Source organism: Achromobacter sp. SD115 (assembly GCF_017355315.1).
GTDB classification, from domain to species: Bacteria; Pseudomonadota; Gammaproteobacteria; order Burkholderiales; family Burkholderiaceae_B; genus Achromobacter; species Achromobacter xylosoxidans_B.
Window position 1 is genome coordinate 55,035 of sequence record NZ_JADIJM010000019.1, and the last position, 56,598, is coordinate 111,632.

Consider the following 56,598-nt stretch of genomic DNA (forward strand, 5'->3'; position numbering starts at 1 on the left):
GTTCAGGACTTCGTTTGCGTCCAGGCCGTAGGAGATGAAGTTGTACAGCTTGCCCGAGGCGTTGACCGACGCGCCGTGCGTCAGGTGGCCGCCTTCGGCCAGGCTCATGCCCAGCACGGTGTCGCCCGGCTTCAGGACGGCCATGTACACGCCCTGGTTGGCCTGCGAACCCGAGTTGGGCTGCACGTTGGCGGCTTCGGCGCCGAAGATCTGCTTCAGGCGGTCGATGGCCAGTTGCTCGACCACGTCCACGTACTCGCAACCGCCGTAGTAGCGCTTGCCCGGATAGCCTTCGGCGTACTTGTTGGTGAGCTGCGTGCCCTGAGCTTCCATGACGGCCGGGCTGGCGTAGTTCTCCGAGGCGATCAGCTCGATGTGCTGTTCCTGGCGGACGTCTTCCTTCTGGATGGCGGCCCAAACGTCCGGGTCAGCCTTGGACAAGGTGAGGTTGCGGTCAAACATGACGGGAGTTCCTGAGGCGGTAAGAGAGGAGAAAACTGCGCCCGGGTGGGTAAACCCGGAGAATGACGAATAGTTTACCGCGTCGGGGAAGATCAATTGCTCCCAAAATACCGGGAACCCGGGCAAAATTGCCTCGATGAGCGTGAAAACCACGCCATCCTTCATCGGCCGAAAACCCGTCTCAACCCGACTTGAGAAACTTTCATGCAAAGCGCCACGCTCATAACCTACTCGCTGGTAGCTGCGGTCAGCGTCATCAGCCCCGGGCCCGCCACCATGCTGGCGATCCGCAACGGCGCGGCGGGCGGCTTGCGGGCCGTGCTGCCGTCCACCCTGGGCAATGTGACAGGCCTGTTCCTGCTGTCGGCCGCCGCCATGCTGGGGCTAGGCGTGGTACTGCAATCGTCCGCCATGCTGTTCATGCTGCTCAAGGTGGCCGGCGCCGCCTACCTGCTGTACATCGGCCTGCGCCACTTGCTGGGCCGCTCGAACATCGCGCCGCCTTCCGACCCCGCCGCATTGGCGCCGCGCAGCGCTGGCCGGCTCTATTCGGAAGCTGCCCTGGTCGCCACGCTGAACCCCAAGCCCATCCTGTTCTTCACGGCGCTGTTTCCCCAGTTCCTGAACGCCGCCGAACCGCTGCTGCCGCAGTTCTTCATCCTGACGGGCATCTTCACGGCCATGTCGCTGATGTCTCTGTTGGCCTACGGCACCCTGGCTCACCGCGCCCGGCGCCTGCTGCGCCGGCCCCGCATCGTGGCCTGGATCAACCGCCTGGTCGGCGCCATTTTCATTACCTTCGGATTGGCGTTGTTGCGGCTCAAGCGCACAATGGGCTGAACCTTTTCGGAAATAGAAAAGGCCGCAGTTTGCGAGACTGCGGCCTTTCTGTGGCGTGACGGATCAGGCCGAGGTGGCGCCGATCTGCTTGGGAGCCAGCTTGGGATTGAGCGTATAGGTGCCCGTCAACGACGCCTGCGCCAGCACGTGCTTCTGGATGGCGCGCAGCGCGTCCTCGCCCGTGAAGGAACCCTGCAGGTTCAGCGTGGGCACGTCCAGCGCGTACAGGGTGAACACGTAGCGGTGCACGATCGCGTCGTTCCAGGGCGGGCACGGGCCGTCATAACCGAAGTAGTCGCCGCTCATGTCGTGATCGTTGGCAAACCATGACGAATACGAGTTGATGCCCTGGCGCGCGTCCATCGGCGCCAGCGGGCCGCCCTTGCCGCGCGGCGTGATGCCGCTGGAAAAGGTGCCTTCCTCGATGTCGCGCAGGTCGGCCGGCAGGTCGACCAGCACCCAGTGGAAGAAATCCACGCGCGGCAGGCTGGCCGGCACCTCGCGGCCTTCCTGGTTGACGTCGTCGGGCTCGGAGGGCACATCGGGGTCGTGGCAGATCAGCGCAAACGACTGCGTACCCGCCGGAACGTCGTCCCAGGAAAACTGCGGGTTGAAGTTGTCTGCCAGCGCGACGTGCGATTGCGCATCGATCCTGCCGAAGGCGTAGCGTTCGGGAATCGACTCGTTATCGGAAAAGGACAAACTCGAAAGTTTCATGTCGTGCTCCTAGAAGTGCCGCAAAGGCCCCACTGCCCCTGTCTGTACCCTCAGCGTATCAAAACTTCGCAATCATGGGTTCAAGTTAACACGCGCAAATTTGCGCTTGCCCACCTGAACGACGTAAGTCCCCGCCGGCAATTGCAACGTTTTGTCTTCCACCCGGTCGCCGTTGACGCGCACGCCGCCCTGCTCCACGTTGCGCTGCGCTTCCGAACCGGACGCCACCAGGCCGGCTTCGCGCAGCAGCTTCAGGATGCCCACCGGCGCGCCGCCGATGTTCATCTCGGGCATGTCCTCGGGGATCGCGCCGTCGCGGAAACGGGCCTCGAACGAGGCCAGCGCCTCGTCGGCGGCCTTGGCGGAATGGAAGCGCGTGATGATTTCCTGGGCCAGCATGACCTTGGCGTCGCGCGGGTTGCGGCCGCCATCGATCTCCTGCTTGAGGGCGGCAATGTCTTCCAGCGTGCGGAACGACAGCAGTTCGAAGTAGCGCCACATCAGCGTGTCGGAAATCGACATGAGCTTGCCGAACATCGAATCGGGCGACTCCGAAATACCGATGTAGTTGCCCTTGGACTTGGACATCTTCTCTACGCCGTCCGTCCCCACCAGCAAGGGCATCGTCAAGATGCACTGCGGCTCCTGGCCATACTCCTTTTGCAGCTCGCGCCCGACCAGCAGGTTGAACTTCTGATCGGTGCCCCCCAGCTCCAGATCGGACTTCAGCGCCACCGAGTCATAGCCCTGCATCAGCGGATACAGGAATTCATGCACCGAGATCGGAATGCCGCCCTTGAAGCGCTTGGTGAAGTCCTCGCGCTCCATCATGCGTGCGACCGTATAACGGGACGCAAGCTGGATCATGCCGCGCGCGCCCAGCGGATCGCACCACTCGGAGTTGTAACGGATCTCGGTACGGGCCGGGTCCAGCACCAGGCTGGCCTGGGCGTAATAGGTCTTGGCATTGGACTCGATCTGCTCACGCGTGAGCGGCGGGCGGGTGTTGTTGCGGCCGCTGGGATCGCCGATGGTGGAGGTGAAATCGCCGATCAGAAAGATGACGTTGTGCCCCATGTCCTGCAGCTGGCGCATCTTGTTCAACACCACGGTATGGCCCAGGTGGATGTCCGGCGCGGTCGGATCCAGCCCCAGCTTGATGCGCAGCGGCACGCCCGTGGCGCGGCTCCTGGCGAGCTTGCGGGCGAATTCGGACTCAACCAGCAACTCATCGCAACCGCGCTTCGCTATACGCAGGTCTGCTTCGACTTCGGGGGTAATCGGGGCTTCTGTGGATGACATGGCAGGGGGACCAACTCGGCTTCAGCCGATAAAAAGGTGTAAAAAGTGACGAAAACTATCGAAAATTCTAGCCGAATCAGCTAGGATACCGCCCTAATCATACGCAATTGTCATATATACGCAGTTGCGGTCCGGTTTACACCCCGTCGTTCACAAGATGCGCCCCGCGCCCAGCCCTTGCCCCGAAAATGTGCGCGCGAGGGCAGTTCGTGTCACGCACCCTGCGAGCTCAAGCCACCTGAGAGGGTAACTTCACGATGAATCGTGGCCTCCACGAACTGGCGAGTAGCATCAAGCGCAAAGTTGCTGCCCTGTTTGCGCCCGTTGAGCCCAAGCCCCAGCGCTCGGGACTTTTCCGCCGCACTATTCTCGTCACCGCAATCGGTCTGTTCGCAGGCGCCGCCGCTCTCGGCATGGTGCAGCAACCCGACCGCACCGAACTCCCCCCTTCGCGCATCATCAGCAGCGTCCTGCCGCTAAGCGCCGAGCAAGTCGAAGTCAGCACGCCCAGCGCCGCGCCCTATATCAGCGAAACCCGGATCCGCGCCGGCGACACGCTGGCCGCGGTGCTGCAGCGCCTGGAACTAGACGCGCCCAGCCTGCAGACCTTCCTGACGCATGAAGCCAGCGCCCGCAGCATCTACAAGCTGTACCCGGGCCGCTCGGTACAGGCCGCGACGGACGAGGCCGGCAACCTGATCTGGCTGCGTTACATCCACACCCCCGGGAACGAGGCGGATGGCCAGGTCGTGACGCGCATGCTGCACGTCGCGCCCGCGGGCGACAGCTACAAGGCCGAGGAAATCACCGAAAGCACCGAGCGCCAGACCCGCGTCGCCGTGGGTACGATCCGCTCGTCGCTGTTCGGCGCCACCGACGCCGCCGGCATCCCGGACTCGGTCACCATGCAGATGGCCGACATCCTCAGCGCCAAGATCGACTTCCTGCGCGACCTGCGCCAAGGCGACAAATTCCGCGTGGTCTACGAAGTGCGTTCGCACGACGGCCGCTATGCCGGCGCCGGCCGCGTGCTGGCCCTGGAATTCATCAATGGCGACAAGACCTACAACGCGGTCTGGTTCAGCCCCGACGAAAAGAGCGGTTCGTACTACGACTTCGACGGCACCAGCCTGCGCGGCGCGTTCCTGCGCACCGCCCTGAAGTTCAGCCGCATCAGCTCCACCTTCGGCATGCGCATGCACCCCATCCATAAGACCTGGACGGGACACAAGGGCGTGGACTACGCGGCGCCCTCGGGCACGCCGATCCATTCCACGGCCGATGGCACGGTGGAATTCTCCGGCTGGCAGAACGGCTACGGCAACGTCGTCATCGTCAAGCACCACGGCAAGTACTCGACGCTGTACGCTCACCAGAGCCGCATCGCCGAAGGCGTCACCAAGGGTTCGAAGATTTCGCAGGGCCAGCTGCTGGGCTATGTCGGCGCCACCGGCTGGGCTACCGGCCCGCACCTGCACTACGAATTCCGCGTGGACAACCAGCCCATCGATCCGCTGTCGGTGGACCTGCCGGTCGCCCGCAGCCTGGAGCCCGCCGAAGTCCGTGCCTTCAACCAGGCCGTGGCGCCGTACAAGGCGCAGATCCAGTTGCTGACCGAATTCCAGCAGACCCTGCCCGACGCGCTGACCAACGTGGCCAGCCGCTAAAGCCGGTCGAACGCTCCCGCAAAGCGGCCCCGCAGGTTCTGCTGCGCGGCCGCTTTTTCTTTGCCGAGGCTCTCGTGAATTCCTCCGTCCCCTTGCAACACCAAGACTCGCAGCTCTACATCGGACTGATGTCGGGTACCAGCGTCGACGGCGTGGACGGCGTGCTGGTGCGTCTGGACGACGGTCAGGCACCGACCGTGCTGGCCAGCGCCAGCCTGCCCATGCCGGCCGACCTGCGACGCGAATTGCTGGCGTTGAATCTATCCGGCGACGACGAGCTGGCCCGCGCCGCCCTGGCCGCGAACGGGCTTGCCCGCCTGTATGCCCAGGCCGTGGCCGCCCTGCTCCAGCAAGCCAGCGTCCAGGCCGGTCACGTGGCCGCGATCGGCGCACATGGCCAGACCGTGCGGCACCGGCCGGACCTCGGCTACACCGTGCAGCTCAACGCCCCCGCTCTGCTGGCGGAACTGACCGGCATCGACGTGGTGGCGGATTTCCGCAGTCGCGACGTGGCTGCGGGCGGCCAGGGCGCGCCGCTGGTGCCACCCTTCCATGCCGCCATCTTCGGCGCACCGCAAGGCCGCGCCGTCCTCAACCTGGGCGGCATCGCCAACGTGACGCTACTGGAGCCCGGACACGCGCCCCGCGGCTTCGACACCGGACCCGCCAACGTCCTGCTGGACGGCTGGTGCCAGCGCCACCTGGGCCAGTCCTATGACGCCGACGGCCGCTGGGCCGCCAGCGGCCAGGTGCTGGCCGCACTGCTGGAACAATTGATCGCCAGCGAGCCCTGGTTCGCCCTGCCGCCGCCCAAGTCCACCGGACGCGACCTGTTCAATATGCAATGGCTGGATGAACGCCTGGCGGCGTTCGACGGCCCCAAGCCCGCGCCGCAAGACGTGCAGGCCACCTTGCAGCGCCTGACCGCCCGCACGGTCGCCAATGCGGTCGACGCCGCCGCGGCGGGCACGCAGGAAGTGTTCGTGTGCGGAGGCGGCGCGCGCAACCCGGGCCTGATGCGCGAGCTGGCGTACTGCCTGCAACGGCCCGTGCGCGCCACGGATGCCCTGGGCGTGCCAGCGCAGGAAGTCGAGGCCCTGGCCTTCGCCTGGCTGGCACAAGCGTTCGTGCAGCGCAGGCCGGCCGGCCTGCCCGCCGTCACCGGCGCGCGCGCCCCCCGTATCCTGGGCGCGCTGTATCCCGCCTGAAGCCCGCGCCCCAATGCAAAAAGCCCTTCGGCACGCCGAAGGGCTTTTTATTTCCTGCCGGGGTGATTACACCGAGAACGAGGAACCGCAGCCGCAGGTGGTGCTGGCGTTGGGATTGCGGATGACGAACTGCGCGCCTTCCAGGTCTTCCTTGTAGTCGATCTCTGCGCCGACCAGGTACTGGAAGCTCATCGGGTCGACGAGCAGTTGCACGCCAGCCTTGTCCAGCACGGTGTCGTCATCGTTCACGACTTCGTCGAAGGTGAAGCCGTACTGGAAACCCGAACAGCCTCCGCCCTGCACGAAAACGCGCAGCTTCAGTTCGGGATTGCCTTCTTCGGCCAACAGATCCTTCACCTTGGCCGCAGCCGAATCGGTAAACACCAGGGGAGCAGGCGGGGCGGCCTGCAGGTCGACGGTTTCGGTCACTGCATTCATGGTTCACTCCTGGCCGGTTCGGCCATATTTCGGTGAGCGGCAACGGCGCTCGCATGGTGTCACTATAGCTCAGGGCTTGCGCAGACTCAAAGTTCAAGCTTGACGCTTCTTGACGCCCGGACCGTATCGCCCTCCAGAACGCTGACGGTCACGCTTTCGGGGACAAATCCCTCGGGCAGCGCCAGGATGCCCTGGCTGCGCTGGTATTGATCGAACTGCAGGGCCAGGGGCGAGGTCTGCACGTTGTCGCCAGGGATGGCGACCGAGCCGGACTCGGCCTTGACCTGCATGGGCGCCAGGTCCACCTTCACGGTCTCGCCCTTCAGGACGCCGGTGGCCTGGAAACGCAGCGCGCCCGAGAACGGCGCACTGCCATTACGGCCGCTGCGCATCAGCAGGACCTTGTAGCGCAGGCCGCCGCCGCTGCGGTCGATCTCGACACCGCGGATGTCCACCGAACCCTCGGGCCCAGGCGGCAGCAATTGTTCGTAGAACGCCAGTTGATCGCGCACCCTGCCGACCTCGGCCTGGACAGTGCGCAGCTGCGTTTCCAGTTCCTGGCGCGCGGCGCGTTCGATGACCAGTTCGCCATCGGCGGTGTCGAGCTGCCCTTGCGTATAGCGCAGTTGCGTCGACTGTTGGCGCATGGCCTCTTCCTGGACCTCGGCCTGCCGGGCACTGATCACTACCGCGTCCTGTGGCCGGTAGAGCTTGCGGGCGTAGAAAAAGCTGGCCGAACCGCCCAGCAGCACACCGATCAGCAACCCCACGAACACGCGCGTCAGCCCGCCGACTGGCCGAGGCTTGGGTGCGATGGAGGAATCAGGGGGCATAAAGAGCGGCGGCTTGCGGCCCAAGGCCGCAAGCCTGCAGGCATCAAGGCAAGATCGCGACCTGATCCAGGCCGGTCGATTCAGGGATGCCGAACATCAGGTTCATGTTCTGGACAGCTTGGCCGGCAGCGCCCTTGACCAGGTTGTCCTGGACCACCAAGACGATCAGCTGGTCGCCATTGCCGGGACGGCTGAGCGCGATGCGCAGATTGTTCGAGGCGCGCACCGAACGGGTTTCCGGCAGGCTGCCGGCAGGCATCACGTCGACGAAGGGTTCATCGGCGTAGCGCTGTTCGAACAGGGCCTGGAAGTCGGTATCGCGGGCCTCGGGCAGGATGCGGGCGTAGATCGTGGAGAACATGCCGCGAATCATCGGCACCAGATGCGGCACGAAGGTCAGGCCGACCTTGCCGCCGGCGATCTTTTCCAGTTGCGCGACGATTTCGGGGTGGTGGCGGTGACCGGCCACGCCGTAGGCCTTGAAGTTGTCGGAGGCTTCGGAGAACAGCGAGCCCACTTCGGCCTTGCGGCCGGCGCCCGACACGCCCGACTTGCAGTCGGCGATCAGGGTTTGCGCGTCGACCAGCTTCTTGCCGCCTTCCAGCAGCGGAGCCAGGCCCAGCAGCACGGTGGTGGGATAGCAGCCGGGATTGCCGATGACGCGGGCCTTGGAGATGGCCTCGCGGTTCAGTTCCACCAGGCCATACTGGGACTCGGCCAGGATGTCCGGGCAGGTATGGGGAATCTTGTACCAGCGTTCGAAGGTGGGGATGTCCTGCAGGCGGAAGTCCGCGGCCAGGTCGATGACGCGGGTACCCGCAGCGATCAGTTCCTGGGCCTGGGCCATGGCCACGCCGTGAGGCGTCGCGAAGAACACGACGTCACAATCCGTCAGCGAGGCCTTTTCCGGCGCGGAGAAGGCGAGGTTCACGCGGCCGCGCAGGTTCGGATACATGTCAGCCACCGGCAGCCCGTCTTCCTTGCGGGACGTGATGGCGGTCAACTCCACATTGGGATGCTGCGACAGCAAGCGCAGCAGCTCGACGCCGGTGTAACCGGTGCCGCCGACGATACCAACCTTGATGCGGGTGTTCGATGCTTGGGCCATGATGTGTGCTCTTCGTAGAACGAGGATCGATTGTATCGCTCGGGAAAGCGGGTGTTGCGGCTAAGAGCCCGAAATGGCACCGCAGTCCTTCTTTCCGACCGGACGGAATGCGCGGAGTTCCGCGCGGGGCGCGCAGCGATCGGGCGGCGCCCGGCGCTGGAACCAAAGGTGCGAAAAAAAGCCCGCCGAAGCGGGCTTTTTTGAGCAGCGTATTAACGCTTGCTGAACTGCTTGCGCCGACGTGCCTTGCGGAAGCCGACCTTCTTGCGTTCGACTTCGCGGGCATCGCGGGTAACAAAACCAGCTTGCGACAGTGCGGGCTTCAGGGTCGCGTCGTAGTCGATCAGGGCACGCGTGATGCCGTGACGGACTGCGCCGGCCTGGCCGGTTTCACCGCCGCCGTGCACGTTGACTTTGATGTCGAACGATTCCAGGTGGCCGGTCAGTTCCAGCGGCTGGCGCACGATCATGCGGCCAGTTTCGCGGGCGAAGAAGTCGTCGACGGGCTTGCCGTTGACAACGATCTTACCCGTGCCCTTCTTGATGAAAACGCGAGCCACCGAGGTTTTGCGACGGCCGGTTCCGTAATTCCAGTTACCGATCATGGCGTTTCCTTAGATATCCAGCGTCTTGGGCTGCTGGGCGGTGTGCGGGTGCTCGGCACCGGCGTACACCTTCAGTTTCTTGATCATGGCGTAGCCCAGAGGACCCTTGGGCAGCATGCCCTTGACAGCCTTCTGAATGGCGCGGCCGGGAAAACGCTCTTGCATTTTCTCGAAGTTCGTTTCACGGATACCGCCCGGGTACGTCGTGTGGCGGAAGTACTTCTTGTCCTTCGCCTTGGCGCCCGTAACAACGATATCGGCAGCGTTGACGATGACAATGTAGTCACCGGTATCAACGTGCGGCGTGAATTCAGGTTTGTGCTTGCCACGCAGACGACGTGCGACTTCGCTGGCCACACGACCGAGGACTTTGCCCTTGGCGTCGATCACAAACCAGTCACGTTGGACTTCATGCGGCTTGGCCACAAAGGTCTTCATGATGGTTCCTAAGAATAAAAATTTCCCTGGCTGGACCATCCAGCCAGTTCCTTTCCCCGAACTGGACCGAAATCGCAGAAAAACCCATCGGGTTTCCAGCAGACCTCAGCCGATATCAGCGTCCCGCCTAAGCGTTATTACCCGCCCGTGCAATAGCCAAAACGAGGGAAAGCCTGCGATTCTAACACAGCTGCTCAAAAAGTGGGCAACTGATTGGCCGCAGGAAATGAAGAGGCGGCGCCCCAAGGCGCCGCCCAGCCATGCCAATAACAAGGGACACAACGCTGCCTGCCCGTCGGTCAGGCGCCCAGATAGGCTTCCAGCACGCGGGGATGGCCCAGCAGTTCGCGGCCGCTGCCGGTCAGCGCCATGGCGCCGTTCTCCAGCACATAGCCATGCTGGGCGATCTTGAGCGCCTGGCGCACGTTCTGCTCGACCAGGAACAGGGTCAGGCCGTCGGCGTTGATCGCGCGCAGCGAGCGGAAGATCTCCTGCACCACGATGGGCGCCAGGCCCATGGAGGGCTCGTCCAGCAGCAGCAGGCGCGGCTTGGCCATCAGGGCCCGGCCGATGGCCAGCATCTGCTGTTCGCCACCGGACAGGTTGCCCGCGATGCCGGTGATCCGTTCCTTCAGGCGCGGAAACAGGTTGAACACGTATTCCAGGTCCGAGTCGACGTTCTTGAGGCCGCGGCGGTAAGCGCCCAGCTCCAGGTTTTCGAGCACGGTCATGGTGGTGAGGATGGCCCGCCCTTCCGGCACCTGGACGATGCCGCGCGCCACCAGCTGGTGCGGCGCCAGGTTGGTGATGTCCTCGCCTTCGAAGGTGATCTTGCCGCGCGCCTTGGGCAGCAAGCCCGACAGCGCCAGCAGCGTGGTCGATTTGCCGGCGCCGTTGGCGCCGACCAGGGCGGTGATTTCCTTGGCGTTCAGGTCCAGGTCGATGCCGCGGACGGCTTCGATGTGGCCGTAATTGACCTCGAGTCCGCGGACTTCCAGCATGACGCTCATTTTGCGGCCTCCGCTTGTTCGGTGTCTTCGTCGTCTTCGCGGCCCAGATAGGCTTCGATGACCTGTTCGTTGTTGCGGATCTCGTCGGGTCCGCCGCAAGCGATGATCTTGCCGAAGTTCAGCACCGCGATGCGTTCGCACAGGCCCATGACGAAGCGCATGTCGTGCTCGATCATCAGGATGGTGTAGCCGCGGTCGCGGATGGCCAGGATCTCGCGCATGAGTTCGGCGCGTTCGCCGGTGTTCATACCGGCGACCGGCTCGTCCAGCAGCAGCAGCTTGGGCTCGGTGGCCAGCGCACGCGCCAGCTCCAGGCGGCGCTGCTCGCCGTAGGACAGGTTGTCGGCCAGGTCGTTGGCCTTGTGATCCAGGCGCATCCAGGTGAGCAATTCGTGCGCGCGCTCGCGGGCGCGCTGCTCGTGCTCGCGGTAGCCCGGCAGGCCCAGCAGCAAGCTGGGGAAGCCGTAGTTCATGTGGCGATAGGCGCCGACCACCACGTTTTCCAGCAGCGTCATCTCTTTGAAGAGACGGATGTTCTGGAACGTGCGGGCGATGCCCATGCGCGTGATGCGGTGCGGCTTCTTGTCCAGGACGCTCTGGCCGTTGAACGTGATGGTGCCGCCGCTGGGCGGCAACAGGCCGGTGATGAGGTTGAACACCGTGGTCTTGCCGGCGCCGTTGGGGCCGATCAAGCCGAAGATGGCGCCTTCGGGCACGGACAGGCTGACGTCATGCAGCACATGCAGACCGCCGAAGCTCTTGGAGACGGAAGAAAGCTCAAGCATGGCGCTTGCCTCCCTGGCGTCCTTGGCGCATCCAGCGCTTGAAGCGCGCCGGATCCCAGATGCCTTGCGGCAGGAACAACACAATCACCACCAGAATCACTCCGTTCGCGATCAGGCGCAGGTCGGCAAAACCGCGCAGCACTTCGGGCAGCACGGTAATGATGAAGCTGCCCAGCACGGGACCGGCCAGGCCGCCAATGCCGCCCAGGATCGCCATGGTCAGGATTTCCACGCCACGGTCGAAACCGTATTCGTTGGGGCCGATGAAGAAGGTCAGGTGCGCATTCAAGGCGCCGGCCAGGCCCGCAATCATCGCGCCGGCCACGAAGGCCAGCATCTTGTTGGCGCGCACGTCGATACCCATCAGGCCGGCGGCGGTTTCGTCGCCGCGGATGGCGTCGAACGAGCGTCCGATCTTGGAGGCGCGCACGCGCCACAGCACGAACAGCACGATGACCACGGCCAGCACCACGTGCCACCACTGCGTCAGCTGCGGGATGCCATTGAGGCCCAGCGCGCCGCCGGTGATGGACTCGGTGTTGAGGATGGTCACGCGGACCACTTCGCCAAAGCCCAGCGTGGCCATGGCGAGGTAGACCCCGGACAGCCGCAAGGTCGGCAAGCCGATCAGGGCCGCCACCAATGCGGGCGCCGCCATGCCGCCGGCCAGGGCGACCGAGAACGGCGCGTCATAGTTCATGGTGAGCAGCGCGGCGGTGTACGCCCCGATGCCCATGAAGGCTGCGTTGGCCATGGCCAGCATGCCGCAAGCCAGGGTCAGCCAGATGGAGAGGGCCAGCAAGGCGTTGGTGCCCAGCGTGAGCACCAGGTTGCCGTAAATGGCCCAGAAATTTTCGAATCCGCTCATTCTTTAAGCCTTGCGTTGAACCACTTTGCCGAACAGACCTTGCGGGCGCACCAGCAGGATCAGGAACAGCAGGCCGAAAGCCACCGCATCGCGCATGGTGGAGCCGATGTAGGCCACCGACAGCACCTCGGCGAAGCCCAGGAACAGGCCGCCCAGCATGGCGCCGCGGATGTCGCCCATGCCGCCCAGGATGATGACCGCGATGCCCTTGTGCAGCATCGGCTGGCCCATCAGGGGGAACAGCGCATTGGAGTACAGGCCGATCAGCACGCCGGCCACGCCGCCCAGGGCGGCTGCGGCGAACGAGGTGGTGACGAACAATTTTTCAACGTTGATGCCCAGCAGCCAGGCGGCCTTGGGCGATTCGGCGATGGCGCGCAGGGCGCGGCCGAATTGCGTGCGGCGCATGACATACATCAGCACGGCCATCAGCGCGAAAGACAGGAAGATGATGCCCAGCTCGATCACGGTCAGGTGCAGGCCGGCGACCTCGATCACTTCCTCGGGCACGGTGCCGTGCGGGAAGCGCAGGTTGCTGGCGCCGAAGATGCTCTGGGCGCCGTTATTCAGGATGATGCCTACGCCGATGGTGGCAATCATGGGGATCAGGTGAGGCGCGTTGCGCTTGCGCAGCGGCTTGAGCACCAGGTAGTCGATGATGACCCCGGTGAAGCCGGCGACGAAGAACGCGGCCATCAGCCCGGCCCACAAGGGCAGGCTGAATTGCTGCACGACGAACAGTGCCGCGTAGGCGCCAACCATGAAGACGGCGCCATGCGCCAGGTTGATCACCCCGAGCACGCCGAAGATCAGCGTGAAGCCCAGCGCGAACAGTGCATACACACAGCCCAGCGACAAGGCATTGACGAATTGTTGTTCGAACATGATGGGACTTTCCAAAGCTGTGAGGGCCCCATGCAGCGCCCACTGCATGGCCTTGAGCCTCCCGGCGGGGAGGCATTTTTTCTAGGGTGACGGCCCTGCGATAAAAAGCGCCTTGCGGACAGCCGCGCCGTCCGCAAGGCGCATCCCCCCGCGCGGGGATGCGTAGCGCTTACTTCTCGATGACGTATTTGCCGTCCTTCGTCACGCTGACGATGGGGGCTTGGTCGGCGTCGTAACCGGCCGGCTTGCCGGCGCGGTCATTGGCCTGGCGGAACTTGAACGGGCCGGTAGCGCCGGTCCAGGTCACCGAGGGCAGCGCATCGCGCAGGGCTGCGCGATCCTTGGGCAGATCGCCAGAGAGTTTGACGTTCTTCAGCGCCTGGGCGGCGATGTACATGGCGTCATACGACTGGGCCGCGAACTGGTCGGGCGCGCCGTTGAACTTGGCCTTGTAGGCGTCGATGAACTTGACGTTCTCGGCCGCCTTGTTCTCGATCGACCACGGGCTGCCGATCCACAGATTGTTCGACGCGCCACCGGGGGCCAGGTCGAAAATCTTGACCGAGTTCATGCCGTTGCCGCCGATGACGGGCACGTTCAGGCCCAATTGACGGGCCTGCACCATGATCGGAGCGCCTTCGGCCAGCAGTGCGGACAGCACGATGGCATCGGGGTTGGTGCCCTTGATCTTGGTCAGCTGGGCCTTGAAGTCCACGTCGCCCTTGGCGAACGTTTCGGTCGTGGTGACCGGGATCTTCTGGTCTTCCAGGGCCTTCTTGAAGTTGTCGTAGCCGCTCTTGGTGAAGACGTCGTCGTTGCCGTAGAGCACCGCCACGTTCTTCAGGCCGGTCTTGGCCTTGACGGTGGAGATGGTGGCCGGCAGCACGTCGGCTTCGGTGACCGAGTTGCGGAACACGTAGTTGCCGATGGAGGTGATGCCGTCGGCGGTGTTGGAGGTGCCGAAGGCGACCGTCTTGGCGGCCTGGGCGATCGGGTCGGCGGCCTGGGCCGAGTTCGACAGCGTCGGGCCGAAGACCATCAGGACGTTGTCCTTGAAGATCAGCTTCTTGAAGACGTTGATCGCTTCTTCTTTCTTGCCTTGTTCGTCCTCGACCACGAGCACGATCTTGTTGCCGTTGATACCGCCGGCGGCGTTGATTTCATCAGCGGCCAGCTGGAAACCGTTGCGGATCGACACGCCGTACTGGGCGGCGCCGCCCGACAGGGCTTCGGCCACGCCGATCTTGATGTCGGCTGCATGGGCAGCCGGGACGATACCGGCAGCGATCAGCGCGGCCAGCAGCTTCTTGGTCTTGGATTGCATGGTTGTTACCACCTTAAAGTCTGTCTCGGAATATTGGTATCCGGGCTGATGTAATCCTGCCGGATTGACGTCGGATGGCGCCTAAAGGCGTCATGTTTGCGCGTCAAGACCCGGGATATTACTCCTTTGTATCAGGCGGCTACTCGAACGCCATTCAACAAAAGCCTACAAACCGCCCATTTTTTTGTAAAAAACGTGTGGTTACTAGCAAAAACCCTAACACTTGCCGAATGCTATTCGGCAGGCGTAAGTGTCCTACGTTCTGGCCGATAACGCTACGCCCAAGTATTGGTCGTAGGCGCTTTCGGTCAGGCGGAACCATGGCATTTCGCTGTCGCGAAAACCCATGTAACTATCGTGCATCGCCTTGAATCTGGGGTCTTTGGCGCCCAAGTCCTTGTAGACCTGCTGCGCGGCCTCGAATGCCAGGTCCATGATGGACCGCGGGAATGTACGGATTTGGGCGCCGTTTGCAGTCAGTTGGGCCAGCGCGGCCGCGTTGCGCGCGTCGTAGCGGGCGATGGTGGCGGCGTGCGCGGCCTGGGCAGCGGCGTCGACCACGGCCTGGTAGTTCTTGGGCAGCGCGTTCCAAGCCTCGTCATTGATATAGAGCGACAGTTGCTCGCCGGGCGCCCACCAGCCGGGTGCGTAGTAATACTTAGCAACCTTATTCAGCCCGAGCTTGTCGTCATCGTAGGGCCCCGCGCCCGCCACCGCTTGCAGGCCATCCTTCTCGAACGCTTCCGCCAGTTTGGCCAGGTCGGCCTGCTGCGGCGCGACGCCCAGCTTGGCCAGCACGTCTGCAGCCAGGCCGCCGACGCGCATTTTCAAGTCCTTGAGGTCGCCCACGCGCTTGATTTCCTTGGTGTACCAGCCGCCCATCTGGGCGCCGGTATTGCCCAGCGGAAAGTTGATGATTTTTTCGGGCTTGAAGAGTTCCCGGGTCAGCCGCAGGCCGCCGCCCTCGTTCATCCAGGCATTCATCTGCCTGGCGTTCAGCCCGAAGGGCACGGCGGCGTCGAAGCAGAAGACGGGGTTCTTGGCGTAGTAGGCGCGGGACGACGCGTGGCCGCACTCCACTTTCTTGGTGGACACCGCCTCCATCAGGTCCGCGGCGGGCACGATCTCGCCTTCGGGAAAGTGGCGGATGTTGAATTTTCCGCCAGTAGCTTCCGAGACGAACTTGCAGAAGCTTTCGCCGGCGCCGATGCGCAGATCCAGGGTGCTGGGAAAGCCGGACGACAGGCGCCAGCTCAATGACGGCATGTCCTGCGCGAACGCGGGCGCACTGACTGCGGCTCCGGTAGCGACAGCGCCGAGACCGGCGTGCTTCAAGAACGAACGTCGTTGCATCTCTTTGCTCCTTTACAGCAACACCTGGGACATCAAGCGATACCCGGCGGATATTACACGCTGATATCGGCCTGCCTGGCCACACTATCAGGTAAGGGATTGCAAAGACCGGAACGACTGCGGGGATCTCGAGGCGGCCGCGGCGCATGGCGTCGCGGCCGCATCCGGACGATCAGGTTCCGGCAATGGCCATCTGTTCGATCAGGATCGAACCGGTGGTCTTGGTGCCGCGCGAAATCGTGTCGGCGCCTATCGCCACGATCTGCTTGAACATGTCGGCGAGATTGCCGGCAATGGTGATTTCCTGCACCGCGTGCTGAATCTGGCCGTTTTCCACCCAGTAGCCGAATGCGCCGCGCGAGTAGTCGCCGGTGACGTAGTTGACGCCCTGCCCGATCAGTTCGGTGACGAGAAAGCCCGTGCCCATCTTCTTGAGCATGGCTTCGAAGTCGTCGCCGCGGCGGGTGCGGGTGGAGCTGAACACCAGGTTGTGCGAACCGCCGGCATTGCCGGTGGTGACCATGCCCAATTTGCGGGCGGTGTAGGAAGACAGGAAGTAGCCTTCCAGCACCCCGGCCGACACCACATTGCGGCGACGCGTGCGCACGCCTTCGTCGTCGAAGGGCGAGCTGCCCATGGCGCCGCGGATGTGCGGGTCTTCGGTGAGGTTGATGTGGTCAGGGAAGATGGGCTTGCCCAACGCGTCCAGCAGGAAGCTGGCCTTGCGGTACAGCGCGCCGCCGTTGGCGGCCTGGGTCAGCGCGCCCACCAGCCCCAGCGCCAGCGGCGCTTCGAACAGGACCGGGAACTTGCCGGTGCGGATGCGGCGGGCCGACAGGCGCGACAGCGTGCGCTCGGCGGCGTAGCGGCCGATGGCTTCGGGCGACGCCAGCTTGGCCGGATCGCGCTCGGAGCTGTACCAGTAGTCGCGCTGCATGCCATTGCCGCGGCCGGCGATCGGCGCAACCGACAGGCTGTGACGCGAGTACGGGTAGCCGCCCAGGAAGCCGCGCGTGTTGCCCATCACGAATTGGCCTTCGTAGGTGCCCACGGTGGCGCCATCGGTATTGGTGATGCGCGCATCGACCTCGCGGGCGGCGCGCTCGGCGCGCAGCGCCAGCTCGGCCGCTTCTTCGGTGGACACGCTCCAGGCGCGGTGCAGGTCGAGGTCGGGGAATTCGGTGGCCAGCTGGTCGGCGTCGGGCAGGCCGGCGGCCGGATCGGCGGCGGTGTGGCGCGCGATATGCCAGGCGGCTTCGACTGTCTGGCGCAGCGCGGCTTCGGAAAAGTCGGAGGTGGAGGCGGAACCGCGGCTCTGGCCGGCGTAGACCGTCAGGTCCAGGGAGCGGTCGCGGGTCTGTTCGACGGTTTCGATGTCGTTCTTGCGCACGGACACCGACAGGCCCAGGCTTTCCGAGACTTCCGCCGCGGCGTCGGAGGCGCCGATCTGGCGCGCATAGGCGAGGGTTTGTTCGACGAGTTCGGAAAAACGCGCGTGATTCGCCGCCAGCGGCAAGGATGAGGAGGTTTTAACCATTGCAGTCCAATTTGCAGAGACGGTTATCATAGCCAAGTCTGTCATTGCGCAGTTTTCCATGAATTCCCATACTGAAGAAGAATCCGTCGACGACGGTTACGACGAGAACGGCTACGACCGTCCCAGCAAGTCCCAGGTCAAGCGCGAAATGCACGCCCTGCTGGACCTGGGCAAGCAGCTGATCGACCTGTCCCCCGAACGCCTCAAGCAATTGCCCCTGGCGGAACGCCTCTATGAGGCCATCCGTACGGCGCAGCGCACCACCGGACGCGAGGGCAAGCGGCGCCAGGTTCACTTCGTGGGCAAGCTGATGCGCGACGCGCCGGCCGACGAGATCCGCACCCAGCTCGACATCTGGGAAAACGGCTCGCGCGAGGAAACCGCCGCCATGCACCGGCTGGAAACGCTGCGCGACCGCCTGCTGGACGACGACGAGGCCCTGACCAAGTTGCTCAACAGCAATCCGCAAGCCGACGTCCAGCAACTGCGCGCGCTGATCCGCGCCGCCCGCAAGGAAAAGCAGGCCAACGCCGCCCTGCTGCAAGGCCAGGAGCCGCAAAAAAAGCACTACCGCGCGCTGTTCCAGGCCCTGAAGACCCTCACCCTTTGATTTTCACCGTCCGCCGTCCATGAACGCTCCGACCGACCTGCTCGATTGCATCGAGATCGAAACCGCCCCCAATCCCACGCATGCCGTGATCTGGCTGCACGGCCTGGGCGCCGACGGCAACGACTTCGCGCCCATCGTGCCGGAGCTGGACCTGCCGGCTGGCGCTTCGGTGCGCTTCGTGTTCCCGAACGCGCCGGTGCAGCGCGTGACGATCAATAACGGCATGGCCATGCGCTCCTGGTACGACATCCTGGTCATGGACCTGGTGCGCGTCGAGGACGCCCGCGGCATCCGCGCCTCGGAAGCCGCCATCCACAAGCTGATCGCGCGCGAGAACGCCCGCGGCATCCCGACCTCGAAGATCGTGCTGGCGGGCTTTTCGCAGGGCTGCGCCATGACCCTGCATACCGGCATCCGCCTGCCGGAAAAGCTGGCGGGCATGATGGGTTTGTCGGGCTACCTGCCGCTGCTGGATACGGCCGAGGCCGAGCGCCACGGCGCCAACCAGGACACGCCCATCTTCCTGGCCCACGGCCAGTACGATCCGGTGGTGTCGCTGCCGCGCGCCCAAGCTTCGCTGGCCGAACTGCAGCGGCTGGGCTACGACGTGCAATGGCACACCTACCCGATGCCGCACTCGGTCTGCGCCGAGGAAGTGGCCGACATCTCGAAGTTCCTGAACCAAGTCCTGGTCTGAAGTGAAGACCATGCAGGGCCGCGCCCGGCGGCCCTGATCCCGGCAAAAAGGGCGCTGCGCGCCCTGCCGGTCCATCGCAGGCCCTGGCGGCCTGCGATTTCATTTTGTATACCAACTGGCATTCCAGCCTGAATTTTTAGCGGGCTGAGCTTCTCTCGTCCATAGAGAAAAACGCCAACTGCAAAATGCTTGTCGCCTCTTTGTATTGAATATAGTATTCGATCCAAGCCTTACCGGCCCGGGCAACCAGTTCGGGCTTCCCTGTTGTTGTTGTCGATCCATCCCATTGGCCGTGTTGCGCCGGGTTTCGGCGTGGCATTCAAGACGCAGGAGAAAGTCCCGTGAAATCCTTGCCATCGCCCCGTCTGGCGGCTGCGGCGCTGCTCGCGCTGTTCGCCCCCCTGGCCGCCCAGGCCGAAGCCCTCAATCCCCCCGTGAAGGTCCGCTACGAAGAAGTAGTGCGGTCCATTCTTTACGTGCCGAAATACGTGGCCCTGTCGCAGGGCTACTTCAAGGACGCCGGCCTGGACGTGTCCATGAAGACCTCGCAGGGCACGGACAAGGGCATGACCGCCCTGCTGTCCGGCAGCGCCGACATCGTGCTGATCGGCCCCGAGGCGTCCATCTACGTCCATAACAGTGAATCGCCGGTCAAGCCCAAGATCTTCGCCGGACTGACCGCCACCGACGGCTTCTTCCTGCTGGCGCGCAAGCCGGTGGAGAAGTTCGACTGGTCCATGCTCAAGGGCAAGGAGGTCATCGGCTTCCGGCCCGGGTCCAATCCCATCGTGTTCCTGGAAACGGCGCTGCGCAAGCATGGCGTGGATCCGCAAAAGGACGTGAAGCTGCTGAACAACATCGGCATCCCGGCGCGCGCCGGGGCATGGATGGCGGGCCAGGGCGAGTACGGCATCTTTCTTGAACCCGAGGCCGGCGAACTGGTGCGCAACGGCAAGGGCTACATCGTCGCCTCGGTGGGTCATGAGGTCGGCCAAGTGGACTACACCGTATTCACCGCCACCGACAAATACATCCGCGACAATCCCAAGGTCATCCAGGCCTGGACCAACGTGGTGGCGCGGGCCGAGAAGTACGTGAAGGACACGCCCGCCGCCACGCTGACTCCGCAGATCATGACTTACTTCCCCGGCATGGACCAGGCCGCGGTGACCGAGGCGATCGAGCGCTACAAGCAATACCAGATCTGGAAGACCACGCCGCTGGTGACGGCCGAGGCCATGAACCAGCTGCAGGACATGCTGATCGCCAGCGCGGTCATGAAGGACAACGCCCGCGTGAAGTACGAGGACGTGGTGGTGACCGACTTCGCCAAGAAGGCCCAATGATGGGCGCCGTCATTCACAATCTGAAGCCGGATCCCGCCACCGCGAAGATCGAACTGCGCGAGGTCTGTCTTTCCTACTTCACCCAGGAAGGCGAGACCGAGGCGCTGGCCAACGTGTCGTTCACGCTGGCGGCGGGCGAATTCGTCAGCCTGATCGGGCAAAGCGGCTGCGGCAAGAGCACGCTGCTGTCCCTGATCGCCGGACTGATTCCGCCCACTTCGGGCGCGGTGATGATAGACGGCCAGGCCGTGACCAAGCCCAATCCGCGCATCGGCTACATGCTGCAGCAGGACTATCTGTTCGAGTGGCGCACCATCCTGGACAACGTCATGCTGGGCGCGGAGATCCAGGGCCGCCGCGACGCGCGCAGCGAGGCGCGCGCCGTGCATCTGCTGGAGAAATGCGGGCTGGGCGCCTTCCTGTCGCACACGCCGCGCCAGCTGTCGGGCGGCATGCGGCAGCGCGCCGCGCTGGCCCGCACCCTGGTCACCGAGCCCGACGTGATCCTGCTGGACGAGCCCTTCTCCGCGCTGGATTCGCAGACGCGGCTGGCGATCTCCGATGAAGTGGTGGACATCCTGCGGCGCGAGGGCAAGACCGTGGTGCTGGTCACGCACGACATCGGCGAAGCCATTGCCATGACGGACCGCGTGATCGTGTTGTCGCGCCGCCCAGGCCGCCTGAAGAGCCAGTACCGCATCCACTATGGCGACGGTGTCCGGCCGACGCCGTTCCAGGCGCGCTCGCGGCCTGAATTCAATACCTACTTCAAACAGCTGTGGGACGAGCTGGACGTCCACGTGGAGGGTTGACCCATGAACGCGCCCGTCGCCAATACCGTTCCGCTGCGCGCCGTGCGCGCGCCCAGCGAGAAGTACCTGAACTACCTGCAACGCGACCGCGCGCGGCGCAGGCATATCCGCATTGCGCAGGCCCTGCTGCTGCTGATCTTCCTGTGCGCCTGGGAAATCCTGCCGCGCATGCATATCCTCAACCCGCTCCTGACCAGCTACCCCAGCGCGCTGTGGCCGACGTTCATCGAACTCTGGAACAACGGCCAACTGGGCAAGCACATCATGACCACGCTGAGCGCCACGCTGGTGGGCTTCGGCCTGAGCATGGCGATCGGCATCGTAGTGGCGGCGGCGCTGTGGTGGTCGGACTTCCTGTACAAGGTGCTGGACCCCTTCCTGGTGGTGGCCAACGCCATGCCCAAGATCGCCTTCGTGCCGATCTTCTACCTGTGGCTGGGATCGGACTACGCGGTGTACGGCATGGCCGTGGCGATCGCGGTGTTCGTGACCATCATGGTGATCTATGCGGGCTTTCGCGGCATAGACCTGAACAAGGTCAAGCTGGCCCACACCTTCGGCGCCAGCCGCTGGCAGGTGCTGACCAAGGTGGTGCTGCCGGGCAGCGTGCCCACGCTGATCGCGGCCGTGAAGATGAACATCGGCCTGGCGCTGGTGGGCGTGATCGTGGGCGAGTTCCAGTCGGCGGATTCCGGTCTGGGCTTTCTCATTATGAACGGCAGCCAGGTGTTCAAGCTGAACATCGTCATGACCGCCATCGCCATACTGGCCCTGATCTCCAGCGTGATGTACCTGATCGTCTACCGCATCGAAGCCGCCATCGCGCGGCGCTACGGATAAGGAGCCGCCATGGAATTCCCGCAATGGGTGCAGGACCGCGTGATCGCCCGCCAGGGCTGCCTGCACCCCTATGACGAACTGCCGGCCGCGCGCCTGGCGGTGGTGGTGGTGGACATGCAGCAGTACTTCACGCTGCCCGGCTACCAGGGCGAATGCGCGCCAGCGCGCGAGATCATCGCGCCCATCAACCGCCTGTGCGACGCAGCGCGCGCCGCGGGCGGCACCATCGTCTGGGTGCAGACCGCCTCTGACAATGCCGACTTGTTCTGGTCGCACCACCACCGCGTGATGCTAACGCCGGAGCGCAGCGCCCGCCGCCTGGAAACGCTGCGCCGCGACGCCCCCGGCTACGCGCTGCACCCGGACTTGCATGCGCAAGACAGCGATCTGCGGGTGACCAAGCGCTTCTACAGTGCAATGGCGCCAGGCTCTTCCGAACTGGAGCCGCTCTTGCGCGGGCGTGGCGTGGATACGCTGCTGATCGCCGGCACGGTCACCAACGTGTGCTGCGAATCCACCGCCCGCGATGCCATGATGCGGGACTTCCGCACCATCATGGTGGACGACGCGCTGGCCGCGGTCACGCCGGCCGAGCACGAGCACGCGCTGCACGGGTGGATGCTGTTCTTCGGCGACGTGCTGTCGGTGGACGAATCAATCGCACGGCTCAAGCCCGCCCAGGCGGTCCGGAAGACCGCCTGAACGAGCCTGATATCAGGCCAGGTCCAGCCACACCCGGCGCATGGTCGGGTCTTCCGGATCCGCGTCGTTGGTGAAGCCCAGGCTGGTCATCAGCGCCAGCATCGGCCGGTTGGTCGACAGCACCAGGCCGTCGATGTATTCCAGCCCCTGCTCGCGCGCCGCATCGATCAGCGCCGTCATGAGCTGGCGGCCCAGGCCGCGCCGCTGCCAGTCGTCGCCGATCACCAGGGCGTATTCCGCCCCCCGGCCGTCCGGGTTGCGCAGGTAATGCGCGAAACCCACCAGCACCTCGCGCGGATGGCCGCGGTTGGCCGGGTTCGGCACCTGCGTGGCGGCCACCAGGGCCAGCTCGCGGTGGTAGTCCACCTGCGTGTAGCGCGACACCATGCGCGGCGTCAGCTCGCGCATCATGGAGACGAAGCGCATGTAGCGCGAGCGTTCCGACAGGCCACGGATGAACTCCTGCAGCGGGTCGGCGTCCTCGGGACGGATGGGGCGCAGCACCCAGGGGATGCCGTCCGCGAAGCGCCGCACCTGCACCAGCCGCGCCGGATACGGGTGGATCGCCATGTGCGGATAGCCGGCAGTTTGCGGGGTTGCGCAACCCGGCTTCTCGGTCAGCGTCATGCGCAGTCCGCCGGCGCGCAGATGCGTTTCGCCGGCATATAGCGGGTCGATGTCCAGGGACTCGATATCGGGCAGTTCCGACACCAGCTCGGACACCAGCACCACCGCCTGCTGCAAGGCCTCGGCGGCCATATGGCCGATGCGCGGCGCCAGCACGCGGCGCCACAGCCGGCTGCGCTCGATCAACTGGCGGGCCAGAAAGCCGTTGAGCGGTGGCAGGTCGACGCCACGGTCGGACTGCGACAGCATCGCGTCGGGGCCGCCCGCGCCAAAACGGATGACTGGGCCGAACTGCGGATCGCGCCGCACCCGGATCGCCATGGGGCGGGATTCCGGCTCGGCGGCCGCCACGTCCATCGGCGTGTCGCGCAGCGGCACGTAGAACAGGGCCAGCAGGCTGCGGATTTCGGAAGTGTTGAGCTCGCGCCGGCATTCGGCGCGCACCCGCGCCAGGATCTCGCGCGCGGCCGTCAGGTCTGGCACGTGGGTGGCCGGTTCCGGCGGCTGCGTCTGCAGCAGCAGTTGCTGGTTGTAGTGGTGGGTCGCCAGCACACCGAAGGCGTCGGCGGCCGATTCGGGCGTGCGGAACGCCGAGGTGCCCGCGTCGTCCAGCATGCGCCGCAGCGGCCGCATGCCGGCGTCGCCCATGAAACAGGTCACCACCGGCTTTTTCGCCTTGGGCGCGATCTGCGCCAGCTCGCGCGCCACCGCCGGCATGTCCGCCAACGCGTCGGGCGCCAGCAGCACCAGCACGCCGTCCACGCCGGCGTCGTCCAGCACCGCGTCCAACATGGCGCGGATGCGCTCCGGGGTCAGCGGCGTGAAGGTGATGACGGGATTCGCCGTGGCCGCGTCCGGCTCAAGCATGGCCACCAGCGCGCGCTGGGTCGCCGGTGCAAGTTCGGCACGCAGCACGGCGGCGTCGGGACCGATCAGGTCCATCGCCAGTTGCGGAGGCCCGCTGCCGTTGGAGATCAGCGCCACGCGCCGGCCCTTGGGGCGGCGCGTGTAGCCCAACACCTTGACCGCCGAGAACAGCTGCACGAAGTAGCGCACGCGGACCGCGCCCGCGCGGCGCAGGGCTGCGTCGAAGATGGCGTCGGCGCTGTCGGTGTCCGCGCGCCCCGCCTTCAGCACGATCACGGGCTTGACCGAGGCCGCGGCGCGCAAGGTGCTCATGAATTCGCGGGCCGGACCCACGTCTTCCAGATAGAGCACGATGCTGTCCGTGCGCGGATCGCTGGCCAGATAGTCCAGCACCTTGGACAGGCCCACCACCGCCTCGTCGCCCAGCGACACGGCGGTGGAAAAGCCGATGTGCACGTCCTCGGCCCAATCCATGACCGCGGCCATGATGGAGCGCGATTGCGCCAGCAGCGCCACGCGGCCGGCGCGCGCCAGCACCGGGTGCTGGCTCAGGTTCAGGCCGGCGTGCGGCCGCTGGGCGCCGAAAGAGCGTGGCCCCAGCAGTTCGCAACGGTTTTCCTCGGCCCAGGCGCGGCACAGCGCCAGCGTGCCGCGCGGATAGGGATCCGGGAGTTCATGCGGCAGCAGAATCACCGAGCGCGGCGCCAGGGGCGACAGCCGCCGCAGCGTTTCCGGCAGGACCGCCGGCGACACGCAAACCAGGGCCAGATCAGGCCGTTCGCCCTGGGCCAGGCCTTGCAGCGTGTCCGGCAGATCCGGCGCGGCGCCGACTTCGCAGGCAACCACCGTGGTCTTGCCCTTGAGCGTGGGCGGCAGCGAAGCCGCCGCCGGCAGCGGCCGGTCGGCGACGATCACCAGCGAGGCGGGCTCGAACATCGGGGCGAGAGCGTGTCGCAACATGGTGTTAGCAGGCCCTAATCTAAAATACCCTTCATCGTAACAAGACAACCCCGCCCTACGTTTGACTTGGGCCCAGCCTGACGCCGATTTGTGGCGCCGCAGCCGCTATCATTGCCACCTATGACTTCCAACGCCTCTACCCCCATTCGTACCCGTTTTGCGCCTTCGCCCACGGGTTTCCTGCATCTGGGCGGCGCACGCACCGCGCTGTTCTCCTGGGCCTTCGCGCGCCACCATCAGGGCACCTTCGTGCTGCGCATCGAAGACACGGACGTCGAACGCTCCACGCCGGAAGCGGTGCAGGCCATCCTGGACAGCATGGACTGGCTGGGCATGCAGCCCGATGAAGGCCCCTTCTATCAGATGCAGCGCATGGACCGCTACCGCGAAGTGGTCGCGCAAATGCTGGCCGCCGGCACCGCCTACCACTGCTACAGCTCGCCCGAGGAAGTGGAAGCCATGCGCGAAGCCGCCCGCGCGCGCGGCGACAAGCCGCGCTACGACGGCACCTGGCGCCCCGAGCCCGGCAAGACCCTGCCGGCCATCCCGGAAGGCCGCAAGCCCGTGGTGCGCTTCAAGAACCCGCAGGAAGGCGCGACCTCCTGGAACGACATGGTCAAGGGCACGATCAGCTTCGACAACACCGAACTCGACGACCTGATCATCGCGCGCCCGGACGGCACGCCCACCTACAACTTCTGCGTCGTGGTCGACGACTGGGACATGGGCATCACCCATGTGCTGCGCGGCGATGACCACGTCAACAATACGCCGCGCCAGATCAACATCCTGCGCGCGCTGGGCACCGCCCTGCCCGAGTACGGCCACGTGCCGATGATCCTGGGCCCGGACGGCGAAAAGCTGTCCAAGCGCCACGGCGCCGTCAACGTCATGGAGTACGACAACGAAGGCTATCTGCCCGAGGCCATGGTCAACTACCTGGCGCGCCTGGGCTGGAGCCACGGCGACGACGAACTCTTCTCGCGCGAACAGCTGGTGTCTTGGTTCGACACCAAGCACTTGTCCAAGTCGGCCTCGCAGTGGGATCCGAAGAAGCTGAACTGGGTCAACGCCCACTACATCAAGCAAATGGACAACGCCGAACTGGCCGAGCGCGTGGCGCCGCGCGTGGCGAACCGCGGCGGCCATCCGGAAAAGATCGACCTGCCGGGCGTCATGGGCCTGTTGAAGGACCGCGCCGAAACGCTGGAACAGCTGGCCGACGGCGCCATGCTGTTCTGCGCCGAGTTCAAGGGCGCGCCCGCCGAGCTGACCGAGCAGCATCTGACCGCCCCCGCGCGCGAAGCGCTGGCCGACTTCGCCCAGCGCGCCCAGGACACGGACTGGACCCGCGAGGCCCTGTCCGCCCTGATCAAGGCCGTGCTGGCCGACCGCGGCATGAAGATGCCGCAACTGGCCATCCCCCTGCGCGTCGCCGTCACCGGCCAGACCCAGACCCCGGCCGTCGACGCGGTGCTGGCCCTGCTGGGCAAGCAGACGGTGCTCAAGCGCCTGGCAGCGATCTAAACGCATCTGCCAAAAACACCGCGGGCCTTGCTCATTCCAGGATGAGCAAGGCCCGCGGTGTTTTCAGCCTGCCTGTTTACTTGCGACAACCCCTCAGGCCTGCTGGATCGCCGCGCGCGCCTTCAACGCGCGCGCGAAGAAGGCGCCCAGCAGCGGCAGCAGCGCCGCCGAACCGCCAAACAGGGCGCCGGGACCGATCTCGTCGACCACCGCGCCCGCCAGGGCCACGCCGGCCGCTTGCCCCATGAACAGGCAGGACGCGAACCACGCCACCGCCGTGCCGCGCGCCGAGGGCACCATCTGGGTCGCGTTGGTCTGCAACGTGGCGTGCAGCAAGTAATAGCCGAAGCCCGCCAGCACACTGGCCAGCAAGCTCCACATCCAGACCGGCCCCAGCAGATAGGACAGGAACGCCACGCCCAGCACCAGCCCGCCGGCGATCGCCAGGCCGCGTTCGCCCAGGCGCTTCAGGATGCGGCCGGCCACCACCGTATAGATCAGGCCGCCCACGGCGTACACGGCCACCAGCGCACCCGCGGCGGTCAAGGAAATATCGAAGCGTTCATGCAGATAGGAAGGCGCGAAGGCCAAGGCGCCGAAGACCAGCAACCCTTCGACGAACACGGTCGCCAGCACGATGCGGGCCCAGGGCGTACCCAGCACCAGCCGCGCCTGCGCCACGAACCCCTGGCGCACCGCACCCGGATCCACCCGGCCCAGGCCCGAGGCCTGCTGGCGCCGCACTTCCAGCAACAACAGCACGCCCACTATCAGGTAGCCGCCGACCAGCGCGGCGAACGCCCAGCGCCAGCCCACCGTGTCGGCGAACAGGCCGCCGGCCAACTGCCCGGCCGACATGCCGAGGATGGTGCCGGTCAGGAAGCGCGCCAGGGTCGCCTGGCGGCGTTCATACGGGACGTTGTCGCCGATCCAGGCCATGGACAGCGGCACGATGCCCGCCCCCGCGGCGCCCGACAGGACGCGGCAGAACACCAGCACGTCCAGCGAATCGGCCATCACGGCGCCGGCGCTGCCCAGGGCGCAGGCAAAGGTCGCGATGCTGACGACGCGGTACTTGCCGTAGCGGTCGCCCAGGGGGCCGAAGAACATCTGCAGCACGCCATAGGCCACGGCGAACGCGGTCACCGCGCGCGCGGCCTGGCCCGTGGTGGTGCCGAATTCCGCCGCGAGCTGCGGCAACATGGGATCACAGATGCGGAATGCGCTGGCGCTGACGAAGGCAGCCAGGGCAAGCAGCGCGATGGCGCGCGCTTCGGAGGACAGGGCAGGCATGGATGACCGGCGACGGGGCGGTGGCTGAAGACCGCACCTTACTCCAGCCCGGCCATCCTGGCTTTGCCGCCGGGCAGAATGTCCGCCCGGCGCAACGCTCAGTAAGGCAGGCGGTAGCCCGCGGGCATGCGGCGCGCGGTCATGACCTGGCCGCCGTTTTTCAGCTCGCGCATCGTCAGTTTGGTCTTCTCGACCTTTTCGACGCGGTAGCGGTTCAGGTAGATGGGATCGTTGGCGTCCACGAGTTCTCCGGCGGACTTGGTGGTCTGCATCGTGTAGATGCCGTCCGCCACGCTCCAGCAGCCGGTCTCGCGCAGCGCGGGACGCGTCTTGCGGCCGATCTTCAGCAGGGATTCGTAGGCCATGGTGCCGTCGGGAGACAGCACGATCAGCGATTGCAGGTCGCCGCTGACGTCGCGCGGGCGGGTGTTCGACAACCACGTGCCTATCATCGGATCGCCGGCCTTGGCGGGCACGCAGGCCACCGGCTTGGGCGGTTCCGCGGGCTGGGCCTCGGTGATGGTGGCGGGTTTCCTGGCGGCGCAACCGGCCAGGATCAGAACGGCGCAGGCGATGCCCGCCGTACGCAAATACACACTGCTCATGACTTCCTCAACACGTCTGTCGACGCGCCGCGCCGATCATCCCGGCACATCCCTCGCGCAGCAAACATCACGCACTCTAAAGAGCCGTTTGCGAAGAATCAACGGCGATCCGCAGCGCGTGCAATTGCGCAACAGTCGGCCCTGGAATTGGCCTGTTTTATGGCCGTAAATCGCAAAAATGCGTTGGTTTCAAGCGACAGTGCGGCCGCGTTTCGCCGCCTTCGCGCGCAGCATTTCTTCCATGCGCGCGGCGGCCGGAGACAGGCTGCGGCCGGCCAGCCGGGTGATGCCCAATTCACGCTCGATGCGCGGGCCGGACAGCGGCACAAAGGCCAGGCCGCGCGAGTCCGGCGGCACGCCCAGCCGCGCCAACACCGTGACGCCGACGCCGCGTTCCAGCATGGCCAGCAGCGACATCATGTTGGACACGAAGACCTGCCGGTCCAGCATGAAGGCCGCCTGCGGATAGCCGGCGAGCTGGCGGTGGGCGATGGTGCCGACCAGGGGCAGGTCCTCGATCTCGCGCCAGGTCACCGACTTGCGCCTGGCCAGCGGGTGACCGCGATGGCACACCAGGCCGAAAGCGTCGCGCAGCAAGGGCTCGAACGACAGCCGCCGATCCTGCGACACCGGGCTGCATACGCCCAGCTCCGCCTCGCCCGCCAGCACCATGCGCTCTACGCCCTCCGAGTTGTCGTCGAACAGGCGCAGCGCCACCGCCGGATAGCGCTCGCGGTACACGGCCACCAGTTCCGGCAGCCAATGCGTGGCCACGGTGGCCACCGACGCCATGGTCAAGGTGCCGGCCTCGTTGCTGGCCAGTCCCGACAGTGCCCCCGCCACGCGGTCGTGGTGCTGCACCAGCTCGCGCGCCAGCGGCAGGCAGTCCTGCCCGAAACGCGTGAGCGTGCCGCGGTTGCCCGGCTCGAACAGCGGCTGCCCCAGGCGCTGTTCCATTTCGCGGATGGACAGCGACAACGCCGGCTGCGAACGGAAGGCCCGGGCCGCCGCCGCGCGGAAACTGCGCAGTTCGGCCACCAGCAGGAAGTGGCGATAGTGCGTGATGGAAATCTCGGGCAAGGGACGCATGGCGTGATTTCAATTAGAAGAACTTATCTAATCATATGAAAAATAAAGTTTTCTCATAGCATGGGCCAACCTAAGATGGCCGCACCATGAATGCCGACTCGCTGCTCCCGTCACTTTCCACCCACGCCGATCCGCTGGATTTCAGCCTCGCCGACCGCCTGCCCGCCCGCCGCAGCGGCCAGTGCCGCCTGATCGTCGGCGCGGATTCCCAGGACGGCAGGCCCGGCCTGCTGTTCGTACCCGGCGCCTACCACGGCGCCTGGTGCTACGCGCACTACCTGGATTATTTCGCCCACGCCGGCCTGGCCTGCGCGGCGCTGGACTTGCGCGGCCATGGAGCCCTGCCGCAGGACGATGCGTTTACATCGGCGGGCATCGCCGACCTGAGCCAGGATGTCGTCAGCGCCCTGGACGCGCTGGCGCGTCCCACGGTCGTCGTCGGCCACAGCATGGGCGCGCTGCCGGCGCTGCTGGCCGCCAGCCAGCGCACGGTGGCGGGCGTGGTCCTGCTGGCGCCGTCGCCTCCCGGCGACCTGCCCGGCGCGCAGGCGCTGCCGCCCGTGCCGGAGGACACGCCGCGCCGCGCTCCGAACGACAACGAAATCCGCGCGCGCTTTCTGGCGACCGCGCCGGACCGCGACGTCGCCTCGGTATCGCAACGCCTGTGCGCCGAAAGCCCGCAAGTGCTCAACGACCGCTACCTGCTGCGCGTGCCGGTCGACGCCGCCGCCATCGACGCTCCCGGCCTGTGCCTGGAAGCCGGACTGGACACGCATGACCGCCACCCGCCCGGCCAGGACCTGGCGATCGCGCGCCGCTTCGGCTTTTCCCACGCCGTGCTTGCGGGGCAGCCGCATTGCATGATGTACGCGGACCAGTGGCAAGTCAGCGCTGCCGCCATCCTGGATTGGCTCCGCGGCCAGTTCGGCTGAGCCCCGCAGATCAACCACAACAACGACAACGACGCGCAACCGCGCCATCAGGAGACAACCATGTCCATACCCCGCTACATCCGTCCGGCCCTGATCGGCGCCGGCCTGCTGCTGGCAGCAGCCGCTCATGCTGCCGGCTGGCCCGAGAAGCCCGTGACCCTTATCGTGCCGTCCGCCGCCGGCGGCGCGGCCGACCTCACCGCGCGCACGCTGGCGCAGTACCTGGGCGAGAAGACCGGCCAGACCGTGGTGGTCGAGGACCGTCCCGGCGCCGGCGGCATCGTCGGCACCAACGCCGCCAAGAACGCGGCGGCCGACGGCTACACCTTCCTGCTGTCCACCAATTCCACCCACTCCGCCAACCAGTTCCTCTACAAGAGCCTGCCCTACGACGCGCAGAAAGACTTCCGCCAGGTCGGCATGCTGGGCACCTTCGGCACGGTCGGCGTGGTCTCTCCCGACAGCCCGTACCGCACGGTGCCGGATCTGGTCGATTACGCCAAGAAGCATCCCGGACAGGTCTTCTTCGGCTACTACAGTTCGTCCTCGCAAGTGCCGTCCGAGCTCCTGAAGCAGCGCGCCGGCATCGAGATCACCGGCGCGGCCTACAAGAACATCACGCAGATCATCACCGACCTGCGCGGCAAGCAGATCAACTTCGCCTTCGTCGACTACCTCACCGCGATGGGCCAGATCGACGGCAAGGGGCTGGTCCCCATCGCCGTCACCGGCGCCCAGCCGCAAGCGGCCTGGCCCAGCGTGCCGACCATGACCACCTACTATCCGGATTTCGTCGTCGCCGGCTGGCTGGGCCTGTCGGCGCCGGCGGGCACGCCGCCGGACATCGTGGAAAAGATGAACGCCCACATGCAGGCGGCGGTCAAGGATGAGGCCACCGCCAGCAAGCTGCGCGCCCTGGGCCTGACGCCGGAATCGATGGACGTGGCGCGCTTCGACGCCTTCGTGAAAGAAGACACGGCGCGCTGGCAGGAATGGATCCGGATTTCCGGCATCCAACCCCAATAAAAAACGGGGCCCTCCCTATATCTATACAGAGAGGGCACCGCAGCGTCTACAGCGGCAGGCGCTGCTCGTGCTTGATTTCACGCAGCGCGACGATGGTGCGCGTCTGGCGTATACCCGGCATGTTGAACAGGAAACGGTGCAGGAACCGGTCGTAGGCTTCCGGGCTTTCCACCAGGATCTTCAGCAGGAAGTCCGAATCCCCCGTGACCGCATAGCACTCAAGGATCTCGGGCGCGTCGCGCACCGAGCGCTCGAAGTTCTCGACCGTATTGGCCGAATGCCGCTCCAGGCTGATCTGCGCGAACATGCAGCCCAGCCCCACCTTGCTGCGGTCCACCTGGGCGCTATAGCCCTGGATCACCCCGCTGGCTTCCATCGCTTTCACCCGCCGCCACACCGGCGCGGCCGACAGGCCCACCTTCTCTGAAAGCTGCTGCGCCGAGGCCCGGCCGTCCTCCTGCAAGGCCTTGAGGATGCCGATATCGGTCTTGTCCATCGCTTAGTCTCCTGGTTTTTGTCGAACACGAAATGTTCATTGCGAATTATAGGGATAGCACGATCCAAAAACGCAATAAACCTGATGGCTCGCGAACCTATCATGGTGCCGAAACCAGGAGTATTCACCATGGACGGTACCCCCGCCGCCGAACCCCAGCTGGACCTCGAGTACCAGCTCGCCGACAACCTCACCCGCAGCTCCGGCCGCATCTTCCTGACCGGCACCCAATCGCTGGTGCGCATCATGCTGACCCAGGCCCGAATGGACCGCGAGCGCGGCCTGAACACGGCCGGCTTTGTCTCGGGCTACCGTGGCTCGCCGCTAGGCGGCGTGGACATGGCCATGTGGAAGGCGCAGAAGGCGCTGGACGCCAACCAGATCACCTTCCTGCCCGCCATCAATGAAGACATGGCGGCCACCGCCGTCATGGGTACGCAGCAGGCCGGCGTGCGCGCCGACCGCAACGTCGATGGCGTCTACGCCATGTGGTACGGCAAGGGCCCGGGCGTGGATCGCGCCGGCGACGCGCTGCATCACGGCAACGCCGCGGGCGCATCGCGCAGCGGCGGCGTGCTGGTGGTGGTGGGCGACGACCACACCGCCGTCTCGTCCTCGATCCCGCACTCCAGCGAGGCTTCGCTGATCGGCTGGCAGATGCCCATCGTGCATCCCGCCTCCATCGACGAATACGAGACCTTCGCGCTCTGGGGCTGGGCCCTGTCGCGCTACTCGGGCACCTGGGTCGCCTTCAAGGCCGTGTCCGAAACCATCGAATGCGGGCACTCCTTCGTCCCCGCCCCCGCCCAGCGCTACGACATGCCGGCGGACCCAGACATGCCGCCCGAATCGCTCGAATACTCCGCGCGCGACTTCCTGTCGCTGGCCATCGAAACGCGCATGAACCTGCGCATGAAGGCCGTGGCCGCCTTTGCGCGCCGCCACAGCATCGACCGCCTGGCCTGTCCGGCGCCCAAGGCCACCGTGGGCATCGTCACGGTCGGCAAGGCGCACCTGGACACCATGGAAGCGCTGTCGCGCCTGGGCGTGGACACCGTCACCGCCAACGCGCCGGTGCGCATCTACAAGCCCGGCCTGACCTGGCCGCTGGATAGCGAACGCCTGCTGGAGTTCGCGCGCGGCCTGTCGCACATCCTGGTGATCGAGGAAAAAGGCGCGGTGGTCGAAAGCCAGATCAAGGACCTGCTCTTCAATATGCCGGAGCGCCCCTCGGTCATCGGCAAGAAAGGCTTCGACGGCGAAGCGTTGGTGCCTTCGGCCGGCCAGCTGCGCCCTTCCCTGCTGGCGCAGCCGCTGGCCAGCTGGCTCAGCCGCGCCGCCGGCCTGCCGCTGGCGGCCGACCTGTCCGCGTTCGCCTGCCAGGCGCCGCTGTCCAACGATGCCGACGGCATGCGCCGCCGCCCCTACTTCTGTTCGGGCTGCCCGCACAGCACCTCGACCAAGGTGCCCGAAGGCAGCCAGGCGCTGTCGGGCGTGGGCTGCCACTACATGGCCGCCTGGATGGACCGCGACACCGGCGGCCTGACGCAAATGGGCGGCGAAGGCGTCGACTGGATCGGCCTGTCGCGCTACACCAAGATGCCGCACATCTTCCAGAACATGGGAGAAGGCACCTATTACCACTCTGGCTATCTCGCCATCCGCCAGGCGGTCGCGGCCAAGGCCAACATCACCTACAAGATCCTGTTCAACGACGCCACGGCCATGACGGGCGGCCAGCCCATCGACGGCCCGATCTCGGTGCCCAGCATCTGCCAGCAATTGCGCGGCGAGAACGTGACGCGCATCGTCGTCACCACGGACGAGCCCGAAAAATACCAGGGCGTGGACCTGGGCGCCGGCATCACGGTGCACCACCGCCGCGAACTGGACGCGCTGCAGCGTGAGTTGCGCGAGATCGCCGGCGTGACCGTGCTGATCCACGACCAGACCTGCGCCGCCGAAAAGCGCCGGCGCCGCAAGAAGAACCAGTTCCCCGACCCCGCACGCCGCATGCTGATCAACAGCGCCGTCTGCGAAGGCTGCGGCGACTGCGGCGTGCAATCGAACTGCCTGTCAGTGGTGCCGCTGGAAACGCCCTATGGCCGCAAGCGCGCCATCGATCAGTCCAGCTGCAACAAGGACTATTCCTGCGCCGAAGGCTTCTGCCCCAGCTTCGTCTCCGTCATGGGCGGCAAGCCCAAGAAGAGCGCCGCGCCCAAGGCCGACCAGGAACGCCTGCAAAAACTGATCGCGCAATTGCCCCTGCCCGCCATGCCCGCGCTGGACCATCCCTACCGCCTGCTGGTGGCCGGCATGGGCGGCACCGGCGTCATCACCATCGGCGCCATCGTGTCGATGGCCGCGCACCTGGAAGGCCTGTCCGCCGCCGTGCTCGACCTGACCGGCCTGGCGCAAAAAGGCGGCACGGTGGTCAGCCACATCCGCCTGGCGCCTCCCGGCGCGCCTGCCGGCCCTGTGCGCCTGGACTGGCAGCAGGCCGACGCCGCGATCCTGTGCGACCCGGTCGCCTCCGTGGCGCCGGATTCGCTGGGCGCGCTGCGCCGCGGCCACACCCAGGTCACGGTCAACAGCTACGTCGCGCCGGTCACCGACTTCACCCGCAACCCGGACGCCGCCATGCGGCCCGAAGCGCTGCTGGCCAAGATCCGCCACGCGGCGGGCGAATCCAACACCGCTGCGATCGACGCGCATGAAGCGGCGCTGGCCCTGTTCGGCGACAGCATCCTGTCCAATATGTTCATGCTGGGCTATGCCTGGCAGCGCGGCGGCGTGCCGCTGTCGCAAGCGGCCATCAACCGCGCCATCGAACTCAATGGCGTGGCGGTGGCGGCCAACCGGGCCGCGTTCGACAGCGGTCGCCTCGCGGCGCACCAGCCCGACGCGCTGGAAGGCGCGCTGCGGCCGCGCGCCCAGGTGGTGCAGCTGCATGTGCCCGAGTCGTTCGAACGCGCCGTCGCCCGCCGCATCGAAGACCTCACCGCCTACCAGGACGCCGGCTATGCCCGCCAATTCCAGGACGTGGTCGAGGCCGTCGCGGCGCGCGAACGCGAACTGGCGCCCGACGCCAAGACCCCGCGCCTGGCGCTGGCGGTCGCGCGCGGCCTGTTCAAGCTCATGGCCTACAAGGATGAATACGAAGTGGCGCGGCTCTACACCGGCGAGTCGTTCCAGGCACAGCTGAAGGGCCAGTTCGAAGGCGACTACAGCCTGCGCTTCCACATGGCGCCGCCCATCTTCGCGCGCAAGGATCCGCGCACCGGCGTGCCGCGCAAAATGACGCTGGGTCCACGCACCATGACCGCGCTGAAAATGCTGACTCGCCTGAAGCGCTTGCGCGGCACCTGGTTCGATCCCTTCGGCCACACCGCCGAACGCAAGATGGAACGGTCGCTGGTGCGCGAGTACCGCCAGACCATAGACCAGTTGCTCGCAGGGTTGACCCGCGACAAGCTGGCCCAAGCGGCTACAATCGCCGGCCTTGCAGAAACCATCCGCGGCTTCGGTCACGTGAAGGCTGCAAACGTCGAGAAGTATCGGACGGAGTTAGGCCGCTTGATGCAAACCTATACGGCGCCTGCCCCGCAAGATATGCCCCTGCGGAAAACCGCATAAACATTCGCTCTGAGCGGCACCTTCCTGGGCGCGCCTTGCTGGGCGCGCCTAGTGCATTTGGTAACAATCTTTTGTGAACTTCGTCTTATCTTCTTCTTGTCCCTGTCGTACTCGATCACTAGAATTAGTGTCCAACGAGGGGTGCTACACTACATGTTGTGGTCGCCTAAGCGCTGATTCCCGTCGGCCACGCCTTTTGGACTAGCCCGTCCAGAACGTTGCGACCCCCTCAAAAGATCCAATTTCGTACCTGACATGACGTCGTCATGTCGCTATCTACGCGCTTTTCGCACAGGAGCTTCCATGCAGACTACGATCGCCTCTGTGACCCGGCCTACGGCCGTGCCGCCCTCGCAAACCGATTCCCCTGCCGACGCCAATGGCGGGCAATGGGCCAGCTACAACATCATTCGCCGCAATGGCTCGGTGGTCGGGTTCGAACCCAACAAGATCGCCATCGCCATGACCAAGGCCTTCCTGGCCGTCAACGGCGGCCAAGGCGCGGCCTCGGCGCGCGTGCGTGAGCTGGTCGAGAACCTGACCAGCCAGGCCGTCAACGCCCTGGTGCGCAACCGTCCCAACGGCGGCACCTTCCATATTGAAGACATCCAGGACCAGGTCGAACTGGCCCTGATGCGCTCGGGCGAACACGACGTTGCCCGCGCCTACGTGCTGTACCGCGAAAAGCGCACGCAGGAACGCGCCGCGGCCGCTGCCGCCGCCGACACCCAGGAGAAGGCCGCCGCCCCGCAGGAGCACGTGCTGAACGTGACCGACGCCGGCGTGCGCCGCCCGCTGGACCTGGCTGAACTGCGCGCCACCATCGAAGCCGCCGGCGAAGGCCTGGCCGAATTCATCGACACGGAAGCGATCCTGAAGGAAACGGTCAAGAACCTGTACGACGGCATTCCCGTCGACGAAGTGTTCAAGTCCGCCATCCTGTCCGCGCGCGCGCTGGTCGAAAAGGACCCCGCCTACAGCCAGGTCACCGCCCGTCTGCTGCTGCACACGATCCGCAAGGAAGTGCTGGGCGAGGAAGTCTCTCAGGACGGCATGGCCGCCCGCTATGCCGAATACTTCCCCACCTTCATCGCCCGCGGCATCGAAGGCGGCCTGCTGTCGCCCGACCTGGCCAGCTATGACCTGACCAAGCTGGGCCACGCCCTGAACGCCAAGCGCGACCTCCAATTCGGCTACCTCGGCCTGCAGACCCTGTACGACCGCTACTTCCTGCATATCCGCGGCACCCGCATCGAACTGCCGCAGGTGTTCTTCATGCGCGTGGCCATGGGCCTGGCGCTGCGCGAAGCTGACCGCGAAACCCGCGCCATCGAGTTCTACGAGATCCTGTCTTCGTTCGACTTCATGAGCTCGACGCCGACGCTGTTCAACTCCGGCACCCTGCACTCGCAGCTGTCGTCGTGCTACCTCACCACCGTCTCCGACGACCTGGAAGGCATCTACGACGCCATCAAGGAAAACGCGCTGCTGGCCAAGTACGCCGGCGGCCTGGGCAACGACTGGACCCCGGTGCGCGCGCTGCGCAGCCACATCAAGGGCACCAATGGCGAAAGCCAAGGCGTCGTTCCGTTCCTGAAGGTCGTCAACGACACCGCTGTGGCAGTGAACCAAGGCGGCAAGCGCAAGGGCGCTGTCTGCACGTACCTGGAATCGTGGCACCTGGACATCGAAGAATTCCTGGAGCTGCGCAAGAACACCGGCGACGAGCGCCGCCGCACGCACGACATGAACACGGCGAACTGGATTCCCGACCTGTTCATGAAGCGCGTCATGGAAGGCGGCGATTGGACGCTGTTTTCGCCGTCCGACTGCCCCGACCTGCACGACAAGTACGGCCGCGCCTTTGAAGAAGCCTATGTGGGCTACGAAGCGCGCGTGGCCAGCGGCGAACTCAAGCTCTTCAAGAAGATGCCGGCGCTGAACCTGTGGCGCAAGATGCTGTCGATGCTGTTCGAAACCGGCCACCCCTGGATCACGTTCAAGGATCCTTGCAACATCCGCTCGCCGCAGCAGCACGTCGGCGTGGTCCACAGCTCGAACCTCTGCACCGAGATCACGCTGAACACCAACGAATCCGAAATCGCGGTGTGCAACCTGGGTTCCGTAAACCTGGTCGCGCACATGAAGCCGGCTGCCGGCGGCGGTTTCGAACTCGACCACGACAAGATCAAGCGCACCGTCAGCATCGCCATGCGCATGCTCGACAACGTGATCGACATCAACTACTACGCCGTCGACAAGGCTCGCAATTCCAACGCGCGCCATCGTCCGGTGGGCATGGGCATCATGGGCTTCCAGGATTGCCTGCAGATGATGCGCGTGCCTTACGCATCGCAGTCCGCCGTCGAATTCGCCGACCGTTCGATGGAAGCCGTGTGCTATCACGCGTACTGGGCCTCGAGCCTGCTCGCTGAAGAGCGCGGCCGCTATCAATCGTATGAAGGCTCGCTGTGGTCGCGCGGCATCTTGCCGCAAGACACGTTGAAGATGCTGCGCGATGAACGCGGTGGTCATGTTGAAGTCGATGAGTCGAGCACGCTCGATTGGGATACGTTGCGCGCGCGCATCAAACAACATGGCATGCGCAACTCCAATTGCATCGCAATCGCCCCAACCGCGACTATTTCCAATATCATTGGCGTATCTGCGTGCATCGAACCCACTTTCCAGAACTTGTACGTCAAATCGAATCTCTCCGGCGAGTTCACGGTCGTTAACGATTACCTCGTGCGTGACCTGAAGAAACTCGGTCTCTGGGACGAAGTCATGGTCGCCGACCTCAAGTACTTCGACGGCAGCCTGTCCCGCATCGATCGCGTACCTTCCGAACTCCGCGACCTCTACGCCACTGCGTTCGAAGTCGAACCGAGCTGGCTGGTTGAATGCGCGTCGCGCCGCCAGAAGTGGATCGATCAAGCACAGTCGCTGAACATCTATATGGCCGGCGCGTCTGGCAAGAAGCTGGACGACACCTACAAGCTGGCTTGGAAGCGCGGCCTGAAGACGACCTACTACCTGCGTACCCTGGGCGCCACCAGCGCCGAGAAGTCCACGGGACGCGGCGGCGAATTGAACGCCGTTTCCGCAGGAGGCCAGTCCACGTCCGCCGCTGTCGCTGCTGCACCTGTTTTGCCGGAACCCGAAGTTCTCGGGGCGGTTTGCACCATGCGGCCGGGCGACCCCGGCTTCGAAGAGTGCGAAGCCTGCCAATAACCGCCTCCGGAGAATGAATCATGATTAATTGGGAAGACGACACCATCGCCACGCAACCTGCACAATCGCCCGCACCCGCGGCGGGCGGGCAGGCTGCGCCCGCAGTCCGGGCGGCGACCGGTGTTTTCGGCGACACCGCCATGCCCACGCCCGCCGCGCCTGAACACGCGGCCGGCCTGGCCGCCAGCGGCGCCGCCACCTCGCAACGCGTGAAGGTTGCCGACAAGCGCATCATCAACGGCCAGACCGACGTCAACCAGCTCGTGCCCTTCAAGTACAAGTGGGCGTGGGAGAAGTACCTGGCCACTTGCGCCAACCACTGGATGCCGCAAGAGATCAACATGTCGCGCGACATCGCCCTCTGGAAGAACCCGAACGGGCTCACCGAGGACGAGCGCCGCATCGTCAAGCGCAACCTGGGTTTCTTCGTCACCGCCGACTCGCTGGCCGCGAACAACATCGTGCTGGGCACCTACCGCCACATCACAGCGCCCGAGTGCCGCCAGTTCCTGCTGCGCCAGGCGTTCGAAGAAGCGATCCACACGCACGCCTATCAATACATCGTCGAAAGCCTGGACCTGGACGAAGCGGAGATCTTCAACGCTTACAACGAAGTGCCGTCCATCCGCGCCAAGGACGAGTTCCTGATCCCGTTCATCGACGCGATCGCGGACCCCAACTTCAAGACGGGCACTCCCGAAGCCGACCAGACGCTGCTGAAGTCGCTGATCGTCTTCGCTTGCCTGATGGAAGGTCTGTTCTTCTACGTTGGCTTCACGCAGATCCTGGCGCTGGGCCGCCAGAACAAGATGACCGGCGCCGCCGAACAGTACATGTACATCCTGCGCGATGAATCCATGCACTGCAATTTCGGCATCGACCTGATCAACACCGTCAAACTGGAAAATCCGCATCTGTGGACGCCGGAATTCCGCGAAGAAATTCGAGAACTCTTCCGCAAAGCGGTCGAACTCGAATACGCTTACGCCGAAGACACGATGCCGCGCGGCGTGTTGGGCTTGAACGCACCTATGTTCAAATCCTACCTGCGCTTCATCGCCAACCGTCGTTGCCAGCAAATCGGTATCGAACCGCTGTACCCCCAGGAAGAAAATCCCTTCCCGTGGATGGCGGAAATGATCGATCTTAAAAAGGAACGCAACTTTTTTGAAACTCGCGTGATCGAATACCAAACCGGTGGCACGCTGAGCTGGGAGTAAAAGCAGTACGTCATCAGGCCCGGCGCGGGCACGCTCCAGAAGCAAGGAGCGTCGCGTTCGCGACAGGCTTGATGACGCTCTCCCTGGTCAGGGTGTTTTGCCGCCGGGCCGTCTCAAGGAAAAGCGCACCCCCTCGGGGGGCAGCGAGCCGAAGGCGCGGCGTGGGGGCATTTCGAACACGTAGAACAAGCGGTCGGCGGCCTGTGATCAGGTCGCCTGCCGGCGCCATTTGAAATGGCTCGCGCCATAGGAGCGGGGGCCATATCAAATGGCTGTGCCGAATTCATTAGCGCAAACCGTAGTAGCTGTTGCTCGCACAGAACAGCGGCTTGCGCCGATGAATAGCCCGGGCACGATGCGCCGTTGGCGGATCGGGGCACGGGTTTAAGTTCTGGGACCCCTGAACCTAAGGAGCATGACCATGGCAACAGCCAAGAAAGCCGTAAAGAAAGCGGTGAAGAAGCCCGCCGCCAAGAAGGCAGTAGCGAAGAAGGCCGCACCGGCCAAGAAAGCTGCCGTCAAGAAGGTAGCCGTCAAGAAAGTCGCTGCCAAGAAGCCGGCAGTGAAGAAGGTTGCCGCCAAGAAGCCGGCAGTCAAGAAGGTCGCCGCCAAGAAAGCGGTAGCCAAGAAGGCCGTCGCCAAGAAGGCAGTCGCCAAGAAAGCGGTAGCCAAGAAGGTCGTCGCCAAGAAGGCCGTGGCCAAGAAAGCCGTCGCCAAGAAGGCGGTTGCCAAGAAGGCCGTCGCCAAGAAAGCCGTAGCCAAGAAAGTCGTCGCCAAGAAGGCCGTCGCCAAGAAAGCGGTAGCCAAGAAGGCCGTCGCCAAGAAGGCTCCTGCTGCCAAGAAGGCGGTTGCCAAGAAGGCCGTCGCCAAGAAGGCGCCTGCTGCCAAGAAGGCTGCTGCCAAGAAGGCCCCCGCTGCCAAGAAGGCTCCCGCTGCAGCCAAGCCTGCTGCTGCCAAGAAGCCTGCCGCCGCCAAGAAGCCCGCTGCGAAGAAAGCCGCTCCGAAGAAGCCCGTAACGCCGCCGTCCACGGCTGCCGCCCCGGGCGCGAAGACCGCGCTGAACCCCGCCGCGTCGTGGCCGTTCCCGACGGGTGGCCGTCCCTAATCCGGACGGTTCGAAGCGCTAGCTTCGCAGAGCCGCCTGGCCTAGGCCGGGCGGCTTTTTCATGTCCGCGCGGTCCGGAATCGACCGGCCTCCCCCAAGGACTGCGAGCACGCGCTGCCTGCGGGCGATTTTTCGCTTTGGCGTGCGACAATTGACTCCTCTTTTTCAGGGTGACCGTGTCCATGCTCGATGAAATCTTGCGCTTCCTTCTCGAAATCGTGTTCACGCTGTTCGGCGCGGCATTGATTGCCCGCGCCTGGATGCACGCGATACGGCTGCACCCCTTCAACCCCTTGTCGCGCTTCATCTACCAGGTCACCAACTGGCTGGTGATGCCCCTGCGCAAGATCATTCCCGCCGGCAACAAGATCGACTGGACCAGCCTGGTCGCCGTGTGGCTGTCCGCGCTGATCTATCTGGTGCTGGTCTGGCTGGTGGCGATCGGCGCGCTGATTCCGGTGGAATACCTGCCCAAGGCCATGGGCTCGGCCTTGATCATGGCCATCAAATGGGCGCTGAATCTGGTGGTGTGGCTGACGCTGATCCAGGCCGTGCTATCGTGGGTCAACCCGATGGCGCCCATGATGCCGCTGCTGCAGGCGCTGACCGCGCCCATGCTGGACCCCATCCGCCGCCTGCTGCCGCGCACCGCGATCGACTTTTCGCCGCTGGTGTTGCTGATCGTCGCGCAGGTGCTGCTGATGGTGCTGTCCAACATCAGCCAGCGCATGATGGGCCTGTAAAGCAGCGGGGCCGCACGCGGCCCCGCAAGCTCTTACGCCGGAATGCCGGCGTAGATCTCGACCAGCTTCTTGCGGTCGATCTTGTGGTTGTTCGACATGGGAAGCGCCGGGCAAGCCACCAGCTCGGACGGCACCATGTAAGGCGGCAGGCGCTGCGCCAGCCGCTCCTTCCAGCCCGCCAGCGCGTCCGGCGCCAGCATGCACGGCGCCTGCCCGGCCTCCACCCCCGCCACGAATCCGATCAAGCGCACCGCCGTGCCGTCGGGCCTGCGCAGCACCGCGCAGGCGCCGCCCTCCACGCCCGGCAGGCCGTGCAGCGCTTCATCGATCTCGGCCAATTCGATGCGATAGCCGTTCAGCTTGATCTGGTCGTCCATGCGGCCGCGGCAGAACAGCAGGCCGTCGCCCTCCATCTGGCCCAGGTCCCCCGTGCGGAAGGCGCGGCGTCCGTCGGCGTAGGTGTAGAGCTTGGCCTCGTTCAGGTCCGGGCGGTTCAGATAGCCGCGCATGACGTGATCGCCCACGATGCAGATCTCGCCTTCGTCCACGATCAGCACGCTGTCGGGCTTGGCATGTCCCACCGGCAGCGGATCGTGGGCGGCCAGGACCGCGTCGGTGACCTCGATCCAGGTGGTCGCCACGGTGGCTTCCGTGGGACCATAGGTATTCAGAATGACGGCATCCGGGAAGCGCTGGCGCAGTTTCTTGGCCAGCGCCGACGGCAACGGTTCGCCACAGAACAGGAAGGTGCGCAGCGTGGGCAAGGCGGCTGGCGAGAAATCGCGGTTGGCCAACTGCTGATGCGCGAACGACGGCGTGGACACCCAGGCGGTGACGCCGTGTTCGGCCAGGCGGGCCATCCAGGCCGCCGGCGCGGCGATCTGCTCACGCGCATTCAACACGCAGCAGCCCCCTGCGGCCAGGGTGGCGAACACTTCGTACATGGACAGGTCGAAGCTGAACGGCGCCTGGTTCATGAACACGGGCGCCTCGCCCAAGCCGAAGCTGCCCAGCATCCAGTCGCCCAGCAGGCCGACGCTTTCGCGGCCGATCTGCACGCCCTTCGGATCACCCGTGCTGCCGGACGTGAACATGACGTAGGCCAGGCCGCGCTCGGCCAGCATGGCGCCCTCGCCCGGCGTGAAGCTGCCGCTGGCGGCATCGAACACGGCGGCGGCGCGCACGATCTCGACGATGCGGCGCAGGCGCTCCTGCGGATAGATCGTGTCCACCGGCACGAAAGGCGCCCCGATCAGCAGGGCGCCAACCATGGCGACGAAGAACGAGGCTTCCTTGTGGCCGTAGATGGCCACCGGCACATCCGGCGCCGCGCCATGCCTGCGCGCCGCTTCGGCCCAGGCGCCGGCTTCGTCGCGCAATTGCGCCCAGCTCAGGCTGCGGTCGGCGGCGACGACAGCGGGCGCATCGGGCGCGCGCTCGCAATCGGTGAACTGGAAAGACTTCAGATCGAAACGCATGCCGAAACTCCCGGCGTCAGATGGGGCTGCGGCCGCTGAACACGTAAAGCGCCAGCGCAGCAAGAATCAAGGTGAGCACGCGCCCGAGAAAGCGCATGACCGGTTGCGCCAGCGCGGCCTGCAGGCCCGGACGGGTGCGGGCGGCGTTGATCAGCAGGTTGTGGCCTACAGAGTACGCGCCGAACATCAGGCCGCTGACGATGTAGTGCAGCGACAGGCCGTTCCAGACGCCCATGGCCAGCAAGGTCGCGAAGATGCCGATGTTCTGCGCCGCCATGCGATGGCGCCCGAAGAACTTGGTCTTGCTCAGCGCCTTGTAGATGGGCATGAACACCACGTCGCGCAGCCACTCCGACAGGCTGATGTGCCAGCGGCGCCAGAAATCCTGCGGGTTGAGCGTGGCCAGGGGATTGCGGAAGTTGATCGGCAAGGTGAAGCCAAACAGCATGCCGATCCCGATCGCCATCGTGGAATAGCCGGCAAAGTCGAAGAACAGGTAAGCGCTGTAGAGCGAGGCGTTGAGCGCCACGCCGGTGAAGGAGTAGTCGTGCGCGTCCAGCGTCGCCAGGCCGTAGCGCCAGATCAGCTCGGCCACGCCGAACTTCTGGATCACGCCCAGCATGATGAGCTCCAGGCCGCTGAGCCAGGTGTTCAGGTTCACGCCTTCATAGCCGCGCTTCAGGTCCGCCTGGAAATTGCGCCAGCGGTACATGGGACCGGCCAAAAGCGTCAGCGGGAAGAACAGGTAGATGAAGTAGTCCAGCGGCGACACGCGTTCATTGCGTTGCGCGAACAGCAGCACATCAATGGCGCGGAACGTGGCGAAGGACAGCCCCAGCATGGCGCCCAGGTGCGAAACGCCGGTTTTCACCAGCAGCAGCGGCGTCATGGTGATGATCACGGCCAGCCAAGTGGGGATGTAGTTGCGCCGCATGGCCCACAATGCACTGCCGGAAATGGCCAGCAGGGCGATAGGCTGGTAGGGACGCGCCCAGAACACCGCCATCCACACGCCCAGGCAGATCACGCCGATGATGTGCCGGTAGCCGATCCGCAATGGCATGCCGAAGGAACGATAGGCCAACAGGCCCAGGCCGCCGCACAGCGCGCCGCCGAAAAAGCTCAAGCTTGCGAACAATTCCATGGCGGGCTCAGAACTGTTGGTATTGGAATTCGACTTTTATCGGCCCGCCGCTGCCCGTGGTGGGCTGCGCCTGCAGCACGAACACCAGGATCAAGCCGATATATAGGCACAGATGCCAGAAGAAGCGGCGCCCCCAGGCGGCAGCCGCCTTGCGGGATTCCTGCGCGTCGTCGGCACGGCCGGTTTCAGGCGCGGCCGCGGGAAGAGTCTTGTTCATCGGGAAAAGTACTCCGCAATGCCTTGATCGGCCATGGCCCAGCCGAGTTCGGCCAGGTGCATGTCGTCGCGCAGCATGCCCGGCTCGAACGGGATGCTGTAGAGATCCAGGCAGCCCATCTGGTAGCGCTCGCACATGCCGGTGATGGCGGCCACCACCGGGTCGAAGCGCTCTACATCCAGAATGAGCTTGGGATTGAAGGGCTGGATGACGAAGTAGGCGTGCACCTTGCGCTTCTGCAGCAGGGCCATCACGCGCGACAGATCGCCGAGTTCCGCGCGGGTGATCGGATCGACGTCGGCGAATTCGTTGCGGGCCGGCGAATACAGCGGCGCCAGGTACTGCTTGTAGTAATCGTCGCGCACGTCGTAGGGATTGTGCCCGCCCAGGTCCTGCTCGACCGCGCGCGCCTGATGCGTCAGACGCCCCCACTGGCCCTGATCGAGGCGCGCGGCCGCCGGCCAGGACACATAGCGGTGCGCGGGCACGGACAACTTGCTGCGGGGACGATCGGGCGCCGGTTCCTTGCGTGCATGCCACCAGAGCGCCAGCTTGTCCTTCAGTTCCGCGACCTGGCCATTGGCGATGAGCCACAGCAGGCCCCAGTTGGCGTTGTCGCTGATCCAGGTCTGCATCTGCTCGCGCGTGCTGGGCTGGTCCCAGAGCCGGTCCCAGACTGGGCCGGTGACGTGCTCGGCGAACGCGCTGCGCGGCAACTGCCCGCCCGAGGCGAACCAGGCCGGCGACAGCATGATCACCAGCCGCGTATTGGGCGTGAGCGAATCCGCCACCGACTCCAGCACGCTGACAATGCCGTAGGACTGGAACATGGCATGGCCGTAGGCCAGTGTCGGCACCTTCAGCTCTTCCGGGAAGAAGCGATAAGGCACGAAACGCAGGTCGTGGCTGGACAACTCGGACGAACCCAGCACGACCAGCGTGCCGTCACTCAGGGCGTTGCCCAGGCGGTTCAGGTTGACGTGCTGGGTGCCCCAGTCCGGCCCCAAGTTGGGCAGGTAGTTGCTTTTGGCGGCCGCGGCGGCCGAAGGCGCCGACATCGGGTTCACGACTCGGCTGAGCAGATCGTCCGCGCCGCAATACGTACCCACCGCCAGAGCCACCGCCGTCGCGGCAGCCGCGACGTGAGACAACAGCCGGGTATTACGAAGTATGGGCAGCGACATAGCCGGCAAGCGTGCGGACCGACTGTAGATGCTCCGCGATCTCGGGAGCCGGGATGCTGCAGCCGTACTCCGACTCGACCGCCAGCGTGATATCCACGGCGGCGAGCGAATCGACCAGGCCGGTGGCAATCAACTGCGTATCGGGGGTGACTTTCTTCATGACGATCGACTCGACGATCTCGCCGATCCTGGTGTGGAGTGCTTGCTCGGTATGCATAGATAGTGCGGCGTTACGGGCTTGATTGGCCAAATATCCCCCGCCCCGGGATTCAGGACGACGAGATTACAAAGAAACGGCTGAAACCGGGCTGAAAACCCAGCCCCCCCACGAACGACGTTTCAGATGCACTCAGTTACATGATTTTCGCAATACGACGTCGATCGCAGGCGCAATCATGGCACTACGTTCGTGAAATCGCCATTGAACTTATGGAGGAAATGGCGAGAAAAGGCTGGCAAACGTAACGTTCGCGGGTAAATCCCCGGGCGCCGCGTTGCGGCCGAGCGACAGATTCTTACGCTTGAGCGGCGATGCCTGCCCTACCCCTTATGGGCCGGCAGGCCGCCGGCAATAAAAAAGCCCCCTGACGGGGGCTTTGTCCAGCCGCGCCGCAAGCGGCGCCGAACTGACGCTTACATCGGCGTGACGCGGGTCGGGCCGGAGCCGCTGATCACCTGCACACGCTGGCCCACGCTGATGGGCACGTCCGCTTCCTGCGCGACGACGCGGGTTTCGCCGTTGTCCAGGCGCACGGTGATTTCGTAGCCGGAGTTCTTGCCGGTCTGGTTCTCGATGGCGTTGCCCGCCAGCGCGCCCAGGATGACGCCGCCCACGGTAGCGATGGTGCGGCCGGTGCCGCCGCCAATGGCGTTGCCCGCCACGCCGCCCAACGCGCCGCCGGCCACCATGCCAACGCCGCTGGACTTGTCGTTCTGGATCACGATGGGACGCACGCCGGTGACCGTGCCGGTGCGGACGATCTGCTCGCGCTGCGCCTGGTCATAGCTGTAGACACCGCTGGACGCGCTGCGATTGGCGCAGCCGCCCAGGACCGCCATCGAGGTCACGACGGCGGCGATCGCCAGCCAGCGCCCCGCGCGCGGCGTCACCAGGGAAAAAGTTTTGCTTTGATTCATTTGGACTCCTCGATCGGCCATTGCCGACGATGTACTCATCATACCCTGGCCCCGAATCGGGGCCAGCGATGCTGCAACACACTGAAACGCACCGCCAGAAGCTGAAAAACGCGGCTGGGAAAGGCGCCGGAACTCGCCGCCTTCACCCCTCTCCCACGGTTCGACCGCGGCGCAACTACCGGGTTCCCGAGGAGTTCAAACAGGCAGATGGATGCCGTAGGTCGCGTGCAGCACGGCGTCGATCTCGGCGCGCGACGGCGCGTGATTCTGCGGTCCGCGCGAAGCGATCTTGATGGCGCCCATGACGTTGCCCAGGCGGCAGCTATCTTCCCAGCTCCAGCCGCTGGTCAAGCCGTAAAGCAGGCCGCCGCGCTGCGCGTCGCCGCAGCCGGTCGGGTCCACCACCTGAGCCGCGCGCACCGGCGCGATCTGGATGGTCTTGCCCTCGGTCAGCAACGTGGCGCCTTCCGCGCCGCGCGTCACCACCACGGCCTGCAACGATCGGGCGATGTCTTCCATGCTGCGGCCCGTGCGCTGTTCCACCACGCCGGCTTCGTAGTCGTTCACCGTCAGCGCCTGTGCCAGCTTTAGCATGCGCTCCAGGTCCGCGCCGTCGAACAGCGGCATGGCCTGGCCCAGGTCGAAGATGAACGGAATGCCGCGCTTATGCAGGCGCTCGGCATGGGCGAACATGCCTTCCTTGGCGTCGGGCGCAACGATGGCCCAAGCCGCGTCGGCATCGCTCAGGTCGTTTTCCGCCGCGTGCGCCATGGCGCCGGGGTGGAAAGCCGTGATCTGGTTGTCGTCCAGGTCGGTGGTGATGAAGCACTGCGCGGTGAACGTGTCCGGAATCACCTTGACGCGGCTGACGTCGATGCCCAGGCCAGCCATGCGCTCCATGTACTCGCCCGCGTCTTCGCCCACGGTCGCCACGGGCACGGGCTTGCCGCCCAGCAGATTCATGCTGTAGGCAATATTGCCCGAGCAGCCGCCGTATTCCTTGCGCATGCTGGGCACCAGGAACGACACGCTCAGCGACTGGATGCGGTCGGCAAGAATGTGCTCCTTGAAACGTCCCTCAAACACCGCGATGGTGTCGAACGCCATCGAACCGCAAACCAGAACTGGGGTTGCCATGCTAGTCATCCCTTAAGGAAAGAATTTACTGAGTTGGTAGCCATTGACCTGAACGCCGGTCACTTCAATAGGCACGGAAATTTTCAGGTCGCTATTAGGCGCGAAGGGACCACGAAGTTGCTCGGGCGTCAGGTAGTCCTCGGGTCTGAGCACACGACGCACAACCGCCGTATCGGACAGGTCGTTCAGATCCAACACCAGCGCCGGCCAGTGCTGCGGCTTGTCATGGCTGTTGCGTAGATTCACTGTCAGCACCAGGCGGCTGCGGCCGTCGTCGATCGCCGCGGCGCCGGTCGGCGGCTGCAGCGACGAAGCGAGGATAAGGATGCGGTCCAGACGGCGCGCATAGCCTACGGTGCAGCCCAGCGGCTGGCACGCGGTCTCCAGCACCGGCCGCAGAATGGGCACGGAGTTGGCGATATCCGTGCGATACACGTACACCAGTTGCAGTCCCAGCCCGATCAGGCCGATCAGGCAGGCATAGCCCCACAGCTTGCGCAGCAGGCCATGCCGCTCCTCGCGGTCCTGGTCGAGGAACTCGGGCGGCGCGCGGCCCACATCGGTGGCGCTGGAATAGCGCGTGCGCGTGTCGCCCAGCACCGGTTCGCCGGATTCGTCGCGATCCGGGCCGTGATCGTCACTGTAATCGTCCCGGTGCTCGTCCGCGTACTCGTTGTCATATTCGTCGTCGCGCTCTTCATCGCGCACGTCGGCGCGGGCACGGCCAATGGTGAAGGCAGGCTCCGCATGCGCGCCGCGCGAGGCGGCATCGGGGCGATAGGCGGGCTGAACCGCCGCTGGGACGGTCCAGCGTGCCTGATTTTCGTCCTGCGCAATCACGTCGTCGGCCGGACGATGGCCGACCCGGTGGTGCGCGGGGCCATCAGCCCAGTCTTCGACCAGGTCATCGGGCAGATCGTCGTCTTCGTCCTGCTCGCGCTCCTGCGCGGCGCGCGCAGGCTCCGCGCGCCGCCGGATATCGTCGCGACCGCGCAGCACGGCGGGCGGAACCTCCGGCGCACGATAGGGCGGCGCCACGGGCGCGCGCGGCGGTTCCGGCTCATCGTCCCAGGGCGGGATCTGTGAAAGATCCGCCGCTGGCGCGGGATGCGGAGCCGGCGGCGTGGCTGGGAACGGCTGCGCGGCGGGAGGTTGCGGCGCAATGGAGGCTGTTGGCGCAAATGGATTCTGCGGCGCAGCGGGAGCCACGGGCGCCGCCAGGACCGGCGCGGCCTGACTGGCGGCCGGCGTCACCGGCATGGCCGGCGCGGCGGGCGGCTCGGGTTGCGGCGCCGCGCCCGTGGCCGGCACCAGGCAGGCGCGCCCGTCAAACACGGTCGAGCAGGCGCCGCAGCGCACCAGGCCATTACGGACCCGCAACTGGTCAGGCACCACCTTGAAGGTGGTGCCGCACTGCGGACAGCGGGTGGTCAAGGCCATGGCGCAATCCTGCAGGCGGTGCTCAGGCCTTCTGGCCGTGCAGGCACACCCAGCCGTCGCGCGCGCGCCAGACCGACATCGCGATCCAGGGCGCGTAGGCGGCGGCCACTTCCTCGGCCTGCCGCTCCAGCACGCCGGACAGCACCAGATGGCCGCCTGCGGCGACGCGTCCGGCCAGCATGGGCGCCAACACCTTCAGGGGATTGGACAGGATGTTGGCCACCACCACTTCAAAGGTACCTTCGGCCAGCGCGTCGGGCAGCATGGCTTGCAAGTCGACGTGGTTGACCTCGGCGTTGAAGATCGTGCTCTGCACCGCCTGGGCGTCGATATCCACCGCCTGGGTCGGACCCGCGCCCAGCTTGCGCGCGGCGATCGCCAAGATGCCCGAGCCGCAGCCGTAGTCCAGCAGTGTGGCGCCGGCCGGCAATTCGGCTTCCAGCCAGGCCAGGCACAGATGAGTCGTGGGATGGCTGCCGGTGCCGAATGCCAGGCCCGGATCCAGCTCGATGTGGATCGCGCCTTCCTGGGTGGCGGCGTCCGGCTCGAAGGCCGGGACGTCGGGATTGTCGCGGTGCCAGCTGGGTACGATCCACAGGCGTTCGGCGATATGGATGGGGCCGAACTGCGACTGCGTCAGGCGCACCCAGTCGGCGTCGGGCACGTCGCGCAAGCTCCAGCCCTCGAACACGGCGGGGTCCAGTTCACCGGCGGCGGCAGCCTCTTCCATGATCTGCGCGGGATCGGCCCCGTCGGGCAGCAGCGCGACGACGCGGTTGCGGTCCCAGGCTTGCACGTCGGGCTCGGTGCCCGGTTCGCCGAACAAGGGACGCTCGTCGTCGGTGCCCAGGTCGGCATCTTCGACGGATACCGACAGCACGCCTGCTTCCAGCAGGGCGTCCGAGAGGGCTTCGGCCTGCGCCTCCAGGCAATGGAGCACGAGTTCACGCATGATGATTCTTCCATCTGGTCAACGGGCCGCGGCTTGCGCCGCGGCCCGTTGACCGTAAAACAAAACAGGAGCGGCCCGGGAGCGGAAAGCCCCCGGATCGCGGTCAGGGACGCTGAGCCAACTTGTGTTCCAGGTAATGGATGCTGGTGCCGCCTTCGATGAAGCGGGCGTCCTGCAGCATTTCGCGGTGCAGCGGGATGTTGGTGGAAATGCCTTCCACCACCATTTCCGACAGCGCGGTGCGCATGCGGGCCAGCGCCTGGTCGCGCGTGTCGCCGTAGGTGATGACCTTGGCGATCATCGAGTCGTAGTTCGGCGGCACGAAATAGCCGTTGAACGCATGCGAATCGATACGCACGCCCGGGCCGCCCGGCGTGTGCCAGTTGGTGATGCGGCCGGGGCTGGGCACGAAGCGGAAGGGATCTTCCGCATTGATGCGGCATTCGATCGCGTGGCCCTTGAATTCGATGTCGCGCTGGCGCAGCGTGAACTTCTCGCCGGCGGCGATCAGGATCTGCTGCTGGACCAGATCGATGCCGGTGATCAGTTCGGTGACCGGGTGTTCGACCTGGATGCGGGTGTTCATTTCGATGAAATAGAACTCGCCGTTTTCATACAGGAACTCGAACGTGCCTGCGCCGCGGTAGCCCATCTTGCGGCAGGCGTCGGCGCAACGGTCGCCGATGCGCTCGATCAGCCGGCGCGCGACGCCAGGCGCGGGCGCCTCTTCGATGACTTTCTGGTGGCGGCGCTGCATGGAGCAGTCGCGCTCGCCCAGCCAGACGGCGTTGCGGCCGCCATCGGCCAGCACCTGGATTTCGATATGGCGCGGGTTCTCGAGGAACTTCTCCATATAGACTTCCGGATTGTTGAACGCGGCGCCCGCTTCCGAGCGCGTCATGGTGACGGCGTTCAGCAGCGCGGCCTCGGTGTACACCACACGCATGCCGCGGCCACCGCCGCCGCCTGCCGCCTTGATGATGACCGGATAGCCGACTTCGCGCGCAATGCGGATGATTTCCTGCGGATCGTCGGGCAACGCGCCTTCCGAACCCGGCACCACCGGCACGCCGGCTTCGATCATGGCGCGCTTGGCGCTGACCTTGTCGCCCATCAGGCGGATGGTGTCCGGACGCGGACCGATGAAGACGAAGCCGCTCTTTTCGACGCGATCGGCAAAGTCGGCATTTTCGGACAAGAACCCGTAACCCGGGTGGATTGCCTCGGAATCCGTGACTTCGGCCGCCGAAATGATGGCCGGCATGTTCAGGTAGCTTTCACGCGACGGCGCGGGCCCGATGCACACAGATTCATCGGCCAGGCGCACGTACTTGGCTTCGCGGTCAGCCTCGGAGTGCACGACCACGGTCTTGATGCCCAGCTCGCGGCAAGCGCGCTGAATGCGCAGGGCGATTTCGCCCCGATTGGCGATCAGGATTTTTTCGAACATTTTCAGCTATCAGCCAATGACGAACAGGGGTTGACCGTACTCGACGGGCTCGCCGTTTTCGACCAGGATTTCTTTGATGACGCCGGACTTGTCGGCTTCTATCTCATTGAGCAGCTTCATGGCTTCAATGATGCACAGCGGGTCGCCTTCCTTGACGGTGGCGCCGACGTCGATGAACGGCGCCGCACCCGGGTTCGGCGCGCGGTAGAACGTGCCGACCATGGGGGCCTTGACGACATGGCCCTGAATCACCGGCGCGGCTTCCGCGGCGGGTGCGGCCGGAGCCACGGCCTGAGCCGCCGGCGCGGCCGGCACGCCGGCTTCGGGGTGGTGGTAGGCGACCGGCTGCAAGGTCTGCGAGAACTTGACGATCCTCACCTTGCCTTCACCTTCGGTGATTTCCAGCTCGGCGATGCCCGATTCAGCCACCAGGTCGATCAGGGTTTTGAGTTTTCGGAGGTCCATAGAAGCTGCTTCCCGAGATAGTGTCGGCGACGTCCCAGCGTCGGGTCCGCGCCGTATAAGATGTAAATGCTGTGGTTTGGTGCGAGATCAGTGCCGCACTGCGTAACGCAGAGCCGCCTCGTAGCCGTCCGCGCCCAGGCCGCTGATAAGGCCTACCGCCAAGTCGGACAGATAAGAGTGATGCCTGAAGGGCTCTCGCTTATACAGATTGGACAAATGTACTTCAATAAATGGGATCGCGACCCCAGCCAGCGCATCGCGAATTGCGACGCTGGTGTGCGTATAAGCCGCCGCGTTGATGATGATGAAATCGGTGCCGTCTTGCCGGGCCGCCTGAATGCGGTCAACCAGCGCGCCTTCGTGATTGCCTTGCCACGCTGTCAGCGTGGCGCCCAGTTCGCCTGCGAGCAGCTCAAGACCCTCGTTGATCTGTTGCAGCGTGAGGCTGCCGTAGATGTGAGGTTCCCGGGTGCCGAGCAGGTTCAGGTTCGGGCCATGCAATACCAGTATGTTTTGCGCCATGCGCTTGCCAATGAGTGGTTTGCCAATTGTTGGCAAAACAGCCGATAAACCAGCTTTTTACGCCAATTCCTACTATTTGTCCAACAGACTTACGCCTTTAAACCAGATAAAGTGCGATCCAGATCATCGGGCTGAATTTCACCCAATATCTTCCGGTTAATTCCGCCATCTGCGTTGAAAACAATAGTAAAAGGCAGGCCTCCGCTGGGGTTTCCCAGCTTGCGCAAGGTATCGATGGCACCTGCGCCTATCACCCACAGGGGGTAGGAAACCTGTACTTTCTCGACAAATTTTTGCATATTCGCAGCCGAATCGACACCAATGCCGACAAATCGTACATGCGGATATTTTTTCTGCAAGGCGTCGAGTTCGGGCATTTCTCGGACGCATGGCGCGCACCAGGTAGCCCAGAAATTGACCACGATGGGTTGGCCTTTCCAGCCTGCCAGGGTATGGGACGCCCCGTTCAGGTCGGGGAGCGGCATCTGCATCAGGCCGGCGACGGGATCGCCGGCGTCGGCTGGAGCCGAGGGCGTCGTGGTCTTGCGGCCCATCAAGGTATAGCCGCCTGCAACCGTGGCGGCTATGGCCACGCCGGCGGAAAGAAGTAGGCGTCGATTCATGGCGCGATCATAACCGCTGCCGCCGTTTCGCGCCGCGCCCGCCGCAGTCCGGCGCGTCTCTATATATACAATGCAGGACAGGAGAGTTTTCAATGCACCTGCATATTCTTGGCATCTGCGGTACGTTCATGGGCGGCCTGGCGCTGATCGCGCGCGCCGCCGGCCACAAGGTCACCGGTTGCGACGCGGGCGTGTACCCGCCCATGAGCACGCAACTGTCCGAGCAAGGAATCGAGCTGATCGAAGGCTTCGGTGCCGAACAACTGGCGCTCAAGCCCGATCTGTACGTGATCGGCAACGTGGTCAGCCGCGGCAATCCCCTGATGGAGGCCATCCTGGAGTCCGGCGCGCGCTACGTGTCCGGCCCGCAATGGCTGGGCGACAACATCCTGCCGGGCCAGCACGTGCTGGCGGTGGCAGGCACCCACGGCAAGACCACCACCAGCTCGATGCTGGCCTGGGTGCTGGAAGCCGCGGGCATGGCGCCCAACTTTTTGATCGGCGGCGTGGCACAGGACCTGCACGTGTCGGCGCGCTTCGACCCATCGCGCCGTCCCTTCGTGATCGAGGCGGACGAGTACGACACGGCTTTCTTCGACAAGCGCTCGAAGTTCGTCCATTACCGCCCGCGCACCGCCATCCTGAATAATCTTGAATACGATCACGCCGACATCTTCCCCGATCTCGCCTCGATCGAAACCCAGTTCCACCACCTGGTGCGCACCATACCCGGCTCGGGCCGCATCGTGCGCCCGTCGCACTGCGCCGCGCTGGACCGCGTGATTGCGCGCGGATGCTGGTCTGAAACCGTCACGTTTGGCGCCGATGGCGCCTGGCAGGCGACCGCGCCGGACGCCGAAGGCGCGTTCAGCGTGCTGCGCGGCGGCGTGACCGCCGGCACCGTGCGCTGGAACTTGAGCGGCGAGCACAACCGCATGAACGCGCTGGCAGCGCTGGCAGCCGCCGAACACGTAGGCGTGCCGGCTGCGCAAGGCATCGACGCCCTGACCCGCTTTGCGGGCGTGAAACGTCGCATGGAATTGCGCGGCACGGTCAACGGCATCAAGGTCTACGACGACTTCGCGCACCACCCCACGGCCATCGCCACCACCCTGGAAGGCCTGCGCCGCCAGGTCGGCGCGGCCCGCATCCTGGCGGTGCTGGAGCCGCGCTCCAACACGATGAAGCTGGGCACCATGGCTGCCCGCCTGCCCGAGGCCCTGGCCGACGCCGACCTGGTGTTCTGCTTCGGCGCCCATTCCGGCAAACACGCGCTGGGCTGGAATCCGGCCGAAGTGCTGGCGCCCCTGGGCGACCGCGCTTCCAGCTACGATGACATCGGCGCGCTGGTTGCCGCCGTGGCGGGCGCCGCCCGCCCGGGCGACCAGGTTCTGGTCATGAGCAACGGCGGTTTCGGCGGCGTGCACGGCAAGCTGCTGGACGCCCTGCAGGCGCGCGCCTGATTCCGGCAACGACACCGCAAAGGCGAGCCATGATTCTCTATCTGCACGGTTTCCGTTCCTCGCCGACCTCGTTCAAGGCCCGGATGATGGCCGACGCCATGGCCGCGCGCGGCCTGTCGGCGGCCTGGGCCTGCCCGCAACTGCCCGCCAGCCCGCGCGAAGCCATCGCTCTGTCCATGGGCATCGCCCGGCGCCAACTGGAGGGCACGGACTCGCCCCGCAAGCTGACCGTGATCGGCTCTTCGCTGGGCGGCTTCTATGCCACCTGGCTGGCCGAACAGCTGGGCTGCAAGGCGGTGCTGCTGAATCCGGCGGTCGAGGCCGCCCGCGACCTCGCCACCCAGGTCGGCGAGCACCGCATGTATCATTCCGACGCGCCGTTCGTCTTCCTGCCCGAGTACGTGGACGAACTGGCCGCCGTCCACGCCCCGCGCATCACCCAACCCGACCGCTACTTCCTGGTCGCGGCCACTGGCGACGAGGTGCTGGATTGGCGCGAAATGCGCGACCGCTACGCGGGCTGCCGCCAGCGCATCGTGCAAGGCAGCGACCACGGCTTGTCCGATTTTGCGGAATGGATGCCCGAAGTGCTTGAATTCGCCCTTGGCGACAAGCAGGTTCGCCCCCAATAATCAGTATCAGACTTCAACACCCTCTATAAAGCTGCGCAAGGCGGCGCGTGCGCGCCGCCCAGGACGATCCCCACCATGTATGTGTTTTACGAAGACGACGGCAGCTTCAAGGCCGGCAATATCCTGTCCGAGACCGATGCCAGCCTGCAGGTGGAATCGGAATCCGGCAAGCGCAGCAAGATCAAGCGCGCCAACACCTTGTTCACCTTCGCGGCGCCCGAACCGGCCGCGCTGATGAGCCAGGCGGCCGCGACTGCCGAAACGCTGGACCTGCAATTCCTGTGGGAATGCGCGCCGCAGGAAGAATTCGACTCTCCCGCCCTGGCCGCCGACTACTTCGGCCACGCCCCCACGCCCGTGGAACAGGCCGCCCTCTTGATGCGCCTGCACGGCGCGCCGGCCTATTTCCACCGCCGCGGCAAGGGGAGCTACCGCCCCGCCCCGCCCGACATCCTGGCCGCCGCCCTGGCCGCGCTCGAAAAGAAACAGCGCCAGGCCGAGCAACAGCAGGAATGGGTGGACGAAATGGCCGCGGGACGCCTGCCCGAGCCCATCGCCCAGGCCGCGGAGTCGCTCCTGATCCGTCCCGACAAGAATTCGCAGCAATGGAAGGCGCTGGACGCCGCCTGCGCCAAGCTGGGCAAGAGCCCCGACCGCCTGCTGTTGGAACTGGGCGCCTGGCCGCACGCGCTGGCGCTGCACAAGCGCCGTTTCCTGGCGGTGAATTTCCCGCGCGGATTGGCGTTCCCGGACCTGGAACTGCCGCCCGTCGACCGCGAGCTGCCGCTGTCGGACGCCGAAATCTATTCCGTGGACGACGTCACCACCACCGAAATCGACGATGCGCTGTCCGTCTCCACCCTGCCCGACGGCCGCCTGCGCGTCGGCGTGCACGTGGCGGCACCCGGCATCACCGTGACTCGCGACAGCGATTTCGACAAGCTGGCGCGCGCGCGCCTGTCTACCGTCTACATGCCGGGCGACAAGATCCCGATGCAACCGGACAG

At 65.3% G+C, this 56,598-nt stretch carries 53 protein-coding genes (2 of these 53 running past the window's edge); 20 read left to right on the forward strand and 33 right to left on the reverse strand.

Translation table 11 applies throughout. The features are described from left to right. Positions 1-462: the 5' portion of a serine hydroxymethyltransferase gene (glyA, locus tag IPU70_RS23710; protein ID WP_207470988.1), read on the reverse strand. 789 nt of this gene lie to the left of the window's left edge; 462 of the gene's 1,251 nt are visible here — the first part of the coding sequence; its start codon is at positions 460-462; its stop codon lies beyond the left edge, outside the window. 204 nt (positions 463-666) lie between these two features. Between glyA and IPU70_RS23715 the strand changes: the two genes are divergently transcribed. Further along, positions 667-1,302, forward strand: a complete 636-nt coding sequence (locus IPU70_RS23715) for a LysE family translocator (protein ID WP_207470990.1) — start codon at positions 667-669, stop codon at positions 1,300-1,302. 63 nt (positions 1,303-1,365) lie between these two features. Here IPU70_RS23715 and IPU70_RS23720 read toward each other — a convergent pair whose 3' ends face one another. Together IPU70_RS23720 and tyrS are read right to left on the reverse strand one after the other, a co-directional pair. Continuing rightward, positions 1,366-2,019: a YbhB/YbcL family Raf kinase inhibitor-like protein gene (locus IPU70_RS23720; protein WP_013391419.1), complete on the reverse strand. Its 654-nt coding sequence runs from the start codon at positions 2,017-2,019 to the stop codon at positions 1,366-1,368. Between the two features lie 72 nt (positions 2,020-2,091). Continuing rightward, the gene (gene tyrS / locus IPU70_RS23725; RefSeq protein WP_207470991.1) at positions 2,092-3,321 is read right to left on the reverse strand and encodes a tyrosine--tRNA ligase; all 1,230 of its coding nucleotides are present in this window, start codon (positions 3,319-3,321) and stop codon (positions 2,092-2,094) included. Positions 3,322-3,578: 257 nt separating this feature from the next. On the opposite strand from tyrS, the gene IPU70_RS23730 reads away from it, so the two are divergent. Together IPU70_RS23730 and IPU70_RS23735 are read left to right on the forward strand one after the other, a co-directional pair. Then, positions 3,579-4,988, forward strand: coding sequence for a M23 family metallopeptidase (locus tag IPU70_RS23730; RefSeq protein WP_013391417.1), 1,410 nt, complete (start codon positions 3,579-3,581; stop codon positions 4,986-4,988). 74 nt (positions 4,989-5,062) lie between these two features. Then, the gene (locus tag IPU70_RS23735) at positions 5,063-6,196 is read left to right on the forward strand and encodes an anhydro-N-acetylmuramic acid kinase (protein ID WP_207470993.1); all 1,134 of its coding nucleotides are present in this window, start codon (positions 5,063-5,065) and stop codon (positions 6,194-6,196) included. A 66-nt stretch (positions 6,197-6,262) separates the two neighbouring features. Here IPU70_RS23735 and erpA read toward each other — a convergent pair whose 3' ends face one another. The 12 genes from erpA to pmbA form a co-directional block, all read right to left on the reverse strand. Next, complete coding sequence (erpA, locus tag IPU70_RS23740; RefSeq protein ID WP_013391415.1) at positions 6,263-6,634, reverse strand: iron-sulfur cluster insertion protein ErpA; 372 nt, start codon at positions 6,632-6,634, stop codon at positions 6,263-6,265. An 86-nt stretch (positions 6,635-6,720) separates the two neighbouring features. Further along, entirely contained in the window at positions 6,721-7,467 is a 747-nt protein-coding gene (locus IPU70_RS23745) for a DUF6776 family protein (RefSeq protein WP_207470995.1), read from the reverse strand. A gap of 43 nt (positions 7,468-7,510) precedes the next feature. After that, a complete protein-coding gene (gene argC / locus IPU70_RS23750) occupies positions 7,511-8,575 on the reverse strand; it encodes an N-acetyl-gamma-glutamyl-phosphate reductase (protein WP_013391413.1) in 1,065 nt (354 codons plus the stop codon). A 212-nt stretch (positions 8,576-8,787) separates the two neighbouring features. Next, positions 8,788-9,180, reverse strand: coding sequence for a 30S ribosomal protein S9 (rpsI, locus tag IPU70_RS23755; RefSeq protein ID WP_006217310.1), 393 nt, complete (start codon positions 9,178-9,180; stop codon positions 8,788-8,790). Between the two features lie 9 nt (positions 9,181-9,189). Continuing rightward, positions 9,190-9,618 (reverse strand): 50S ribosomal protein L13, encoded by a 429-nt coding sequence (gene rplM / locus IPU70_RS23760; protein WP_013391412.1) that lies wholly within the window; start codon positions 9,616-9,618, stop codon positions 9,190-9,192. Positions 9,619-9,917: 299 nt separating this feature from the next. Then, positions 9,918-10,628 carry an ABC transporter ATP-binding protein gene (locus tag IPU70_RS23765; protein ID WP_207470996.1) on the reverse strand — a complete coding sequence of 237 codons (711 nt, stop codon included), beginning with the start codon at positions 10,626-10,628 and terminating at the stop codon, positions 9,918-9,920. Then, positions 10,625-11,413: an ABC transporter ATP-binding protein gene (locus tag IPU70_RS23770; protein ID WP_207470998.1), complete on the reverse strand. Its 789-nt coding sequence runs from the start codon at positions 11,411-11,413 to the stop codon at positions 10,625-10,627. The genes IPU70_RS23765 and IPU70_RS23770 overlap by 4 nt, the downstream gene beginning before the upstream one ends. Further along, complete coding sequence (locus tag IPU70_RS23775) at positions 11,406-12,281, reverse strand: branched-chain amino acid ABC transporter permease (protein ID WP_207471000.1); 876 nt, start codon at positions 12,279-12,281, stop codon at positions 11,406-11,408. The genes IPU70_RS23770 and IPU70_RS23775 overlap by 8 nt, the downstream gene beginning before the upstream one ends. 3 nt (positions 12,282-12,284) lie before the next feature. Beyond that, on the reverse strand, positions 12,285-13,166 hold the full coding sequence (locus tag IPU70_RS23780; RefSeq protein ID WP_041652165.1) for a branched-chain amino acid ABC transporter permease: 882 nt from the start codon (positions 13,164-13,166) through the stop codon (positions 12,285-12,287). 169 nt (positions 13,167-13,335) lie between these two features. Beyond that, a complete protein-coding gene (locus tag IPU70_RS23785) occupies positions 13,336-14,490 on the reverse strand; it encodes an ABC transporter substrate-binding protein (protein ID WP_207471001.1) in 1,155 nt (384 codons plus the stop codon). Between the two features lie 255 nt (positions 14,491-14,745). Then, on the reverse strand, positions 14,746-15,843 hold the full coding sequence (locus tag IPU70_RS23790; protein ID WP_207471003.1) for a TRAP transporter substrate-binding protein: 1,098 nt from the start codon (positions 15,841-15,843) through the stop codon (positions 14,746-14,748). A gap of 172 nt (positions 15,844-16,015) precedes the next feature. Continuing rightward, on the reverse strand, positions 16,016-17,380 hold the full coding sequence (gene pmbA, locus IPU70_RS23795) for a metalloprotease PmbA (protein ID WP_013391405.1): 1,365 nt from the start codon (positions 17,378-17,380) through the stop codon (positions 16,016-16,018). Between the two features lie 58 nt (positions 17,381-17,438). Here pmbA and yjgA point away from each other — a divergent pair, with 58 nt between their 5' ends. The 6 genes from yjgA to IPU70_RS23825 all read left to right on the forward strand — a co-directional run bounded on the left by yjgA (position 17,439) and on the right by IPU70_RS23825 (position 22,387). Continuing rightward, positions 17,439-17,990 carry a ribosome biogenesis factor YjgA gene (gene yjgA, locus IPU70_RS23800; RefSeq protein ID WP_207471004.1) on the forward strand — a complete coding sequence of 184 codons (552 nt, stop codon included), beginning with the start codon at positions 17,439-17,441 and terminating at the stop codon, positions 17,988-17,990. Positions 17,991-18,009: 19 nt separating this feature from the next. Beyond that, positions 18,010-18,687 carry an alpha/beta hydrolase gene (locus IPU70_RS23805; protein ID WP_207471006.1) on the forward strand — a complete coding sequence of 226 codons (678 nt, stop codon included), beginning with the start codon at positions 18,010-18,012 and terminating at the stop codon, positions 18,685-18,687. A gap of 341 nt (positions 18,688-19,028) precedes the next feature. Then, a complete protein-coding gene (locus tag IPU70_RS23810; RefSeq protein WP_207471009.1) occupies positions 19,029-20,033 on the forward strand; it encodes an ABC transporter substrate-binding protein in 1,005 nt (334 codons plus the stop codon). Then, positions 20,033-20,845: an ABC transporter ATP-binding protein gene (locus IPU70_RS23815; RefSeq protein ID WP_207471145.1), complete on the forward strand. Its 813-nt coding sequence runs from the start codon at positions 20,033-20,035 to the stop codon at positions 20,843-20,845. Before IPU70_RS23810 ends, IPU70_RS23815 begins: the two co-directional genes overlap by 1 nt. Positions 20,846-20,848: 3 nt before the next feature. Beyond that, complete coding sequence (locus tag IPU70_RS23820) at positions 20,849-21,685, forward strand: ABC transporter permease (RefSeq protein WP_207471010.1); 837 nt, start codon at positions 20,849-20,851, stop codon at positions 21,683-21,685. Between the two features lie 9 nt (positions 21,686-21,694). After that, positions 21,695-22,387, forward strand: a complete 693-nt coding sequence (locus tag IPU70_RS23825) for an isochorismatase family cysteine hydrolase (RefSeq protein ID WP_207471012.1) — start codon at positions 21,695-21,697, stop codon at positions 22,385-22,387. 12 nt (positions 22,388-22,399) lie between these two features. On the opposite strand, the gene IPU70_RS23830 is transcribed toward IPU70_RS23825, so the two are convergent. Continuing rightward, positions 22,400-24,841 (reverse strand): GNAT family N-acetyltransferase, encoded by a 2,442-nt coding sequence (locus tag IPU70_RS23830; protein ID WP_207471014.1) that lies wholly within the window; start codon positions 24,839-24,841, stop codon positions 22,400-22,402. A gap of 120 nt (positions 24,842-24,961) precedes the next feature. Here IPU70_RS23830 and gltX point away from each other — a divergent pair, with 120 nt between their 5' ends. Beyond that, entirely contained in the window at positions 24,962-26,368 is a 1,407-nt protein-coding gene (gltX, locus tag IPU70_RS23835) for a glutamate--tRNA ligase (protein ID WP_207471016.1), read from the forward strand. A 93-nt stretch (positions 26,369-26,461) separates the two neighbouring features. Here the strand turns inward: gltX and IPU70_RS23840 are convergent, their stop codons facing one another. The 3 genes from IPU70_RS23840 to IPU70_RS23850 all read right to left on the reverse strand — a co-directional run bounded on the left by IPU70_RS23840 (position 26,462) and on the right by IPU70_RS23850 (position 29,355). Continuing rightward, positions 26,462-27,661 (reverse strand): MFS transporter, encoded by a 1,200-nt coding sequence (locus IPU70_RS23840; protein WP_207471018.1) that lies wholly within the window; start codon positions 27,659-27,661, stop codon positions 26,462-26,464. Between the two features lie 98 nt (positions 27,662-27,759). Beyond that, on the reverse strand, positions 27,760-28,266 hold the full coding sequence (locus IPU70_RS23845) for a hypothetical protein (RefSeq protein WP_207471020.1): 507 nt from the start codon (positions 28,264-28,266) through the stop codon (positions 27,760-27,762). Positions 28,267-28,455: 189 nt separating this feature from the next. Continuing rightward, a complete protein-coding gene (locus IPU70_RS23850) occupies positions 28,456-29,355 on the reverse strand; it encodes a LysR family transcriptional regulator (protein ID WP_088138264.1) in 900 nt (299 codons plus the stop codon). 86 nt (positions 29,356-29,441) lie between these two features. Here IPU70_RS23850 and IPU70_RS23855 point away from each other — a divergent pair, with 86 nt between their 5' ends. Together IPU70_RS23855 and IPU70_RS23860 are read left to right on the forward strand one after the other, a co-directional pair. Continuing rightward, positions 29,442-30,287, forward strand: coding sequence for an alpha/beta hydrolase (locus IPU70_RS23855; RefSeq protein WP_207471022.1), 846 nt, complete (start codon positions 29,442-29,444; stop codon positions 30,285-30,287). Between the two features lie 60 nt (positions 30,288-30,347). Further along, positions 30,348-31,313 carry a tripartite tricarboxylate transporter substrate binding protein gene (locus tag IPU70_RS23860; protein WP_207471024.1) on the forward strand — a complete coding sequence of 322 codons (966 nt, stop codon included), beginning with the start codon at positions 30,348-30,350 and terminating at the stop codon, positions 31,311-31,313. 46 nt (positions 31,314-31,359) lie between these two features. Here the strand turns inward: IPU70_RS23860 and IPU70_RS23865 are convergent, their stop codons facing one another. Beyond that, positions 31,360-31,809 (reverse strand): Lrp/AsnC family transcriptional regulator, encoded by a 450-nt coding sequence (locus tag IPU70_RS23865; protein ID WP_008159001.1) that lies wholly within the window; start codon positions 31,807-31,809, stop codon positions 31,360-31,362. 129 nt (positions 31,810-31,938) lie between these two features. On the opposite strand from IPU70_RS23865, the gene IPU70_RS23870 reads away from it, so the two are divergent. The 5 genes from IPU70_RS23870 (at position 31,939) to IPU70_RS23890 (ending at position 41,747) form a co-directional block, all read left to right on the forward strand. After that, positions 31,939-35,445 carry an indolepyruvate ferredoxin oxidoreductase family protein gene (locus IPU70_RS23870; RefSeq protein WP_207471026.1) on the forward strand — a complete coding sequence of 1,169 codons (3,507 nt, stop codon included), beginning with the start codon at positions 31,939-31,941 and terminating at the stop codon, positions 35,443-35,445. A 303-nt stretch (positions 35,446-35,748) separates the two neighbouring features. Beyond that, entirely contained in the window at positions 35,749-38,679 is a 2,931-nt protein-coding gene (locus IPU70_RS23875) for a ribonucleoside-diphosphate reductase subunit alpha (protein WP_207471028.1), read from the forward strand. Positions 38,680-38,699: 20 nt separating this feature from the next. Next, on the forward strand, positions 38,700-39,899 hold the full coding sequence (locus IPU70_RS23880; protein WP_207471030.1) for a ribonucleotide-diphosphate reductase subunit beta: 1,200 nt from the start codon (positions 38,700-38,702) through the stop codon (positions 39,897-39,899). Between the two features lie 421 nt (positions 39,900-40,320). Continuing rightward, entirely contained in the window at positions 40,321-41,004 is a 684-nt protein-coding gene (locus IPU70_RS23885; RefSeq protein WP_207471032.1) for a histone H1-like DNA-binding protein, read from the forward strand. A gap of 182 nt (positions 41,005-41,186) precedes the next feature. Continuing rightward, the gene (locus tag IPU70_RS23890) at positions 41,187-41,747 is read left to right on the forward strand and encodes a YggT family protein (RefSeq protein WP_207471034.1); all 561 of its coding nucleotides are present in this window, start codon (positions 41,187-41,189) and stop codon (positions 41,745-41,747) included. Positions 41,748-41,779: 32 nt separating this feature from the next. On the opposite strand, the gene IPU70_RS23895 is transcribed toward IPU70_RS23890, so the two are convergent. From IPU70_RS23895 to IPU70_RS23955, 13 genes are all read right to left on the reverse strand, one after another. Then, on the reverse strand, positions 41,780-43,225 hold the full coding sequence (locus tag IPU70_RS23895; RefSeq protein ID WP_207471035.1) for a D-alanine--poly(phosphoribitol) ligase: 1,446 nt from the start codon (positions 43,223-43,225) through the stop codon (positions 41,780-41,782). Between the two features lie 16 nt (positions 43,226-43,241). After that, a complete protein-coding gene (locus IPU70_RS23900; protein WP_207471037.1) occupies positions 43,242-44,369 on the reverse strand; it encodes an MBOAT family O-acyltransferase in 1,128 nt (375 codons plus the stop codon). 7 nt (positions 44,370-44,376) lie between these two features. Beyond that, complete coding sequence (locus IPU70_RS23905) at positions 44,377-44,586, reverse strand: hypothetical protein (protein ID WP_207471153.1); 210 nt, start codon at positions 44,584-44,586, stop codon at positions 44,377-44,379. After that, positions 44,583-45,770: a D-alanyl-lipoteichoic acid biosynthesis protein DltD gene (locus IPU70_RS23910; protein ID WP_207471038.1), complete on the reverse strand. Its 1,188-nt coding sequence runs from the start codon at positions 45,768-45,770 to the stop codon at positions 44,583-44,585. Before IPU70_RS23910 ends, IPU70_RS23905 begins: the two co-directional genes overlap by 4 nt. Next, positions 45,748-45,987: an acyl carrier protein gene (locus IPU70_RS23915; protein WP_207471039.1), complete on the reverse strand. Its 240-nt coding sequence runs from the start codon at positions 45,985-45,987 to the stop codon at positions 45,748-45,750. The genes IPU70_RS23910 and IPU70_RS23915 overlap by 23 nt, the downstream gene beginning before the upstream one ends. 416 nt (positions 45,988-46,403) lie before the next feature. After that, the gene (locus IPU70_RS23920) at positions 46,404-46,907 is read right to left on the reverse strand and encodes a glycine zipper 2TM domain-containing protein (protein WP_013391382.1); all 504 of its coding nucleotides are present in this window, start codon (positions 46,905-46,907) and stop codon (positions 46,404-46,406) included. Between the two features lie 195 nt (positions 46,908-47,102). Further along, positions 47,103-48,044, reverse strand: coding sequence for a carbohydrate kinase family protein (locus IPU70_RS23925; RefSeq protein WP_207471040.1), 942 nt, complete (start codon positions 48,042-48,044; stop codon positions 47,103-47,105). Between the two features lie 12 nt (positions 48,045-48,056). After that, the gene (locus tag IPU70_RS23930) at positions 48,057-49,484 is read right to left on the reverse strand and encodes a DUF3426 domain-containing protein (RefSeq protein ID WP_207471041.1); all 1,428 of its coding nucleotides are present in this window, start codon (positions 49,482-49,484) and stop codon (positions 48,057-48,059) included. Positions 49,485-49,506: 22 nt separating this feature from the next. Beyond that, a complete protein-coding gene (prmA, locus tag IPU70_RS23935; protein ID WP_207471042.1) occupies positions 49,507-50,436 on the reverse strand; it encodes a 50S ribosomal protein L11 methyltransferase in 930 nt (309 codons plus the stop codon). A 103-nt stretch (positions 50,437-50,539) separates the two neighbouring features. After that, positions 50,540-51,886 carry an acetyl-CoA carboxylase biotin carboxylase subunit gene (gene accC, locus IPU70_RS23940; protein ID WP_013391378.1) on the reverse strand — a complete coding sequence of 449 codons (1,347 nt, stop codon included), beginning with the start codon at positions 51,884-51,886 and terminating at the stop codon, positions 50,540-50,542. Positions 51,887-51,895: 9 nt separating this feature from the next. Continuing rightward, positions 51,896-52,351: an acetyl-CoA carboxylase biotin carboxyl carrier protein gene (accB, locus tag IPU70_RS23945; protein ID WP_013391377.1), complete on the reverse strand. Its 456-nt coding sequence runs from the start codon at positions 52,349-52,351 to the stop codon at positions 51,896-51,898. A gap of 87 nt (positions 52,352-52,438) precedes the next feature. Then, on the reverse strand, positions 52,439-52,873 hold the full coding sequence (aroQ, locus tag IPU70_RS23950) for a type II 3-dehydroquinate dehydratase (protein WP_013391376.1): 435 nt from the start codon (positions 52,871-52,873) through the stop codon (positions 52,439-52,441). 89 nt (positions 52,874-52,962) lie between these two features. Further along, the gene (locus IPU70_RS23955) at positions 52,963-53,496 is read right to left on the reverse strand and encodes a TlpA disulfide reductase family protein (protein ID WP_207471147.1); all 534 of its coding nucleotides are present in this window, start codon (positions 53,494-53,496) and stop codon (positions 52,963-52,965) included. 92 nt (positions 53,497-53,588) lie between these two features. On the opposite strand from IPU70_RS23955, the gene mpl reads away from it, so the two are divergent. The 3 genes from mpl to IPU70_RS23970 form a co-directional block, all read left to right on the forward strand. Continuing rightward, positions 53,589-54,959, forward strand: a complete 1,371-nt coding sequence (gene mpl / locus IPU70_RS23960) for a UDP-N-acetylmuramate:L-alanyl-gamma-D-glutamyl-meso-diaminopimelate ligase (protein ID WP_207471050.1) — start codon at positions 53,589-53,591, stop codon at positions 54,957-54,959. Between the two features lie 29 nt (positions 54,960-54,988). Then, entirely contained in the window at positions 54,989-55,591 is a 603-nt protein-coding gene (locus IPU70_RS23965) for a YqiA/YcfP family alpha/beta fold hydrolase (RefSeq protein ID WP_207471053.1), read from the forward strand. 75 nt (positions 55,592-55,666) lie between these two features. Then, positions 55,667-56,598, forward strand: the 5' end (the start) of a protein-coding gene (locus IPU70_RS23970) for a ribonuclease catalytic domain-containing protein (RefSeq protein WP_207471055.1). It continues 973 nt past the right edge of the window; only the first 932 of its 1,905 coding nucleotides appear in the window; its start codon is at positions 55,667-55,669; its stop codon lies beyond the right edge, outside the window.

Bases quoted from the DNA above. Each gene is read 5' to 3' on its own strand.
- IPU70_RS23820 (WP_207471010.1), top strand. From the start codon at position 20,849: ATGAACGCGCCCGTCGCCAATACCGTTCCGCTGCGCGCCGTGCGCGCG.
- IPU70_RS23915 (WP_207471039.1), bottom strand. From the start codon at position 45,987: ATGCATACCGAGCAAGCACTCCACACCAGGATCGGCGAGATCGTCGAG.
- IPU70_RS23875 (WP_207471028.1), top strand. From the start codon at position 35,749: ATGCAGACTACGATCGCCTCTGTGACCCGGCCTACGGCCGTGCCGCCC.
- IPU70_RS23745 (WP_207470995.1), bottom strand. From the start codon at position 7,467: ATGCCCCCTGATTCCTCCATCGCACCCAAGCCTCGGCCAGTCGGCGGG.
- accC (WP_013391378.1), bottom strand. From the start codon at position 51,886: ATGTTCGAAAAAATCCTGATCGCCAATCGGGGCGAAATCGCCCTGCGC.
- IPU70_RS23955 (WP_207471147.1), bottom strand. From the start codon at position 53,496: ATGAATCGACGCCTACTTCTTTCCGCCGGCGTGGCCATAGCCGCCACG.
- IPU70_RS23895 (WP_207471035.1), bottom strand. From the start codon at position 43,225: ATGCGTTTCGATCTGAAGTCTTTCCAGTTCACCGATTGCGAGCGCGCG.
- gltX (WP_207471016.1), top strand. From the start codon at position 24,962: ATGACTTCCAACGCCTCTACCCCCATTCGTACCCGTTTTGCGCCTTCG.
- aroQ (WP_013391376.1), bottom strand. From the start codon at position 52,873: ATGGCGCAAAACATACTGGTATTGCATGGCCCGAACCTGAACCTGCTC.
- IPU70_RS23730 (WP_013391417.1), top strand. From the start codon at position 3,579: ATGAATCGTGGCCTCCACGAACTGGCGAGTAGCATCAAGCGCAAAGTT.
- IPU70_RS23925 (WP_207471040.1), bottom strand. From the start codon at position 48,044: ATGGCAACCCCAGTTCTGGTTTGCGGTTCGATGGCGTTCGACACCATC.
- IPU70_RS23885 (WP_207471032.1), top strand. From the start codon at position 40,321: ATGGCAACAGCCAAGAAAGCCGTAAAGAAAGCGGTGAAGAAGCCCGCC.
- IPU70_RS23850 (WP_088138264.1), bottom strand. From the start codon at position 29,355: ATGCGTCCCTTGCCCGAGATTTCCATCACGCACTATCGCCACTTCCTG.
- IPU70_RS23785 (WP_207471001.1), bottom strand. From the start codon at position 14,490: ATGCAATCCAAGACCAAGAAGCTGCTGGCCGCGCTGATCGCTGCCGGT.
- prmA (WP_207471042.1), bottom strand. From the start codon at position 50,436: ATGCGTGAACTCGTGCTCCATTGCCTGGAGGCGCAGGCCGAAGCCCTC.
- IPU70_RS23910 (WP_207471038.1), bottom strand. From the start codon at position 45,770: ATGTCGCTGCCCATACTTCGTAATACCCGGCTGTTGTCTCACGTCGCG.
- tyrS (WP_207470991.1), bottom strand. From the start codon at position 3,321: ATGTCATCCACAGAAGCCCCGATTACCCCCGAAGTCGAAGCAGACCTG.
- IPU70_RS23845 (WP_207471020.1), bottom strand. From the start codon at position 28,266: ATGAGCAGTGTGTATTTGCGTACGGCGGGCATCGCCTGCGCCGTTCTG.
- IPU70_RS23805 (WP_207471006.1), top strand. From the start codon at position 18,010: ATGAACGCTCCGACCGACCTGCTCGATTGCATCGAGATCGAAACCGCC.
- IPU70_RS23815 (WP_207471145.1), top strand. From the start codon at position 20,033: ATGGGCGCCGTCATTCACAATCTGAAGCCGGATCCCGCCACCGCGAAG.
- IPU70_RS23865 (WP_008159001.1), bottom strand. From the start codon at position 31,809: ATGGACAAGACCGATATCGGCATCCTCAAGGCCTTGCAGGAGGACGGC.
- IPU70_RS23780 (WP_041652165.1), bottom strand. From the start codon at position 13,166: ATGTTCGAACAACAATTCGTCAATGCCTTGTCGCTGGGCTGTGTGTAT.
- IPU70_RS23890 (WP_207471034.1), top strand. From the start codon at position 41,187: ATGCTCGATGAAATCTTGCGCTTCCTTCTCGAAATCGTGTTCACGCTG.
- IPU70_RS23775 (WP_207471000.1), bottom strand. From the start codon at position 12,281: ATGAGCGGATTCGAAAATTTCTGGGCCATTTACGGCAACCTGGTGCTC.
- rplM (WP_013391412.1), bottom strand. From the start codon at position 9,618: ATGAAGACCTTTGTGGCCAAGCCGCATGAAGTCCAACGTGACTGGTTT.
- IPU70_RS23830 (WP_207471014.1), bottom strand. From the start codon at position 24,841: ATGTTGCGACACGCTCTCGCCCCGATGTTCGAGCCCGCCTCGCTGGTG.
- mpl (WP_207471050.1), top strand. From the start codon at position 53,589: ATGCACCTGCATATTCTTGGCATCTGCGGTACGTTCATGGGCGGCCTG.
- erpA (WP_013391415.1), bottom strand. From the start codon at position 6,634: ATGAATGCAGTGACCGAAACCGTCGACCTGCAGGCCGCCCCGCCTGCT.
- IPU70_RS23715 (WP_207470990.1), top strand. From the start codon at position 667: ATGCAAAGCGCCACGCTCATAACCTACTCGCTGGTAGCTGCGGTCAGC.
- rpsI (WP_006217310.1), bottom strand. From the start codon at position 9,180: ATGATCGGTAACTGGAATTACGGAACCGGCCGTCGCAAAACCTCGGTG.
- IPU70_RS23840 (WP_207471018.1), bottom strand. From the start codon at position 27,661: ATGCCTGCCCTGTCCTCCGAAGCGCGCGCCATCGCGCTGCTTGCCCTG.
- IPU70_RS23720 (WP_013391419.1), bottom strand. From the start codon at position 2,019: ATGAAACTTTCGAGTTTGTCCTTTTCCGATAACGAGTCGATTCCCGAA.
- IPU70_RS23905 (WP_207471153.1), bottom strand. From the start codon at position 44,586: ATGAACAAGACTCTTCCCGCGGCCGCGCCTGAAACCGGCCGTGCCGAC.
- IPU70_RS23965 (WP_207471053.1), top strand. From the start codon at position 54,989: ATGATTCTCTATCTGCACGGTTTCCGTTCCTCGCCGACCTCGTTCAAG.
- IPU70_RS23870 (WP_207471026.1), top strand. From the start codon at position 31,939: ATGGACGGTACCCCCGCCGCCGAACCCCAGCTGGACCTCGAGTACCAG.
- IPU70_RS23900 (WP_207471037.1), bottom strand. From the start codon at position 44,369: ATGGAATTGTTCGCAAGCTTGAGCTTTTTCGGCGGCGCGCTGTGCGGC.
- pmbA (WP_013391405.1), bottom strand. From the start codon at position 17,380: ATGGTTAAAACCTCCTCATCCTTGCCGCTGGCGGCGAATCACGCGCGT.
- IPU70_RS23860 (WP_207471024.1), top strand. From the start codon at position 30,348: ATGTCCATACCCCGCTACATCCGTCCGGCCCTGATCGGCGCCGGCCTG.
- IPU70_RS23765 (WP_207470996.1), bottom strand. From the start codon at position 10,628: ATGAGCGTCATGCTGGAAGTCCGCGGACTCGAGGTCAATTACGGCCAC.
- yjgA (WP_207471004.1), top strand. From the start codon at position 17,439: ATGAATTCCCATACTGAAGAAGAATCCGTCGACGACGGTTACGACGAG.
- IPU70_RS23880 (WP_207471030.1), top strand. From the start codon at position 38,700: ATGATTAATTGGGAAGACGACACCATCGCCACGCAACCTGCACAATCG.
- IPU70_RS23930 (WP_207471041.1), bottom strand. From the start codon at position 49,484: ATGGCCTTGACCACCCGCTGTCCGCAGTGCGGCACCACCTTCAAGGTG.
- IPU70_RS23920 (WP_013391382.1), bottom strand. From the start codon at position 46,907: ATGAATCAAAGCAAAACTTTTTCCCTGGTGACGCCGCGCGCGGGGCGC.
- IPU70_RS23790 (WP_207471003.1), bottom strand. From the start codon at position 15,843: ATGCAACGACGTTCGTTCTTGAAGCACGCCGGTCTCGGCGCTGTCGCT.
- IPU70_RS23855 (WP_207471022.1), top strand. From the start codon at position 29,442: ATGAATGCCGACTCGCTGCTCCCGTCACTTTCCACCCACGCCGATCCG.
- IPU70_RS23770 (WP_207470998.1), bottom strand. From the start codon at position 11,413: ATGCTTGAGCTTTCTTCCGTCTCCAAGAGCTTCGGCGGTCTGCATGTG.
- argC (WP_013391413.1), bottom strand. From the start codon at position 8,575: ATGGCCCAAGCATCGAACACCCGCATCAAGGTTGGTATCGTCGGCGGC.
- IPU70_RS23825 (WP_207471012.1), top strand. From the start codon at position 21,695: ATGGAATTCCCGCAATGGGTGCAGGACCGCGTGATCGCCCGCCAGGGC.
- accB (WP_013391377.1), bottom strand. From the start codon at position 52,351: ATGGACCTCCGAAAACTCAAAACCCTGATCGACCTGGTGGCTGAATCG.